Origin of the sequence: Tahibacter soli (genome assembly GCF_025717065.2) — a bacterium.
Taxonomy (GTDB): domain Bacteria; phylum Pseudomonadota; class Gammaproteobacteria; order Xanthomonadales; family Rhodanobacteraceae; genus Tahibacter; species Tahibacter soli.
This window is the reverse complement of sequence record NZ_JAOVZO020000020.1, coordinates 682433-739850: the sequence shown is the minus strand read 5'-3', so window position 1 is coordinate 739850 and position 57418 is coordinate 682433. Positions and strand designations below refer to the sequence as shown.

At 68.7% G+C, this 57418-nt stretch carries 52 protein-coding genes (1 of these 52 only partly in view); 42 read left to right on the top strand and 10 right to left on the bottom strand.

Annotation, left to right across the window (positions count from 1 at the left end):
- Positions 1 to 839: the end of an ATP-dependent RNA helicase HrpA gene (gene hrpA / locus OD750_RS24280; RefSeq protein WP_263541209.1), read on the top strand. 3067 nt of this gene lie to the left of the window's left edge; only the last 839 of its 3906 coding nucleotides appear in the window; the start codon falls outside the window, past its left edge; its stop codon occupies positions 837 to 839.
- 4 nt (positions 840 to 843) lie between these two features.
- Here the strand turns inward: hrpA and OD750_RS24275 are convergent, their stop codons facing one another.
- Positions 844 to 2157 carry a GntP family permease gene (locus tag OD750_RS24275; protein ID WP_263541208.1) on the bottom strand — a complete coding sequence of 438 codons (1314 nt, stop codon included), beginning with the start codon at positions 2155 to 2157 and terminating at the stop codon, positions 844 to 846.
- A gap of 148 nt (positions 2158 to 2305) precedes the next feature.
- Between OD750_RS24275 and OD750_RS24270 the strand changes: the two genes are divergently transcribed.
- From OD750_RS24270 to OD750_RS24240, 7 genes are all read left to right on the top strand, one after another.
- On the top strand, positions 2306 to 4570 hold the full coding sequence (locus tag OD750_RS24270; protein WP_263541207.1) for a TonB-dependent receptor: 2265 nt from the start codon (positions 2306 to 2308) through the stop codon (positions 4568 to 4570).
- 843 nt (positions 4571 to 5413) lie between these two features.
- The gene (locus OD750_RS24265) at positions 5414 to 5962 is read left to right on the top strand and encodes a pilus assembly FimT family protein (protein WP_263541206.1); all 549 of its coding nucleotides are present in this window, start codon (positions 5414 to 5416) and stop codon (positions 5960 to 5962) included.
- Complete coding sequence (gene pilV, locus OD750_RS24260) at positions 5956 to 6534, top strand: type IV pilus modification protein PilV (protein ID WP_263541205.1); 579 nt, start codon at positions 5956 to 5958, stop codon at positions 6532 to 6534. The genes OD750_RS24265 and pilV overlap by 7 nt, the downstream gene beginning before the upstream one ends.
- On the top strand, positions 6531 to 7805 hold the full coding sequence (locus OD750_RS24255) for a PilW family protein (RefSeq protein ID WP_263541204.1): 1275 nt from the start codon (positions 6531 to 6533) through the stop codon (positions 7803 to 7805). Before pilV ends, OD750_RS24255 begins: the two co-directional genes overlap by 4 nt.
- Positions 7806 to 7817: 12 nt before the next feature.
- Entirely contained in the window at positions 7818 to 8510 is a 693-nt protein-coding gene (locus OD750_RS24250; protein ID WP_263541203.1) for a pilus assembly PilX family protein, read from the top strand.
- 681 nt (positions 8511 to 9191) lie between these two features.
- Positions 9192 to 12155, top strand: coding sequence for a pilus assembly protein (locus tag OD750_RS24245; RefSeq protein ID WP_263541201.1), 2964 nt, complete (start codon positions 9192 to 9194; stop codon positions 12153 to 12155).
- Between the two features lie 62 nt (positions 12156 to 12217).
- Positions 12218 to 12622, top strand: a complete 405-nt coding sequence (locus OD750_RS24240) for a type IV pilin protein (RefSeq protein WP_272842138.1) — start codon at positions 12218 to 12220, stop codon at positions 12620 to 12622.
- 163 nt (positions 12623 to 12785) lie between these two features.
- Here OD750_RS24240 and OD750_RS24235 read toward each other — a convergent pair whose 3' ends face one another.
- Positions 12786 to 14141 (bottom strand): adenosylmethionine--8-amino-7-oxononanoate transaminase, encoded by a 1356-nt coding sequence (locus OD750_RS24235; protein ID WP_263541388.1) that lies wholly within the window; start codon positions 14139 to 14141, stop codon positions 12786 to 12788.
- Between the two features lie 60 nt (positions 14142 to 14201).
- On the opposite strand from OD750_RS24235, the gene gspG reads away from it, so the two are divergent.
- From gspG to OD750_RS24120, 23 genes are all read left to right on the top strand, one after another.
- On the top strand, positions 14202 to 14645 hold the full coding sequence (gspG, locus tag OD750_RS24230) for a type II secretion system major pseudopilin GspG (RefSeq protein ID WP_263541200.1): 444 nt from the start codon (positions 14202 to 14204) through the stop codon (positions 14643 to 14645).
- A 13-nt stretch (positions 14646 to 14658) separates the two neighbouring features.
- A complete protein-coding gene (locus OD750_RS24225) occupies positions 14659 to 15321 on the top strand; it encodes a prepilin-type N-terminal cleavage/methylation domain-containing protein (protein ID WP_263541199.1) in 663 nt (220 codons plus the stop codon).
- Positions 15308 to 15691 carry a type II secretion system minor pseudopilin GspI gene (gene gspI / locus OD750_RS24220; protein WP_263541198.1) on the top strand — a complete coding sequence of 128 codons (384 nt, stop codon included), beginning with the start codon at positions 15308 to 15310 and terminating at the stop codon, positions 15689 to 15691. The genes OD750_RS24225 and gspI overlap by 14 nt, the downstream gene beginning before the upstream one ends.
- Positions 15688 to 16299: a type II secretion system minor pseudopilin GspJ gene (gspJ, locus tag OD750_RS24215; RefSeq protein WP_263541197.1), complete on the top strand. Its 612-nt coding sequence runs from the start codon at positions 15688 to 15690 to the stop codon at positions 16297 to 16299. The genes gspI and gspJ overlap by 4 nt, the downstream gene beginning before the upstream one ends.
- Positions 16296 to 17240, top strand: coding sequence for a type II secretion system minor pseudopilin GspK (gene gspK, locus OD750_RS24210; RefSeq protein ID WP_263541196.1), 945 nt, complete (start codon positions 16296 to 16298; stop codon positions 17238 to 17240). The genes gspJ and gspK overlap by 4 nt, the downstream gene beginning before the upstream one ends.
- Before the next feature lie 52 nt (positions 17241 to 17292).
- Positions 17293 to 18462, top strand: coding sequence for a type II secretion system protein GspL (gene gspL, locus OD750_RS24205; protein WP_263541195.1), 1170 nt, complete (start codon positions 17293 to 17295; stop codon positions 18460 to 18462).
- Positions 18459 to 18950 (top strand): type II secretion system protein M, encoded by a 492-nt coding sequence (gene gspM / locus OD750_RS24200; RefSeq protein WP_263541194.1) that lies wholly within the window; start codon positions 18459 to 18461, stop codon positions 18948 to 18950. Before gspL ends, gspM begins: the two co-directional genes overlap by 4 nt.
- Before the next feature lie 42 nt (positions 18951 to 18992).
- Positions 18993 to 19760 carry a type II secretion system protein N gene (gene gspN / locus OD750_RS24195; RefSeq protein WP_263541193.1) on the top strand — a complete coding sequence of 256 codons (768 nt, stop codon included), beginning with the start codon at positions 18993 to 18995 and terminating at the stop codon, positions 19758 to 19760.
- Positions 19760 to 20554: an inositol monophosphatase family protein gene (locus OD750_RS24190; protein WP_263541192.1), complete on the top strand. Its 795-nt coding sequence runs from the start codon at positions 19760 to 19762 to the stop codon at positions 20552 to 20554. Before gspN ends, OD750_RS24190 begins: the two co-directional genes overlap by 1 nt.
- Before the next feature lie 37 nt (positions 20555 to 20591).
- A complete protein-coding gene (gene nudE, locus OD750_RS24185; protein WP_263541191.1) occupies positions 20592 to 21152 on the top strand; it encodes an ADP compounds hydrolase NudE in 561 nt (186 codons plus the stop codon).
- A complete protein-coding gene (cysQ, locus tag OD750_RS24180; RefSeq protein WP_263541190.1) occupies positions 21149 to 21958 on the top strand; it encodes a 3'(2'),5'-bisphosphate nucleotidase CysQ in 810 nt (269 codons plus the stop codon). Before nudE ends, cysQ begins: the two co-directional genes overlap by 4 nt.
- Positions 21959 to 21968: 10 nt before the next feature.
- Positions 21969 to 22772 carry a nucleoside triphosphate pyrophosphohydrolase gene (gene mazG, locus OD750_RS24175; protein ID WP_263541189.1) on the top strand — a complete coding sequence of 268 codons (804 nt, stop codon included), beginning with the start codon at positions 21969 to 21971 and terminating at the stop codon, positions 22770 to 22772.
- Positions 22773 to 23042: 270 nt separating this feature from the next.
- On the top strand, positions 23043 to 23339 hold the full coding sequence (locus OD750_RS24170) for a hypothetical protein (RefSeq protein WP_263541188.1): 297 nt from the start codon (positions 23043 to 23045) through the stop codon (positions 23337 to 23339).
- Between the two features lie 397 nt (positions 23340 to 23736).
- Complete coding sequence (locus tag OD750_RS24165; RefSeq protein WP_263541187.1) at positions 23737 to 24009, top strand: class I lanthipeptide; 273 nt, start codon at positions 23737 to 23739, stop codon at positions 24007 to 24009.
- Between the two features lie 272 nt (positions 24010 to 24281).
- Positions 24282 to 24587, top strand: coding sequence for a hypothetical protein (locus OD750_RS24160; RefSeq protein ID WP_263541186.1), 306 nt, complete (start codon positions 24282 to 24284; stop codon positions 24585 to 24587).
- Between the two features lie 292 nt (positions 24588 to 24879).
- Positions 24880 to 25176, top strand: a complete 297-nt coding sequence (locus OD750_RS24155; protein WP_263541185.1) for a hypothetical protein — start codon at positions 24880 to 24882, stop codon at positions 25174 to 25176.
- Between the two features lie 81 nt (positions 25177 to 25257).
- Positions 25258 to 25449: a class I lanthipeptide gene (locus OD750_RS24150; RefSeq protein ID WP_263541184.1), complete on the top strand. Its 192-nt coding sequence runs from the start codon at positions 25258 to 25260 to the stop codon at positions 25447 to 25449.
- 92 nt (positions 25450 to 25541) lie between these two features.
- Entirely contained in the window at positions 25542 to 26915 is a 1374-nt protein-coding gene (locus OD750_RS24145; RefSeq protein WP_263541183.1) for a lanthionine synthetase C family protein, read from the top strand.
- A complete protein-coding gene (locus tag OD750_RS24140; RefSeq protein WP_263541182.1) occupies positions 26912 to 30175 on the top strand; it encodes a lantibiotic dehydratase in 3264 nt (1087 codons plus the stop codon). Before OD750_RS24145 ends, OD750_RS24140 begins: the two co-directional genes overlap by 4 nt.
- Entirely contained in the window at positions 30172 to 31437 is a 1266-nt protein-coding gene (locus OD750_RS24135; RefSeq protein WP_263541181.1) for an HlyD family secretion protein, read from the top strand. Before OD750_RS24140 ends, OD750_RS24135 begins: the two co-directional genes overlap by 4 nt.
- A 767-nt stretch (positions 31438 to 32204) precedes the next feature.
- Positions 32205 to 34349 (top strand): peptidase domain-containing ABC transporter, encoded by a 2145-nt coding sequence (locus OD750_RS24130; protein WP_263541180.1) that lies wholly within the window; start codon positions 32205 to 32207, stop codon positions 34347 to 34349.
- Positions 34350 to 34535: 186 nt separating this feature from the next.
- Positions 34536 to 34799, top strand: coding sequence for a hypothetical protein (locus OD750_RS24125; protein WP_263541179.1), 264 nt, complete (start codon positions 34536 to 34538; stop codon positions 34797 to 34799).
- A 195-nt stretch (positions 34800 to 34994) separates the two neighbouring features.
- Positions 34995 to 35288 (top strand): hypothetical protein, encoded by a 294-nt coding sequence (locus OD750_RS24120; protein ID WP_263541178.1) that lies wholly within the window; start codon positions 34995 to 34997, stop codon positions 35286 to 35288.
- 39 nt (positions 35289 to 35327) lie between these two features.
- Here the strand turns inward: OD750_RS24120 and OD750_RS24115 are convergent, their stop codons facing one another.
- Positions 35328 to 35966 (bottom strand): hypothetical protein, encoded by a 639-nt coding sequence (locus OD750_RS24115; protein WP_263541177.1) that lies wholly within the window; start codon positions 35964 to 35966, stop codon positions 35328 to 35330.
- A gap of 656 nt (positions 35967 to 36622) precedes the next feature.
- A complete protein-coding gene (locus OD750_RS24110) occupies positions 36623 to 37039 on the bottom strand; it encodes a hypothetical protein (protein ID WP_263541176.1) in 417 nt (138 codons plus the stop codon).
- A gap of 147 nt (positions 37040 to 37186) precedes the next feature.
- On the opposite strand from OD750_RS24110, the gene OD750_RS24105 reads away from it, so the two are divergent.
- Positions 37187 to 37492 (top strand): Mpo1-like protein, encoded by a 306-nt coding sequence (locus OD750_RS24105; protein ID WP_263541175.1) that lies wholly within the window; start codon positions 37187 to 37189, stop codon positions 37490 to 37492.
- Positions 37493 to 37505: 13 nt separating this feature from the next.
- Complete coding sequence (locus OD750_RS24100; RefSeq protein ID WP_263541174.1) at positions 37506 to 37820, top strand: antibiotic biosynthesis monooxygenase family protein; 315 nt, start codon at positions 37506 to 37508, stop codon at positions 37818 to 37820.
- On the opposite strand, the gene OD750_RS24095 is transcribed toward OD750_RS24100, so the two are convergent.
- From OD750_RS24095 to OD750_RS24080, 4 genes are all read right to left on the bottom strand, one after another.
- A complete protein-coding gene (locus OD750_RS24095) occupies positions 37817 to 38155 on the bottom strand; it encodes a DMT family protein (RefSeq protein ID WP_263541173.1) in 339 nt (112 codons plus the stop codon). The genes OD750_RS24100 and OD750_RS24095 overlap by 4 nt on opposite strands.
- A 180-nt stretch (positions 38156 to 38335) precedes the next feature.
- Positions 38336 to 38656: a PilZ domain-containing protein gene (locus OD750_RS24090; RefSeq protein WP_263541172.1), complete on the bottom strand. Its 321-nt coding sequence runs from the start codon at positions 38654 to 38656 to the stop codon at positions 38336 to 38338.
- A gap of 98 nt (positions 38657 to 38754) precedes the next feature.
- Positions 38755 to 41232 carry an ABC transporter permease gene (locus OD750_RS24085; RefSeq protein ID WP_263541171.1) on the bottom strand — a complete coding sequence of 826 codons (2478 nt, stop codon included), beginning with the start codon at positions 41230 to 41232 and terminating at the stop codon, positions 38755 to 38757.
- Entirely contained in the window at positions 41229 to 41933 is a 705-nt protein-coding gene (locus OD750_RS24080) for an ABC transporter ATP-binding protein (protein ID WP_263541170.1), read from the bottom strand. Before OD750_RS24080 ends, OD750_RS24085 begins: the two co-directional genes overlap by 4 nt.
- On the opposite strand from OD750_RS24080, the gene OD750_RS24075 reads away from it, so the two are divergent.
- The 5 genes from OD750_RS24075 (at position 41932) to OD750_RS24055 (ending at position 46846) form a co-directional block, all read left to right on the top strand.
- A complete protein-coding gene (locus OD750_RS24075) occupies positions 41932 to 42555 on the top strand; it encodes an arylesterase (protein ID WP_263541169.1) in 624 nt (207 codons plus the stop codon). The two genes, OD750_RS24080 and OD750_RS24075, sit on opposite strands and share 2 nt — an antisense overlap.
- 103 nt (positions 42556 to 42658) lie before the next feature.
- Complete coding sequence (locus OD750_RS24070; RefSeq protein ID WP_263541168.1) at positions 42659 to 43387, top strand: response regulator transcription factor; 729 nt, start codon at positions 42659 to 42661, stop codon at positions 43385 to 43387.
- Between the two features lie 9 nt (positions 43388 to 43396).
- Positions 43397 to 44701, top strand: a complete 1305-nt coding sequence (locus OD750_RS24065; protein ID WP_263541167.1) for a sensor histidine kinase — start codon at positions 43397 to 43399, stop codon at positions 44699 to 44701.
- 86 nt (positions 44702 to 44787) lie between these two features.
- Positions 44788 to 45732: an isoaspartyl peptidase/L-asparaginase family protein gene (locus OD750_RS24060; RefSeq protein ID WP_263541387.1), complete on the top strand. Its 945-nt coding sequence runs from the start codon at positions 44788 to 44790 to the stop codon at positions 45730 to 45732.
- Between the two features lie 901 nt (positions 45733 to 46633).
- Positions 46634 to 46846, top strand: coding sequence for a type I toxin-antitoxin system SymE family toxin (locus OD750_RS24055; RefSeq protein WP_263541166.1), 213 nt, complete (start codon positions 46634 to 46636; stop codon positions 46844 to 46846).
- Between the two features lie 86 nt (positions 46847 to 46932).
- Here the strand turns inward: OD750_RS24055 and OD750_RS24050 are convergent, their stop codons facing one another.
- Positions 46933 to 50649: a translocation/assembly module TamB domain-containing protein gene (locus tag OD750_RS24050; protein WP_263541165.1), complete on the bottom strand. Its 3717-nt coding sequence runs from the start codon at positions 50647 to 50649 to the stop codon at positions 46933 to 46935.
- Positions 50646 to 52475 carry an autotransporter assembly complex protein TamA gene (locus OD750_RS24045; RefSeq protein ID WP_263541164.1) on the bottom strand — a complete coding sequence of 610 codons (1830 nt, stop codon included), beginning with the start codon at positions 52473 to 52475 and terminating at the stop codon, positions 50646 to 50648. The genes OD750_RS24050 and OD750_RS24045 overlap by 4 nt, the downstream gene beginning before the upstream one ends.
- 260 nt (positions 52476 to 52735) lie before the next feature.
- On the opposite strand from OD750_RS24045, the gene OD750_RS24040 reads away from it, so the two are divergent.
- Genes OD750_RS24040 through kdpB form a run of 4 tightly spaced genes read left to right on the top strand, consistent with a single transcriptional unit; the run spans position 52736 to position 57313 of the window.
- Entirely contained in the window at positions 52736 to 53434 is a 699-nt protein-coding gene (locus OD750_RS24040; RefSeq protein ID WP_263541163.1) for a TorF family putative porin, read from the top strand.
- 1 nt (position 53435) lies between these two features.
- Positions 53436 to 53525 carry a K(+)-transporting ATPase subunit F gene (kdpF, locus tag OD750_RS24035; protein ID WP_263541162.1) on the top strand — a complete coding sequence of 30 codons (90 nt, stop codon included), beginning with the start codon at positions 53436 to 53438 and terminating at the stop codon, positions 53523 to 53525.
- Between the two features lie 12 nt (positions 53526 to 53537).
- Positions 53538 to 55247, top strand: a complete 1710-nt coding sequence (gene kdpA, locus OD750_RS24030) for a potassium-transporting ATPase subunit KdpA (protein WP_263541161.1) — start codon at positions 53538 to 53540, stop codon at positions 55245 to 55247.
- 17 nt (positions 55248 to 55264) lie between these two features.
- Positions 55265 to 57313, top strand: a complete 2049-nt coding sequence (kdpB, locus tag OD750_RS24025) for a potassium-transporting ATPase subunit KdpB (protein ID WP_425508259.1) — start codon at positions 55265 to 55267, stop codon at positions 57311 to 57313.
- Positions 57314 to 57418 lie beyond the last annotated feature (105 nt).

Here is a 57418-nt window from a genome sequence, read left to right as displayed (position 1 = left end):
ACGTCGACGGCTTCGACTTCGCCGAGATTCCCGATTCGATCGTCGGCGACGGCGGGCTGACCGCGTTTCCGGCGCTGGTCGATCTCGGCGACAGCGTGGCGCTGCGCGTGTTCGAGCGGCGCGACGAGGCGCGCACGGAGCATCGCGCCGGCGTCGTGCGGCTGTTGCGCCGCGCGCTCGCCGAAAAGCTCAAGCAGGCGCGCCGGCAGCTGCCGATCAATCATGCGCTGGCGCTCAAATACGCCGGCATCGCGAGCGTCGATTCGTTGCGCGAGGATCTCGTGGAAGCCGCGTTCGGCGAGCTGATCGCCGCGCGCACGCTCGACGTGCGGCGGCGCGACGACTTCGCGCACGTCGAGGCCGAACTGTCGCGGCAGCTGTTTCCGACGGCGGTCGAGTGGCTGCGCCTGATCGAGGAAGTGCTCGCCGCCTACGCCGAACTCGGACCGTGGATGACGCCGCCGCTGATGGGCTACGGACGCGCGAACTACGACGACCTGCGCGAGCAGCTCGACTCGCTGGTGCATCCGGGATTCGCGCGCGAAGTGGACAAGGCGCGCCTGACGCACTACCCGCGCTATCTCAAGGCGATGCGGCTGCGCGCCGAGCGGCTGCGCCAGGACGCCACGCGCGACCAGGCGCGCATGCTGACGGTGCAAGGCTACTGGCGCGAGTATTTGAAGCGCCGCGCGAGCGGCGGCACTGACGCCTCGCTCGACGAACTGCGCTGGCTGATCGAGGAACTGCGCGTATCGCTGTTCGCGCAGGAGCTGCGTACGCCCGAGCCGGTGTCGGCGAAGCGGCTGCAGAAGGCGCTCGAAGCGCTGCCGGATCGCTGAGCGTTCAGAGCCCCAGCGAGAAGCACACGAGACAGACGATCAGCCCGAGCGTCGGCACGGCCATCGTCATCGCCGCCATCGGCCAGTACGCGGCCTTGTGCGTTTCGCCGCAGATCGCGCGGATCGTCGTCACGATGTAGCCGTTGTGCGGCATCGCGTCGAGCGCGCCCGACGCGAGCGCGACGCTGCGGTGCAACTGGTCGGCACTGACGCCCTGCCCGAGATACAGCGGCGCGAGGATCGGCAGCGCGATGGCCTGTCCGCCTGACGCGCTGCCGGTCATCGCGGCGATGAGGCTCACCGCGATCGCCGCGTTGACGATGCCGCCGCCCGGCAGGTGCGTGATCCACGCGACCGTATCGGCGAACGCCGGCGCCGCCTTCGCGACCGCGCCGAAACCCACGACCGCCGCCGTGTTGCCGATCGCCACGAGCGCACCGGTGCTGCCGTCGGCGAGTGCCTTGCCCGGCATGCGCAGATGCCGCCAGCCGAGCGCCGCGGTCGCGACGCAGCCGGCGAACAGCGCGACGATCAGCGCGCCGGTGTGCAGCGTCTCGTGCAGCGCGAAGCTCAGCGCCAGCACCAGCGCGAGCGGCACGAGCGACAGGAGCGGCGAGGGCAGGTCGGTGCGCGAAACCTGCGGATCGTCCTCGCGCGCCTCGAAACGCTCTCCGCGCGCCTTGGCGTTGGCGAGCATGCGGTTGAGCCACCAGTGGCCGAGCAAGGCCATCACGATCGCCGCGACGAGGCTCGCCTCCCAGGCGGCCCACGGCGAAGTTTTGAGAAATTTGATCGGAATCCAGTTCTGGATTTCCGGCGATCCGGCCGCCGTCATCGTGATCGTGATCGAACCGAACCCGAGTGCAGCGGGTATGAAGCGTCGCGGCAGATCGGCCGCACGGAACAGCGACAGCGCCGTGGGATACACCGAAAACGCGACGACGAACAGGCTCACGCCGCCGTAGGTGAGCACGACGCAGGCGAGCACGACCGCCAGCGCCGCATGGCGCACGCCGATGCGGTCGATCACCCAGCGCGCGACGCTTTCCGCCGCGCCGCTGTCTTCCATCAGCTTGCCGAAGATCGAACCGAGCAGGAACATGAAGAACCAGCTCGCGATGAAGCCGGAGAAACCCGACATATAGGTGCCGACCAGATCGTTCGTCGCCACCGCGTCGCCCGCGGGCAAGAGCGGCAGGCCGCTCGTCAGCGCCACGACCGCGGCGCACAGCGGCGTCGCGATGAACAGGTTCACGCCGCGCATGGCCAGTGCGATCAACAGCGCGAGGCCTCCGGCCAGGCCGATAAAACTCAACATGCACGACTCCTGCGACGATTGGGCGGAGTATCGGCAGCGGCCTTTCGGCGTCCCATCGGACCAAGGTACAAGTGTCTCGCCGCCCACACGGATTTAACGTTTCGCCGTCCGCGGCCCGCCGGTCGCCCGTCGCATGCATGAGGGGAACATGAAACGTACACATTGGCTGGCTGGCGATTCCCGCGCTTCGACGCGCCTTGCGCGCACGTCGCTGAGCCTTGCGATCGCGAGCCTTCTCGCCGTTGCCGGCGCGGCGCACGCGGCCGACGCGGCGAACGCGGACGCGGCGGTCGAAGCCGAAGCGCTCGCGCAGAACGAGAGCGAGAGTCGCGACGCGTCGAAGCTCGACACCGTGACGGTGACCGCGCGCAAGCGCGAGGAGACGCTGCAGGACGTGCCGATCTCGGTCACCGCGTTCACCGCCGATTCGCTCGACAAACTCAACGTCACCGACATCAGCGACCTGCAAGGCAAGGTGCCGAACCTCACGATCTACGCCGCGCGCGGTTCGAACACCACGCTGACCGCGTACATTCGCGGCATCGGCCAGTCCGATCCGCTGTGGGGCTTCGAGCCCGGCGTCGGCATCTATCTCGACGACGTCTACGTCGCACGTCCGCAGGGCGCGCTGCTCGACGTGTTCGACGTCGAACGCATCGAAGTGCTGCGCGGACCGCAAGGCACGCTGTACGGCAAGAACACCGTCGGCGGCGCGTTGAAATACATCTCGCGCGCGCTGCCGACCGAAACCGAAGGCTTCGCGCAGGTCACGCTCGGCAACTACGCCGAACGCGACTTCAAGGCCGCCGTCGGCGGGGCCAACAGCGACGGCACGTGGCGCGGTCGCGTCGCGTTCGCGTCGATGAACCACGACGGCTTCGGCGAAAACCTCGTCACCGGCGAGGATGTCAGCGACAAGGACACGACCGCCGTGCGCGGCAGCCTCGGCTTCTTCCCGAACGACCATTTCAACGCGACGCTCTCGTTCGACGCGATCAACGACCATTCGAACGTCCGCGGCGCCAAGCGCCTCGCGCTCAATCCGTTCGATCCGACGCACACGCCGCCGAACGACAACGACTACGACGTGCAGAACGGCATGCCGAACGTCAACGAAACCGAGATGCGCGGCGAGTCGTTCGTGATGAATTTCCTGCCGGGCGGCGACTTCAGCTTCAAGTCGGTCACCGCGTACCGCAAGTCCGATACCGCGACGAACATCGACTTCGACACGCTGCAGGCGAAGATCACCGACGTGCGCGCGTTCTACGGCGACAACCAGTTCTCGCAGGAAGTGCAGGCGAACTACGACGGCGGCGGCGCGTTCCACGCGGTCGGCGGCATCTACTATTTCCGCGGCGAAGCCAGCGGCACCATTCTGAACAATTTCTTGAATGCGTCGTTCGGCACGACGACCGGCACCGTCGACACCGACAGCATCGCCGCGTACGCCGACGGCACGTACCAGTTCAACGAGAAGTTCAGCCTGTCGGCCGGCATCCGCTACACGAACGAGGAAAAGAAGGCCGACGTGCTCAACCGCGCGTTCAGCGACGCGACGTTCACGACGCCCGTCGCGACGACGGCCGACTTCGACGGCAAGCTCAGCACGAGCAATTTCTCGCCGCGCTTCTCGCTCGACTACCACGTGACGCCCGACGCCCTGCTGTACGCGTCGGCGTCGCGCGGCTTCAAGTCCGGCGGCTTCAACATCCGCGCGAACGTGGCCGCCGCACCCGATTCGGCCAAGCCGTTCAAGGACGAGCAGGTCGACGCGTTCGAAATCGGCAACAAGCTCGCGCTGTTCGACGGCCGCTTCTTCATCAATACGGCGCTGTTCTACAACAAGTACCGCGACATCCAGCTGTCGGTGTTCACCTCGTACACGTTGCCGAACGGCACGCAGGGCTTCTTCGGCGACTTCACGAACGCCGGCCGCGCACACGTCAGCGGCGCCGAGGTCGAGTTCGCGTGGAAGCCCGACGAATTCTGGACGATCAACGGCAACATCGCGTTCCTCGATCCGAAGTACGACGAGTACATCGATCGCGGCGTCGACGTTTCCGCGCGCCAGCGCTTCACGAACGCGCCGGCGTTCCAGGGCGGCCTCAACATCGAGTACACGACGCCGGTCGGCGAAGGCAGCGTGACCGGCCGCGTCGGCTACCGCTACCAGACCAAGACCGTACCGACGACCGACCTCAGCACCGCGATCGCGCAGGACAAGTACGGCCTGCTCGACGCCGCGCTGATCTGGGATACCGGTGCGGCCTGGAGCTTCGCGCTGCGCGGCACGAACCTGACCGACAAGTCGTACCGTACGACCGGCTACAACATTCCGGCGCTCGGCATTCTCACCGGGTTCTACGGTGCGCCGCGGCAGGTGACGGCGAGCGCGACGTACAAGTTCTGATTGCGCGACGCGGTCCGCCGGCAGACGTCGGCGGACGGTCGTATCTCGCCCGCCGCGTGACGTGACGCACGCGGCGGGCGATGCTTTTCGCGCGTCGTCGCCTGACGGATGGTGCGGTGGCGCGGCCGAGTCTTGGCCTTGGCCGGTCCACTGCACCGCGCATCCCGAATCGGGACACCCGGATTTTCGATCGCGCCCGTCCCGGCCTGGGCATCCGGGCTTTGCACGAATCTGCTCGAACGAATCTGGCGAATCTGGACACCCAGATTCGAGATTCGACGTACCGACGCAAATTGAATCAGATTGAATCTGGACACCCGAACGAATCTGGACACCCGAATTCTCGACGGCGCGTGTCCCGAATCGGGACACCCGACTCTCCGTTCCGTGTGTCCGGAATCTGGAACATCCCGGGTGTCCCGAATCCGGGTGTCCCGAATCCGCAGTTCGAACCCGGACACTCAAGACCCCCGCCCAAGATTCCCGGCGACCGTCTCGATCTCAACTCCGATGCCCGGTTTTCCACGCGCACCGAACTGCTCAAGACCGCTCGTAAGGCGTGGTTCACCGTTGCCGTTCGTCGGACGATGAACGTATGCGTATGTTTCTCGTCGCGTGAGCGACATTCATTCCTGTCGTGCGGGGCTTTAATTCGAGGGGATACCTTCAGGTAGGTTTTGCCCCCGATGCAGTTCAAAAAATATCAACGATCGAAAATTGAGGCGTTGAAGATACGTTGAGTCGTGCAACTGTTGCACCGTCTTGGCCAGGTCGCCTTCCATCACGGGCGGTCGACCGACGAACGTCCGGCCGTACGGACGACGCTGCCCGAGACGCATGCCGATGATCGATCGCCAACCATCGTATTCCCGCATCCCGTACCGCCCGACCGGATTTACGCTGCTCGAACTCATCGCCGCGCTCGCGGTCGTCGCGATCTCGCTGACGCTCGCGGTGCCGAGCTTCCGCGAAATCATGGCGCGGTCGACGACGACGACGATCGCGAACGACCTCGTCGGGGCGTTTGCGCAGGCCCGCGCCGAGGCGGCCAAGCGCGGCGTACAGGTCGCGGTGCTGGGCGCCGGCGGCGGTGCCGACTGGTCGAGCGGCTGGGGCGTCTACGCCGACAGCGGCCGCGACGGCGCCTTCGCCACGAGGGTCGCCGCACACGGCGCGGTCGCCGACGGCTACGCCGTTCGTGCGGGTGGCGGCGCATCGGCGAACCGCGTGGTGTTCGGCGTGCAGGGCGAGCTCGTCGGCGCGGCGAGCGTCGACGTCAACGTCTGCCGGTCCGACCGCAATGCGGCGAAGTCGCGATTCATCCAGGTGCGCGCGAGCGGCATCGTCGTCGCACGCCGCGATACGAGAACGTCGGCCGCACCGTCATGCTAGGGACCTTCTTTTCGTCATCGACCGCCGTTCGTCGGCCGCGTGCCACGCGTGCGCAATCCCGTGCGCGCATCGCCGGTTTCAGCCTGATCGAGGTCATGGTCGCGTTGCTCGTGCTCTCGATCGGCCTGCTCGGCATGGCCGGCTTGCTCGTCGTCGCGGTCAAGACGAATCACAGCGCCTACCTGCGCACGCAGGCCTCGTTCGTCGCGCAGTCGATGGCCGATCGCATGCGCGCGAACTCACGCGCGGTGTGGTCGGGCGCCTACGCGAAGACGTGGCCGCTCGGCGGCGCGGGCAGCGCCGGTGCGTGCATCGCGGCGGCGCCGTGTGATTTCGCGGCGCTCGCCGATCGCGACAACCGCGCGTTCGGCCGCGACCTCGCGCAGTTTCTGCCGAACGCCGACGCGACGATCCGTTGCGTGCGCGGCACCGCGCCCGCGCCGGCCGACACGTCGGGCCGTCCGCCGTATGACGGCCTGTGCACGATCGTCGTCAACTGGAGCGAGGGCAGCCTCGCGCGCCAACAGCCGCAGCCGGACAAGCAGACCTTCGCGTGGAAGTTCCAGCCGTGAAAATCCGACCCGCGTCCCTCCCGCGCCGCAAGACCGGCTTCAGCCTGATCGAACTCATGGTCGCGATGATACTGGGCCTGCTCGTGTCGGCCGGCATCGTCGCGCTGTTCACGACGACGTCGCGGACGAATCTCGTGCAGAACGGTCTCGCACGGATGCAGGAAAACGGCCGCTACGTGATTTCGCGCATCGCGAGCGATCTGCGCATGACGTCGGCGCAGTACTGCAGCAACACGTCGGTCGGCGATGCCGTGTCGACGCCGAACGGTGTGCAGGCGCCGTTGCGTGCGCCGATGCTGCACATTCGCAACTTCACGTTTCCCGACTGGAGCGGCGGCAATCTTTCGGGCGGCGCGTCGGTCGCATTGAGCCCGCGGTATTTCATGCAGGGTTACGACTGCGACGGCTCCGGCTGCCGCCCCGCGACGCCATCGGTGCCGACCACGATACCGGTACCCGGCACCGCCGACGGCAATCGCGTTCGCGGCAGCGACGTCCTCACGGTGCGCTATCTGCGCAACCCGGGCTGGTTCGTCAGCCGGTGCGACTTCGCGAGCAAGGCGATGACCGTCGCACCGGACGCGCTGTCGACGCCGCTATCGGTGCGAAACGGCGACGCCGTGCTCGTCAGCGATTGCTCGAACGCGAACGTTTTCACCGCTCAGGTGGCCGGCAACGTCATCACGCCGTCGTCGCTCGCGACAGGCGCGGAAATCCGCTGCCCGGCGAGCGCGAGCATCAACGATCCGCGCGTCGTCGACGGCGATCCGCGCCTGTTCAATTTCACGAAGGATTTCGTCTCGGTCACGTACTACCTCAAGGTTCGCACCGACGGCGATCCGGACCATCCCGGGCGCGTGGTGCCGGTGCTGATGCGCCGCGAATCCGACGGCGAAGGCGGCATGCGCGAGCAGGAAATCGCCGAGGGCGTCGAGCGGCTCGATTTTCTCTACGGCGTCGAAGACGCCGCAGGACGCATCGCCTTTCTCAATGCCGGCGAGGTGCAGGGCTTTACGAACTGCCCGGCGGCGCCGTCCGGCGTTGCCGTGGAAGCCGGTTGCGGGTGGCGTTCGGTAAAAAGCATCGAAGTGCACTTGTTGTTGAACACGGTCGGCGACGTCGGCGTTGCCGAGGTCGACACGTCTTACCGCTACGGCATCGACGGTCCGGAGATTCGCACGCCGCCCGCGACGTTGCCGTCCGGCCTTCCCGCGGGGCGCATGATGCGGCGCGAATTCGTCGCGCAGGTCACGGCCCGCAACTTCCGCTGACGCGAGGCACGCATGCACCATCACGTCCCGCCCGTTCCGTATCGCCGCCGGCGCCAATCCGGTGCCGCGCTGTTCGTCGCACTGGTTTTTCTGCTGCTGCTGACGCTGCTCGCGCTGACCGCTGCCGGCACGTCGGTATTGCAGGAGCGCATGACCGGCGGTCTGCGCAACGCGCAGCTCGGGCTCATGGGCAGCGAAAGCGCGCTGCGCTACGGCGAATCGTATCTGTGGGGTCTCGCCGGTCGCACCAATGCGGCGAAACGGCTGCTGTTCTACTGCGGCGCCGGCGGCAAGGTCGGCGAAGACGGCGTCGGCTGCTTCGCGCGGGTCTACGGAGGCATCGATCCGCGCGTCGACCGCTTTCGCAGCCGGCCCGGCTATCGGCCGGGCGGCGGCGAGGCGAACGTCGCGAAAATCGATGTCACCGGCCTTTCCGGCGACGAGCAGACCGCGAACCTCGCGTCGCGACCGGTCTACATCGTCGAAGACGTCGGCGAGTTTCGGCCGCCGAACGATCCGGTCGGCGACCGCACCGGCGCGCAGGCCGGCATGACGCAAGGCAAGGGCGGAGCGAGCGATCCGCAGGCGCTGCGCATCTATCGCATCACCGCGCGGTCCGACGGCGGCAATACGAGCGTGCAGCGCGTGTCCGAGAGCACGTTCGTCGCATTGATTCCGAAGGGCTTCAGCCCGGGGGCGCCATGAAGATTCGCCGATACCGCCTTGGCGTCGCGTTTGCGACGAGCGTTTGCGCCGCGGGTGCATCGCACGCCGTCGGCGTCGATCTCGATCCCGCGCCGCCGGATCTCCTCACCGCCGTGAAGCCGAACATCGCGCTGACGTTCGACGACTCGCCCTCGATGTCGCGTGCCTACATGCCGGACGAAGTGGGAGACGGCAGCGCGTCCAACAGCAACGCGACCGGCCCCGGCACGCGGTTTTCCCGCCAGTACTATCACTCCGGCGACAACACGATCTACTACAACCCGTCGATCACGTATCTGCCGCCGCTCAAGCCGGACGGCGTCTCGCGCTTTCCCGACGCGAGCTACAACGCCGCATGGCGCGACGGCATCTGCGCGAACGTTCCGGCCGACGGTTCGCTCGGCGAGTCGTGCACGGCCAACATCGTCAACCTGTCCCGTGCGTTCTATGCGAAGTTCGACTCGTTCGCGGGCGGCCTCGACTACCCGCAACAGAGCAACCAGCTCGCCGCGCGCGACATCCCCGACAGCGTGCGCACCGCGGGCAGGGTGGTTCACGACGGGGGCTTCTACTACGAGCGCTCGGCGAACGGGACGTTGACTCTCGTCGCGATGAACGCGCAGGGCCCCGACCAGAAAAAACTTTGCCAACTGGTATTCGTACTATCGAACGCGCAGCCTGATGGCGCGCTCGTCGCTCGCGACGGCGTTCGCCGGCAGCGGAGATGCGTTCCGCATCGCCTACCAGAACCTGACGAGAAGCCCGTTCGGCGACGACTCGACCATCGAAGCGTTCACCGGGACGGCTCGCGACGCGTTCTTCAAGTGGCTGCTGACCGACCGTGTGAACGGCAGCGGGACGCCCAACCGCCAGGCGATGGGACGCGCGATGACGTTTTTCTCGAGCGGTTTCTCCAATGGCAGGGGAACCGGCGCGAACGGCAGGTTCAATCCCTATTGGGAAAACATCCCGGGGCAACCCAACGGCGGGCGGGAATTGACCTGCCGCCAGAATTTTCACCTGTTCGTGACCGACGGCTACTGGAACCTAGGCACTCCCGCCGACGCCAGCCCCAGGGTATCGGAAGCCTTCGCGTTGCCCGACGGTCGCCAGTACCGGCCGTCCTCGCCGCACACCCGCGTATACGCGAACGAAACCCGGCCGTCCGACAACGCGGCCGCGCCGTCGCTCGCCGACCTCGGCTTTCGCTCGTGGGCGAACGACCTGAGGCCGGACCTTGCGAACCATGTTCCCCAGTACCTCGCCGATTCGCGTACCGGGGTGACCGATCCGGGCACGCGACCGGTCACGCGGCCATTCGACGACGATGAAATCTACTTCAATCCGGCCAACGATCCGGCCACATGGCAGCACATGGTGAACTACACGGTGGGCCTCGGCATCGCCGGTACCTTGCCAAGTTCGACGCCGGAGGAGATGGCCGGAACGATCCGCTCGCTGCGCACCGGCGGCCTGCGCTGGCCGGTGCCGCAGACCAACGAAAGCGACCGGCGCAAGCTCGACGACACGTGGCGCGCGGCGGTCAACAGCCGCGGCGGATTCCTGTCGGCGGGCGATCCGGAAGCGCTGATCCACGGCATCGAAAATCTGCTGCGTTCGGCGACCGCGGATCGCCAGGGCGCAACGACGACGGCGTCGGCGACGTCGGCAATCCTGACGGCGGGCAATCTCGCCTTCGGTACTTCGTACAGCTCCACGACCTGGAGCGGCGACTTGTTCGCGCGGTCGATGGGCGCCGACGGCAAGCCGTCGACGGCGAACCAGTGGAGCGCGGCCACCCAGCTGGCCGCCCGTTCGCCGGCAACGCGCGTGATCGTCACGCACGACGGCAACACCGGCAAGCCGTTCCAGTACGCCTCTTTGTCGGCCGCGCAGAAAAACGTGCTGGATCGGAATCCGGCGCTCGTGACCGGCGACCGCACGCGCCGCGAAAATCCCGCGCACTGGAGCAGCGACGGACTCGGGAGCCGCCGTGTCGACTACCTGCGCGGCGACCGCGCGGCCGAAACCGCAGCGCCGAATTTTCGCGCGCGCACCGGCCTTCTGGGCGCCATCATCGATTCGCAGCCGCTGTACGTCTCATCCGCCGGCGGATTGCGCGATGCGTTCCCGTTCGGTTCGCCCGAACATCGTGCTTATGCTGCCGGCAATTCCTACGAAAACTATGTGCTGGCGAAGCGCGATCGCGCGCCGACGCTCTACGTCGGCTCGAACGACGGCATGCTGCACGCGTTCGATGCGACGAACGGCGCCGAACGCTGGGCGTATGTTCCCGGCACGCTGATCGCGAACGGCCGCATGACGCGCATGACGCAGCCGAGCGGCGGCCTGGTGCCCGGCGCGGACGATTCGCCGATCTCCAACGACGCCTTCATCAACGGGCAGTGGCGGACGGTGCTCGTCGGCACGCTGCGTCTGGGCGGTCGCGGCGTCTACGCGCTGGACATCAGCGACGCGGCGGTCGGCAACGAGACGGCCGTCGCGCGCAAGGTGCTGTGGGAATTCAACAGCGGCGGCGCCGGGGGAGGCAACCTCGGCTACACCTACGGTTCGGCCAACATCGTGCGTCTCAACACGGGCAAGTGGGCCGTCGTGGTCGCGAGCGGCTACTTCCCCGTCGACGGCCTGGACAGCGACGCACCGGCGGCGGCGGCCAACCGCACGTCGCTGTTCGTCCTCGACCTTGAGACCGGCAACGTGATCCGCGAACTGCAGACGCCGGCCAACGTCACGAGCTACGGCCTGTCGCGTCCCGGCGCCTACGACGCCGACGAAAACCTGACGACCGACGTGCTGATGGCCGGCGACCTGGCCGGCAATCTCTGGCGGTTCGACATCGGCGCGGCCGATCCGGGTCAATGGACGGTCAAGCATTTCTTCAAGACCTACGCGCAGGACGGCGATGTCGGCAAGCTGCCGATCACGGTGATGCCGCTCGTCATGGGCGATCGCATCGCGCAGGCGCCGATCTGGATTTTCGGGACCGGCAAGTTCATCGGCGAGCCCGATCGTGAGACGACGGGCGTCGCGACGCAGTCCTTCTTCGGGGTTCGCGATTTCACTTACTCGAACGGTGCCGCGAGCGTGACGTATCCGATCCTGCCGGGTTCGCTCGTCGCGCAGACGCTGAGCGCGGCGGGCGGGAACAACGGTTTGCGCAACCTGACCGCCGCCGACGTGCCGAAAGCGAGCCCCGGCTGGCGCATCGCGTTGCCGCTGGCGGCCGGCGAGCGCAATACCGTAACCGCCACGGCGCTCGACGCGAGCCAGCTCGTCGTGTTGACGTCGCTGATTCCGCTCAGCGGCGGCGATCCGTGTTCGTCGGCGCGTTCGGGCGCGACGATGGTCGTCGATGCGAGCACGGGCGGGGTCGCGTTCAAGGACGCCGAGCGGATGCAGCCGAAAGTGACGATCCCGGGCGGCGACAGGATGACGGTCGGTCGCGTCGTCAGCAACCCGCCGGCATCGGGCAGCGCGACCGTCGGCGTCGGGCAGGGCGGCGGGTCGCTGCAGGTCCTGATCGGCGATACGCCGGCCGACACGCCGCCGATCCGGGTGGATTCGCCGTACTGGACGCGCCAGAGCTGGCGCGAGCTGTTCAACGTCTACGAATCGAACCCCTGATTCGGCCGCGCCGCGGCGGCCGTCCCGCCGCGGCGCTTCTTCGCGAGGTCTGATCGATGCGCATGCCCGGCCGTGGTTTCACCTTGATCGAACTCGTCACCGTCGTCGCGATCGTCGCGGTGCTCGCGGCGATGGCGATGTCGTCGTATTCGAACTATGCGTTTCGCGCGCGTCGCGCCGAGGGGCGCGAAATGCTGATGCGCGTGGCGAGCGCGCAGGAGCGCTACTTCACGAATTTCAACCGCTACGGCACGCTCGTCGAGCTGCGCTTCGGCAACGCCGTCGCGTCCGAGCGCGGCCACTACACGATCGCGGCGACGCTCGGCGCGAACGATCAGACCTTCACGCTGTCGGCGACGCCGACGAGAGCGCAGCTGAAGGACAAGTGCGGCACGCTGACGATCGACAACGCCGGTGCGAAAGGCCCCGCGCCCGCGCCGTCGCACACGAACGGCGCGTGCTGGTAGCGCCTCGTGTCGTGTTCCGTGGATACGTCGGAGAATTCCGACGTCTTTCGCCGTAATCCTGCGTTGCCGTTCGTCGCCGTACTACCGCTACGACTCCTCGCAGCGCCTCGTCTTGCGACGTTGCCATCCGAACGTCAATCCAACGTATTTGCGACAAGCAACATCAGCGCACCGCGAGTGCGATGCCGGCCATCGCGGTGTCGACGACGAGGTCGATCTCGTCGGTCGTGATCGCGTACGGCGGCATGATGTAGACGACGTTGCCGAGCGGCCGCAGCACGACGCCCTCGTCGAGCGCGTAGCGATAGCAGGCGAGGCCGCGGCGCTCGTGGGCGGGAAACGGCTCTCGCGTGGCGCGGTCGCGTACGAGTTCCACCGCCGCGATCATCCCGGTCTGGCGCACGTCGGCGACGTTCGGATGATCGCGCAGCGGCGCGAGGCGTTGTGCCAGGTGCGCCGCGAGCGCGCGGTTGTTCGCGAGCACCGGCTCGTCGCGAAATACCTGCAGCGTCGCGAGCGCCGCGCGGCACGCGAGCGGATTGCCGGTGAAGCTGTGCGAATGCAGAAACGCCTTGCCCGCACGATATTCGGCGTAGAACGCGTCGTACACGGCGTTCGTCGTCAGCACGGCCGACAGTGCCAGCGTGCCGCCGGTCAGCCCCTTCGACAGGCACAGAAAATCGGGCGTGACCCGTGCCTGCTCGCACGCGAACAACGTGCCGGTGCGGCCGAAGCCGACCGCGATCTCGTCGGCGATGAAATGCACGTCGAACTCGTCGCACAGCCGGCGCAGGCCGGCGAGATAGCTCGCGTCGTACATGCGCATGCCCGCCGCGCACTGTACGAGCGGCTCGACGATCACCGCGCAGGTTTCGTGCGCGTGGCGCTCGAGCAGCGCGCGCAGCTCGCCGAGCCGCCGCGCGGCGGTGCCGGCCGGCGTCTCGCCGGGCGCGCCCTCGTAGGCGTCGGGCGAGGGCGCGAGGATCGGTTTCGTGAGCAGCGGCGCATACGTCGCGCTGTACAACGGCACGTCGGTGACCGACAGCGCGCCGAGCGTCTCGCCGTGATAGCTGCCGGTCAGTGCGATGAAACGCGTCTTGCCGGCGCGTCCGAGGTTGAGCCAATAGTGGAAGCTCATCTTCAGCGCGACTTCGATCGCGCTCGACCCGTTGTCGGCGTAGAACACGCGGGCAAGTCCGGGGGGCGCGACGCGCACGAGTTCCTCGGCGAGTTCGAGCGCCGGTTCGTGCGTGAACCCGGCGAGCATCACATGATCGAGGCGGTCGAGCTGGTCTTTCAGCGCCGCGACGATGCACGGATGGCGATGGCCGAGCACGTTCGTCCACCATGAGCTGACGGCGTCGACGTAGCGCTTGCCGTCGGCGTCGGTCAGCCACACGCCTTGCGCCTCCACGATCGGCAGCATGGGCTGGGTTTCGTGGTCGTGCATCTGCGTGCAGGGATGCCAGACGACGGCGAGATCGCGCGCGGCCAGCGCCGCGTTGGAACGGGGGAGGATACGGACATGGCTTTGCTATGATCGGCGGGTTCTTCCCCTGCAGCAAGCGCAAGGTCACGCATGAACATCGCAATGCCGCGCCGCCGCCGTGCCGGCGGCTTCACGCTCATCGAAGTCCTGGTCGTCGTCGTGATCCTCGCGATCCTCGCCGCCGTCGTCGTGCCGCAGGTCATGCAGCATCCCGGCGAGGCGCGCGTCGCACGGTCGAAAGCCGACATCCAGGCGATCGTGACCGCGCTCAATACGTACAAACTGGACAATTTCAACTATCCCGCTTCCGAGCAGGGCCTCGAAGCGCTCGTGACGCGGCCGGCCGGCACGCCGGAAGCGCCGAACTGGCGCAAGGGCGGCTATCTCGACCGCGTGCCGAAAGATCCCTGGGGCCGCGCCTATCTGTACCTGGCGCCGGGCGCGCACGGCGAAATCGACGTCTACACGCTCGGCGCCGACGGCAAGAGCGGCGGCGACGGCGAGAACGGCGATATCGGCAATTGGGCGCAGTGATCGGACCACGGTGATGACGCCGCGTCGTGCGCGAGGCGAAATTCAGCGTCGCCCCCTCACCCGACCCTCTCCCCCAAAAGCATTTGGGGGAGAGGGCTGCGATCTCCCTCTCCCCCAAACTTGCTCGGGGGAGAGGGGCGGGGTGAGGGGGCGGCGTCTGCGTCCGTCTCGCACGAAGGTTTTTGCGACCGGCTTCACCTTGATAGAAGTCCTCGTCGTCGTCGTGATCCTCGCGATCCTCGCCGCCGCGGTCAGCATCGCGATCGCGGGGAGCGGCGGCGAACGGCAGCTCGAACGCGAAGGCGAGCGCCTCGAAGCGCTGATCGCCTATGCCTGCGAACGCGCCGAACTCGGCGGCCGCCCGATCGGCCTCACGTTCAAGCCCGACGGCTACTTCTTCAGCGAAACGAACGAGGAACGCTGGGCACCGATCGCGATCGGCGAATTGCGCGACCGCCGCTGGACCGGCGCGTTCGCGCCGACGCTCTCGCGCGACGGCGTGCGCATCGAACTGACCGGCGAGACGCCCGTCGAGCCGCATGCCGTGTGTTTCGCGTCCGGCGAACTGACGCCGTTCCGCCTCGAACTCGCCACGGCCGACCTGCCGTACCGCTGGCGCATCGACGGCGAACCCGACGGCACGATCACGCGCGAGCGACGCGATGTCGTCCGCTAGACGCCCGCGCGGCTTCACGCTGCTCGAAGTGCTGATCGCTCTCGTCGTGCTCGGCGTGAGCCTGACCGCGCTGATTCACGCCGCGAGCGTCAGCACGCGCGATTTCGCCGGTATGCGCGAACGCACGCTCGCGGGCTGGATCGCCGCGAACGTGCTGACCGAAACGCGGCTCAAGTCGAACAACCCCGCGCCGGGGCGCAGCGACGGACGCCTGCGCTACGCCGGGCGCGACTGGGCCTGGACGCTCGACGTCGAGCCGACGACGGAAGAAGGAATAAGTCGCCTTGATGTACAAGTGTACGCCGACGCCGAGCGCACCGATCCGGTCGCGCGGCTGACCGGTTTCACCAGCCGGTATCTGACGCCGTGAACGCGCGCCGCCGGGGCTTCACACTCGTCGAGGTGCTCGTGGCCACGGCCGTGTTCGCGGCGATGTCGGCGCTCGCGTGGGGCGGTCTGAACGCCGTGATCCGCGCGCGCGCCGCGCTGGTCGACGAGCAGCAGGCGTTCGCGCAGATCCAGCGCGCGGTCGGCGCGTTCGAACGCGACGTGCAGGCCGTCGTGGCGCGTCCCGTGCGCGGCAACTACGGCGAGGTGTTGCCGGCGCTCGTCGGCGACGGCGACAGCCTCGAATTCACGCGCCTGGGCTATGGCGGACCGAATGCGGCGCGTTCGGCGCTCGAACGCGTGCTGTACCAGCAGGACGGCAAGAAGCTCCGGCGCGGTCGCTATCCGGTGCTCGACCGCGCGGCCGGAACGCTGCCCGTGTTCAACGACGTGCGCGACGGCGTGCGCAGCCTGCGTCTGCGCTATCTCGACCCGCGCGGGCGCTGGCTCGACGCGTGGCCGCCGCGCGACGTCGAACCCGACGCGCTGCCGCGCGCGGTCGAGCTGCGCGTCGACGTCGAAGGCCTCGGCGAAATCACGCGGCTGGTCGAAACGCCCGGCCGCGCGACGCCGGGCGGAGCGGCGCCATGAGCCGCGGCACGCGCCAGCGCGGCGTCGCGCTGCTGATCGCGCTGCTCGTGGTCGCGCTCGCGACCGTGCTGATCGCGGGTCTCGTCGACCGCGGCGAACTGTCGGCCGCGCGCACGCGCAACGCGCTGCGCGCCGAACAGGCCGACGCCTACGCGCGCGGCCTCGAAGCGTTCGCGGCCAAAGTGCTCGCGAAGGATCTCGAGCAGAACACGTACGACGCGGCCGGCGACCTGTGGAGCCTGCCGATGCCGCCGACGCCGGTGCCGGGCGGCACGATCGGCGCCGTGATGCGCGACATGAACGGCTGCTTCAACCTCAACAACCTGCGGCCGGGCAGCGTTACCGTGCCGCAGACGTTGTGGGTCGAGCGTTTCCGCCGCCTGCTGACCGCGCTGCAGATCGATCCGTCGCTGACCGAAGTGGTCGTCGACTGGCTCGACGACGACGGCGAGCCCGGCGGCGGCACGCAGGGCAACGGCGCCGAGGACAGCGCCTACGCCGCGCTCGAACCGCCGTATCGCGCCGCGAACCGCGTGTTCGCCCACGTCACGGAGCTGCGGCTCGTGCAAGGCGTGACGCCGGCGATCTACGCCAAGCTCGCGCCGCACGTGTGCGCGCTGCCGGCGGGCAGTCTGCTCAACATCAACACCGCGACGCCGGCCGTGCTGCGATCGATCAACGAGCGCATCACCGACGAGGTCGCCAAGCGCCTGTGGAACGAAGGCCAGGCGCGGTGGATGTCGGTCGACCAGTTGTTCGACGAACTGGCGAAGCAGAATATCTTCCTCGATCCGGGCGCACGTCCGGGCCTCGACATCAAAAGCCGCTATTTCCTCGCGCGCGGCACCCTCGTGCTCGACGGCCTGACCTTCTACCCGACGAGCCTCGTCGACCGCGATGCCGGCATGCGCGTGCTGCAGCGCAGTCGCGGCTCGGACTGATGCGCTACACTCCGGCGGCCTCGTCTTTCAGCTTCCTATGCCGCATCGCCTGTTGATCCGCCTTCATGCCGACGGTCGCAGCACCTGGCTCGCCCAGGGCGCCGACGGCCGCGCGCTCGCCGGCGCGACGCACGGCCTGCCGCCGGCCCAGGCCGTCGCTCAGGCGGCCGGCGTCGTCGTGTTCGTGCCGGCATCCGAAGTGCTGCTGCTCGAAACCGCGGCGGTCGCCAAAAACCGCGCGCAGCTCGTCAAGGCCGTGCCTTACGCGCTCGAAGACCAGATCGCGCAGCCGGTCGAGGAGCTGCATTTTGCACTTGCGCCGAAAGTGGAAGACGGCCGCGTCGGCGTCGCCGCCGTCGCGCACGCGCGCCTGAAGGCCTGGCTCGCCGTACTGACCGAAGCCGGCGTGCATCCGGACGCGATCGTCCCGGAAGTGCTGGCGCTGCCGGTCGGCGGCCTGCTGATCGAACAGGACAAGGCCGAGCTGCGCCTCGCTGCCTGGCGCGCCGCCAGCATCGACGTCGATTTCCTGAGCGACTGGCTCGAGTTCGCGAACGACGGCAGCCTGCCGCAGATCGACGTGTACGACGCGCGCGTCGCGCCGCCGCTGGCGCTGCCGGTGAAGCCGCGCGCGTACCACGAGCGTCAGCGCGACCCGCTTGCGCTGCTCGCCTCGGGCATGCCGGGCGAGCCGGCGCTGAACCTGCTGCAGGGCGACTACGCGCCGCGCCACCGCAGCGCGCCGGTCGCGCGGTTGTGGCGCATGGCCTCGATGCTGGCCGGCTTCGCGCTCGTGCTCGCGTTCGCGCAGGCCGCGATGGAGCGCTATGCGCTCGCGCGCCAGTCCGACCGCCTCGACGCCGCGATGCGCGGCATTCTTCTGGAACATTTTCCGGAAATGGAAAAAGTGGCCGGCGAACCGGCGGCGCTGATGAAAAGCGCGCTGGCGCGCCTGGGCGGGTCCGACGCTAGCGGCGGCGCGATGTACGCGCTCGGCCGCATCGCGCCGATCGTCGGTTCGACGACGCGCGTAACCACGCGCGGCATCGAGTTTCGCAACGGCGTGCTCGAACTGTCGCTGACCGCGCCCGACGTGCCGACGCTCGACACGATCCGCGAACGCCTGACCACCGTGCCGGGCCTGAAGGTCGAAGTGACCGCGGCCAACCCCGGTGCGAACGGCGTCGACGGCCGCCTGCGCATCACCGGAGGCACGCCGTGACCGCGCGCGACTGGTGGAATTCGCGCGAACCGCGCGAACGCCGGATGCTCGCGATCGGCGGCACGCTCGCGGCGGTGATGCTCGTGTGGGGCCTCGCGTGGAATCCGCTCAGCCGCGCGCGCGCCGACCTGCGCGTGCGCGTCGCCGCGCAGGAGGCCGATCTCGCCACGATGCGCGAACAGGCCGCGCGCGCGCAGACGCTGCGCGGGCAGGGCGCGCGCGCAAAGGTCGAACGGCAGGGCAAGTCGCTGCTCGCGCTGGCCGATGCCACCGCGCGCGGCGCGCTGCTCGCGAACGCGTTGAAGCGCGTGGAGCCGACCGGTCCCAAATCGGTGCGCGTGAGCCTCGAAGCGGCCGATTTCGACGCGATCGCCGACTGGCTCGACGGCCTCGGCCGCGATTTCGGCGTGATCGCGACCGACTTCTCGGCCGACCGCGCCGAAGGCAGCGGGCGCGTCAACGCACGCGTCACGCTCGAAGAGCCGTAGGGTTTTCCTGCGACAATGAACCATTGCACAAAGTAAATTCCGATGAGAGCCATACGTCTGCTGGTGATGCTGCTGTTCGTGCTCGTCGTGATCGTCGCCGTCGTCGCACTGACGCTGCCGGCCGATCTCGCGCTGCGCTGGTTCAGGCCGAACCTCGGCCCCCTGCAGCTGTCGGGCGTCGCCGGCACCGTCTGGGAAGGCCGCGCCGGCACGGTGTCGGCGTTCGGCAAACCGCTCGGCGCGCTCGAATGGCATGTCGAGAAGACGCCGATCGTCTTCGGTCGCGTCGTGGCCAACGCGTCGCTCGGCGGCGCGTCGATCAGCGCGAGCGGCGACGCGACGCGCGATTCCGACGGCAGCGTGCTCGTACGCAACGCGAAGTTCTCGTTCCCGGCCGAACTCGCCGCGCCCGCGCTCGACATTCCGGCGTTGAAGCTGCTCGGCACCGTCGACGGCTCGCTCTCCGAAGGGCGCATCGTCGGGGGCTGGATCGCCGGCGCCCGCGGCAGCGCGCGCTGGCGCGAAGCGGGCGTCGTCGGCGAGGCCGAGGCGCGCTTCGGCGACGTGCTCGCGGAATTCGCGTCGGCGCCGGACGGCAGCATCGCCGGCACGGTCAAGGACGACGGCACGTCGAGCCTCGTCGTCGACGGCCAGTTCGTCGTGCGGTCGGGCGAGTTCGACTCGACCGTGAAGCTCGGCGTGCGCGCCGAAGACAATCAGCTGCGCGAAGCGCTGCGCTACATCGGCGAGCCGCAGGCCGACGGCACGTCGCTGCTCAAGATCCACGGCCAGCTGCTGAAACTGTTCTGATGGCGGCGCTCGACGATGCCTTCCTCGACCGCGCGCTCGCCGTGGCGCGCGACGCCGCCGCGGCGGCGGCCGAGGTGATCGCGCACTATTACCGCGCCGGCTTCGACGTCGAAACGAAGGCCGACGAAACGCCGGTGACGATCGCCGACCGCGAAGCCGAAGCGGCGATCAAGCGCGTGCTGCGCGCGTCGTTCGCCGATCACGCTTACTACGGTGAAGAAGAAGGCCGCGAAGGCGACGGCGATTTTCTCTGGCTGATCGATCCGATCGACGGCACCAAGAGTTTCGTGCGGCGCTATCCGATGTTCTCGACGCAGATCGCGCTGATGCATCGCGGCGAACTCGTCGCCGGCGTGTCGCACGCGCCGGCGTTCGGCGAAACCGCGTGGGCGCGGCGCGGCGGCGGCGCGTGGCTCGACGGCGAGCGCGTGCGCGTTTCGGCGGCCGGCGATTTCGACGCGCGCACCGCGATCTCGTTCGGCAACGTCAAGACGCTGTCGCGCGACGCGCGGTGGCAGGCGCTCGCGTCGATGGTGCAGCGCTGCGGCCGCACGCGCGGCTACGGCGATTTCTACCACTACCATCTGCTCGCGCGCGGCGCGATCGATCTCGTGATCGAGTCCGACCTCAACATCCTCGACGCCGCGCCGCTGGTGGTGATCCTGCGCGAAGCCGGCGCGGTCGTGACCGACCTTGCCGGCGCCGCGCCTGACCTCGCGACGACGAGCATCCTCGCCGGGCCGCCGGCCTTGCACGCGAAGGCGCTGGCCGAGTTCCGCGCCGCAACGCCTTGAAGTGCCAACGGTCACGCGGGCCGGTTAGAATCGGCGGATGCGCGAACGACCGAAAATCCATGCCACCCGACTCGCCGACGCGAGCCACTTCCTGCGCGTCGAGCAGATCGACCTCGAATTCTCCAACGGCGAACGCCGCACGTACGAACGCCTGAAAGGCTCGGGCCTCGGCGCCGTCATCATCGTGCCGATGCGGGACGACGACACGGTGCTGCTCGTACGCGAATACGGCGTCGGCGTCGATCGCTACGAGCTGGGACTGCCGAAAGGCCGGCTCGACCAGGACGAAACGGTCGAACAGGGCGCGAACCGCGAACTGAAGGAAGAAATCGGTTTCGGCGCGCGGCATCTGAAGATACTCACGACGCTGTCGCTGTCGCCGGCCTATATGACGAGCATGACGCACGTCGTGCTCGCGCAGGAGCTGTATCCCGAGCGTCTGCAGGGCGACGAGCCGGAAGAACTCGAAGTGGTGCCGTGGAAGCTGTCGCAGCTGCACGAACTCCTCGGCCACGAGGAAGTCAGCGAGGGCCGCTCGATCGCGGCGTTGTTCATCGCGCGCGAATATCTCGCCGGCCGTTTCAGGCCCGGCGCATGATCGGGGCGGATCTCGATCTCGCCGCGCTCGCGCGCGCCGCGTGCGCGCTCGCGCACGCCGCCGGCGAAGAAATTATCAAGGTATACGAAGCGGATTTCGCGGTCGAACACAAGGACGACCGCTCGCCGCTGACCGAGGCCGATCTCGCGTCGCACCGAACGATCGTCGCGGGCCTCGAAGCGCTCGAACCGCACCTGCCGGTGCTGTCGGAAGAATCCGCGCAGATCGAAGCGGCCGAACGCGCGGCGTGGACGCGCTACTGGCTCGTCGACCCGCTCGACGGCACGCGCGAATTCGTCAAGCGCAACGGCGAATTCACCGTGAACATCGCGCTGATCGACGCGGGCCGCCCGGTGCTCGGCGTCGTGCAGGCGCCGGTGACCGGCGAGCTGTGGTTCGCGTGGGACCGCGGCGGCGCGTGGGCGCAGTCGCGCGGCGGCGAGGTGCGTGCGATCGCCGCGCGCGCGCGCGCGACACCGCTCGTCGTCGCCGGCAGCCGCTCGCACGCGAGCGCGCGCGAGGCCGACCTGCTCGCGCGCGTCGCGCCGGTCGAAAAACTCTCGCTCGGCTCTTCGCTGAAATTCTGCCGCATCGCCGAAGGCGCGGCCGACCTGTACCTGCGCCTCGGGCCGACGTCGGAATGGGATACGGCCGCGGCGCAGTGCGTGCTCGAGCAGGCGGGCGGCGCGGTGACCGATCTTGCGGGCCGGCCGTTCCGCTACAACGTCCGCGACACCTTGCTCAACGGCGATTTCATCGCCTACGGCGACCGTTCGGTCGACTGGGTCGGCCTGTTCCGCGAATAGGATCCGCTGCATGCACACGATCGACGACCTGCTGCGCATCATGACGACGCTGCGCGATCCCGAGCGCGGCTGTCCGTGGGACGTCGAGCAGAATTTCGCGACGATCGCGCCCTACACGATCGAGGAAGCGTACGAGGTCGCCGACGCGATCGACCGGCGCGACTACCCGGGCCTGTGCGAAGAACTCGGCGACCTGCTGCTGCAGGTCGTATTCCATGCGCAGATGGCGAAAGAAGCCGGACACTTCGATTTCGGCGACGTCGTCGAGGCGATCTCGACGAAGATGGTCCGCCGTCACCCGCACGTGTTCGCCGACGCCGAAGTGGCCGACGCGCAGGCGCAGACGCAGGCGTGGGAAGAACACAAGCGCGCCGAGCGCGCGGCAAAAGGCGAGGCCGACGACAGCGCGCTCGCCGGCGTCTCGCGCGGGCTGCCCGAATGGCAGCGCGCGCTCAAGCTGCAGAAGCGCGCCGCGACGGTGGGTTTCGACTGGCCGTCGATCGAGCCCGTGATCGACAAGCTGCACGAGGAAATCGACGAGGTGCGCGCCGAGTTCGCGAGCGGCGACGCGGCGCGGCTGACCGACGAGATCGGCGACCTGTTGTTCGTCTGCGTCAACGTCGCGCGGCACGGCAAGGTCGATTTTTCGCAGGCGCTGCGCGGCGCGAACGCGAAGTTCGAGCGCCGCTTCCGGCGCATGGAACAGCTCGCCGCCGCCGGCGGCGGGCTCGCCGGCCTGACGCTCGCGCAGCAGGACGCGCTGTGGGATCGCGCCAAGACCGAAGAAAAAGCCGCGCAGTCCGGTCTGCCGTAGGTCACGGTCGCGGACGGCGCGCACCGGTCCGCGGCGAGCCCGATTTTGCGATTCCTGCGCGTTTGCGCGTACCGCTTGTCATTCCTTGCGATTGATACTTATCGCGTTTGCAAAAAACGCCGCCCGCGCGCGCCCGGTTTGCGCCGGGATGCGGCCGGCGCCTTCCTCGACCGCCGGCGCGGCGCTTTCTACGGTCGGCGCGACTCGCGCGCAAAGCATGCCGGCGCGCGAGTCGCGCATCACGGCATGCCGCAAGGAAGGAGTCGAATCGTGAAAAAGATCTCGTTGTCGAAAGAAACGCTGCGCGTGTTGACCGCGCAGGAAGCCGCGGACGTCGCGGGCGGCGCGCTCGTGACGCGCCGTGACGACTGCAATCCGACCGAAACCCGCCCGGCGACGGGCTGCGGCACGGCGACCGGCGCGTGTCCGAGCGCGGCCTGTCCGACCAATACGTGTCCGACCAACGGCTGTCCCACCACGACGTCGGTGCCGTGCCCGCCGACGCTCACGTCGCAATGCCCGGAACCGACGCAGGTCTGTCCGGAAACCCGCAACTGTCCGGTCTGAGGTCGTAGCCGCGTCCGCCGCCGGGTTCGGCGGCGGGCGTTGTTTGCGGCATCGTACTTATGTGAACGCCGTAACCTTGACACAATGCAACATGTACGAACCGATGGGGGCGAACAAGTCCATCCTGCACTTGTCGCCCCGCGTCGAGTCCGGCGCAGGTCCGGACTCGACTCACGCCGCGTCAAGCACTTGCGTGCTTGACGCGCGAGCGAGCCATCCATGGCTCGCGGAAACTCTGAACTTGTTCAGAGTTTCCTTATTGCTGTCTGCGTCGGGGTGGCATAGGCTGCGCGCTGCACGGCGCCGGGGGCGGGTCGTGAACCTTGCGATCGCCTGCCCCTCGCGCGGACGAGAGGTGCGTTCGCGTTTGTCATCAGCCAGATGCGAAGGATTTCCGATGAAAAAGATCTCGTTGTCGAAGGAAACGCTGCGTGTGCTGACCGCGCAGGAAGCCGAGCAGGTTGCCGGCGGCCTGCCGCCGTCGACGATCCCGGAAGCGCGCTGCCCCGCGCCGATCTCCAATCCGGAGCCGTGCAACCCGCCGACGTACGCGTGCCCGACGAACGGCTGCCCGCCGTACACGACCAACTGCCCGGCGACGACGAACTGCCCGCCGCCGCAGACGTCGCCGACGCGTCCGCAGGCGCGCTGTCCGGCCTGCCCGCTGTAACAAACCGCGTTTCGCGCGCGGCCCTTTCACCGAAGAGCCGCGCGTCCGGTTTGGCAACCGCTGCGGTTCGGCGGCGTTTGCGCAAATCTCAACAGGTTGTTTTGTAGCGGGTTTCCCGAAATATCGTCCCGCTCGCGCCGCGCCGCCTCCCGCGCGCGCCGCACTTCGCTCTCGATCGATGCGCGCCCCGTCACTAGCGTGGCCGTTGCGCCGGTAAGGCACGGGGCCGACCGCGCGCAGCCATTGCGGCAACGAAAACGAGAGGGCGAACCATGAAAAAGATCCATTTGTCGAAAGAAACCCTGCGCGTCCTGACCGCCGAGGAGGCACGCGCGGTCGGCGGCGGCAGCCTGCGCGACGACTGCAATCCGACGGAAACGCGGCCCGCCACCGGCTGCGGCGGTACGACCGGCACCGGCACCACCGGTCCGACGCCGACCTCGCCGCAGGCGACGTGCCCGTCGCCGACGTCGCCGGCCGCCACCTGCCCGACGCCGACCACGCCGGCCGCCGGCTGCCCCGGCACCGGTACCGGCACCGTCACGACGACCGAGACGGTCCGTCGCTGCCCGCCGTGACACCGGTAGAACGCTCTCCGCCTGCGGGCGGGGAGCGTTCGCTTGCATCGCGCTCGCGGATTTCGACAGCGGAAACGCGCGCGATCGCGAATCGGCGCCTCGTCGCGGTAATTCTCAAAAACGTGACGAGTAGCACTCTGGAATATCTAAACAAGTTTGCGCTATGCCGTACGCCGGGCTAGGCTGCCGGCTCCACGACGCCGGGGGGCGGGTGGTGGAGACGAGCGCGGGGAATGAGCATCCGAATGTCGGATCGATTCGTCGCGTCCATGCAACCGACCAGGAGGGAGCCATGAAAAAGATCCAGCTGTCGAAAGAAACCCTGCGCGTGCTGACCGCCAACGAATCCGAGCTCGTCGCCGGCGGCGTGAGCAATACGTGCATTCCGAAGCAGGGCCCGTGCGGTACTGAAAGCGTCCCCGTCGCGGCTTGCGCGACGAACAACTGTCCGCCGCCGACGGACGGCTGCGCGACCGCCGCGTGCACCGTCGGATGCCCGCCGCAGACGAACAACTGCACCGCGGCGTGCCCGACGAACGGCTGCCCGCCGACCGAAACGCAGCGTCGTCCGCGCTGCGTCATTCCCTGATCGGCACTTTGCACGACGGGCCGGCTTCGCGAGCGAAGCCGGCCTTCGATTTCGAGTAATGCCATGACGCAAGGAATGATCATGAAAAAAATCGTCCTCTCGAAAGAAACGCTGCGCACGCTGACCGCGCAGGAGTCCGAGGCGGTCGCGGGCGGTCGCGACGTCCAGGCGGACGACGCCGACGACGGCAGGATCGGCATCGGTCCGAAGCGCGACACGCAGTCGCCGTGCCAGACGTTCCCGGTGCGCATCTGCGTGACCGGCCGCTGCTGATGTACCGCCCGCGCCGATCGCGGCGCGGGCACCACCGGTACGGTTCGCGTACCGATCGTCGTTCCGCTGGGTGAAGACTTTCCGGATAACGCATGAACTCGATGCTCGCCAACGAACCCGCAACGACGGCGAACGCCGCCGCTCAAGCCATGCATGCCGCGCCGCTCGCGCCGGCGAACTCGCCGCTGCACGGCGAACTGCGCAAGGCCGTCTGGGACTATTGCCGCGAACTGGCGGCGGTGTGCCGCTCCGACGCGCACGAATTCGAAGGCACCGGCCTTGCGCGCGGGCGCATCGGGCCGGCGCAGTTTCTCGCCGCGTGGCATCGCGCGACCGGCGACGCGGATGCGCGCGACGCGGCGCTCGCGCACGCGCAGGCCACGCTCGAGACGATGGGCGGCGACCCGCTGCGCTTCGACTGGATCGGCGGCCTCACCGGCACGACCTGGGCGCTGCGCCGCATCGCCTGGCTCGACGACGAACCGCTCGATCCCGATTTCAGCGACGAGATCGACCGCACGCTGACGCTGCGCCTGGGTGTCGCGCAGTGGACGGGCGACTACGACCTCATCAGCGGCGTCGTCGGCGACGGCCTGTACGCGCTCGACCATCCGGACCGTGCGTGGCGCGACCGGCTCGTCGGCGCGGCGCTCGCGCACCTCGTCAAGCTCGCACGCACGAACGAAAACGGCACGACCTGGTTCACCGAGCCGCACCTGTTGCCCGAACATCAGCGCGTGCTGTTTCCGAACGGCTACCACAATCTCGGTCTCGCGCACGGCGTGCCCGGCGTGATCGGGTTGCTCGCGCGCTGCATCGAATCGGACTGCCACGCGCAAACCGCGCGGCCGCTGCTCGACGGCGCGATGCGATGGCTGCAGGCGCAGAGCCTGCGCCTGCCGGGGCGCGAACCGTCGACCGGCGAAAAAGGCTACTTCGCGTCGTTTGCGGAAAGCGACCGGCCGACGCGCCTGGCGTGGTGCTACGGCGATCTGGGCGTGTGCGCGGCGGTCCTGCGCGCCGCCGACGCCGCGGGCCGCGACGACTGGCGCGCGTTCGCGCTCGAGATCGCGCGCGACTGCGCGTCGCGCAGCGCCGACGAATGCTTCGTCAACGACATGGGCATCTGCCACGGCAGCGCGGGCGCCGCGCTCGTGTTCCTGCGCCTGTGGCAGCAGCTGGGCGACGAATCCCTCGCGCAGGCCGCGCGCTTCTGGGCGCAGCGCACGCTCGACATGCGCCTGGCGCAGTTTCCGCACACGGCCGGCGTGTTTCGCGCCGAGTGGGAAGACGGGCAGTATTTTCCGGTCGCGTGCGTGAGCTGGATCACCGGCGCGGCCGGCGTGGGCCTTGCGCTGCTGTCTTGCCTGACCGGCGATCCCGACGCGTGGGATGCGCCGTACCTCACAGACCTGCCGCGCGGGGCGCAGCAGGGCACCGACCTGCCGCGCGGAGCGCAGCCGTGAGCCTCGCGACGCCGGAACTCGCCGCCAAGCCGGCCGCGTCGCCCGCGCGCAAGGCGGTACCGGGCCTGTTCGCGGCCGAAGACTATTTCGCGCTGCGCGCGCCGCTCATGCCCGTCTCGCGCTGGCTCGCCGGCGGCGCGAGCGCGGCCGATCGCGCCGCGTCGCTCGCGTCGCTGCGCGCGCTGTGGGACGACGCGCGCGTACGCGAAGCGGTGCTGCTGGCGTCGTCGTCGCTGCACGAGCGGTTGTCCGGCTGGGACTGGAACGCCTCGAACGAAAAAGGCGCGAAGCTCGCGCAGGCTTTGTACCGCTACGTCGCGCGCATGTGCACGCGGCCCACGCCGTTCGGCCTGTTCGCGTCGCTGAGCCTCGGTCGCGAAGGCGCGGTCGGCGGTCTCGATCTCGACGCCGCATCGCGCCTGCGCCGGCACACGCGGCTCGACACGTCGACCGTCGCGGCGCTCGGCGAAAAGCTCGCGCGCGATCCGGCGCTGCGCCCGCGCCTGCGCGTGCGCCGCAACGACTGCGGCCACGCGGTCGGCGACCGCTGGCACTACGTCGAGTGGGAACTCAAAAGCGAAGTGCGCCGCTATACGCTGAGTTCGGTCGCCGCGAGCGAATATCTCGACGTCGCGCTGCGATGCGCCGACGGCGACGGCTGCGACATCGAGGCGATCGTCGCGGCGCTCTGCGCCGCCGACGCCGAGATCGAACGCGCCGACGCGCTCGAATTCATCGACAGCCTGATCGACAGCCGCCTGCTCGTGCCGACGCTCGAGCCGTGCGTCACCGGCCGCGAATGCCTGCCGGTGCTGATCGACGAACTCTTAGCGCTCGCGCCCGACGCGCCGGGCCTGCCCGAACTCGGCGCCGCGCGCGACCGGCTCGCGGCGCTCGACGCGGCCGATCTCGGCCAGCCCGCCGCGACCTACGACGCGGTCGCCGACGCGCTCGCGCCGCTCGACGCGAACCTGCGCCGCGATCGCCTGTTCCAGGTCGATCTTTATCGCGATGTGGAAGGTTTGCGTCTGCCGCACGAAGTGCTCGCCGAAGTCGCGCGCGCCGCCGAGGCGTTCGTGTCGCTCGGCGCGTGGCGCAACGGCCCGCTCGACGACTTCGCGCGCCGCTTCGCGCAGCGCTACGAGGAGCGCCGCGTGCCGCTGCTCGACGTGCTCGACGAGGAAACCGGCATCGGCAGCGGTCGCGCCGCGGCGGTGCCGAGCGCGCTGCTCGACGGCGTCGCCTGGAGCGGCGGCGGCGAGGCGGCCGCGGGCGGCGTGCGCGGCGACGCGCTGATGCTCGCGCGCTGGCACGACGCCATCGCGCGCGGCGTCGACGAAATCGTGCTCGACGCGAAAGATCTGCCGACGCTGTCCGACACCGAACGCGCAGGCGTGCCGCATTCGCTCGCGGCGATGGCCACGCTGCTGGCGCCCGACGCCGCCGCGCTCGCGCAGGGCGACTACGCGATCGTCATGCACAGCGTGTGGGGACCGAGCGCGATCAACCTGCTCGGCCGCTTCTGCTTCGGCGACGGAGAGCTGGCCGAATGCGCGCGCGCGTCGCTGCGCGCCGAAAGCGCGAGCGAACCCGACGCCGTGTTCGCCGAAATCGTGCACCTGCCGCAGGAGCGCCTGGGCAACGTCGTGTGCCGGCCGCTGCTGCGCGACTACGAGATCCCCGTGCTCGGCCGCTCCGGCGCGCCGGCCGACCGGCGCATCGCGCTCGACGATCTCGACGTCGAAGTGCAGGGGCGCAGCGTGCGACTGTATTCGCGCCGCCTCGGCAAGCGCGTGATTCCGCGCATGAGCAACGCGCACAACTACGGCGCCGACACGCTCGGCGTCTACCGCTTCCTGTGCCAGGTGCAGTACCAGGAATCGGTGATGGGCGGCTTCTCGTGGGGCAGCCAGCTCGGCAACCTGCCGCGCCTGCCGCGGCTGCGTCACGGCCGCGTCGTGCTCGCGCCGGCGCAGTGGCAGGTCAAGGCCGACGGCGCCAAGGCGCTCGTCGACGCCGACGACGCGGCGCGCGGCGCCGCCGCCGCCGCGTGGCGGCAATCGCTGGGTCTGCCGCGCCTCGTCGGCATCGTCGAGTTCGACAACGTGCTCGCGATCGACTTCGACAATCCGGTGGCCGTCGACACGCTCGTCGACGCGTTGAAGCAGAAGCGCGCGCTCACGCTCATCGAACTCAACGCCGATCCGGCGCAGTTGTGCGTCGGCCGCGACGGCGACCGCTACGCGCACGAGATCGTGCTGCCGCTCAAGCGCGCGTCCGCGCCGGCCGGCGCGAGCGCCGACGAGAGCAATCCGCGCCAGCGCGAACTGCGCAAACGCTACGAGGCCAAGACCGGCGCACTCGCCGTCGACGCCGCGCAGCGGTGCCGCCTGCCGGGTTCGGACTGGCTGTACTACCGCGTGTACGGCGGCGCGAGCGTGCTCGACCGCGTGCTCGTCGACCGCCTCGCGCCGCTCGCCGACGCGCTGCGAGCCTCCGGCGCGTGCGCCGACTGGTTCTACATCCGCTACGCCGATCCCGACTGGCACCTGCGCCTGCGCCTGACCGGCGATCCCGCGCGGCTCGCCGGCGAGGCGATGCCGCGACTCGCCGACGCGCTCGCGCAACTGCGCGGCGAAGGCTCGATCGTGCGCGTGGACATCGGCAGCTACGACCGCGAGATCGAACGCTACGGCGGCCTCGACGGCATGGCGCTGTGCGAGCGCTGGTTCGCGCAGGACAGCAGGCTCGTCGCGAATCTGCTGCGCGAACTGCGCGGCGCGCCGCCGGCCGCGCGCTGGCAGCTCGCGGCCGCGGCGCTCGTGCGCGGCCTCGGCGATTTCGGGCTCGACGCCGAAGCGCGCGCCGACCTGTTCGCGTATCAGGCCGGGCGCTTCCTCGACGAATTCTCGATGCGCAAGCAGCGTCTGGCGACGCTCGGCAACAAGTACCGCGAGTTCTCCGGCAGCCTGCAGGCGATCTGCGCCGGCGCGCTGCCCGAAGGCCTGCCCGACCCCGCGGCCGTCGCGGCCGCGCTCGACGCGGACGCGCTCGAGCGCCGGCGCATCGGCGATGCGCTGCGCGAAACCGAAGCGGCCGGAAAGCTGCACGGCACGGTCGCCTCGGTCTTGCCGAGCCTTGTGCACATGAGCTGCAACCGCTGGTTCACCGACAACGGCCGCGCGCACGAAATGGTACTGTACGAGCTGATCCGGCGCGGCTGCGAAGCGGTGCGCGCCCGGGCCAGGAGCGGCGCATGAGCGACGAGGGCGAATCGAAAATTCTGCCGTTGTTTCGACCGGAAGCCGTGCAGGCGCAGACCGGCACGGGCCTCGGCGAGATCATCCTGTCGCAGCCGCTGTCGGCGCGCCTGCTGTCGGCGATATCGCTTTTCATCGCGCTGTCGGCGATCGTTTTCCTGTTCGTGGGGCAGTACACGCGGCGCGTGCGCGTCGAGGGCTTTCTGCTGCCCGAGCAGGGCGTGCTGCGCATCGTGCCGCCGCAGACCGGCATCGTGCGCGAACTGCGCGTGCGCGAAGGCGACGTCGTGAACAAAGGCGACGTTCTGTACGTGTTGTCGTCCGAGCGCTCGGTCGCCGACGCGCCGTCGACCGAGGCGCGCATCGTCGAGCGCCAGCGCGAGCGGCTCGCGAGCCTGACCGCCGACGTGAAGGATCTGGACACGCGCCAGCGCGGACAGCTCAGGTCCGCGCGCGAGCGTGCGGAAGGCCTCGCGCTCGAACTCAAGTCGATCGACGCGAACGTCGCGGTCGCCGAGCAGCAGCTGCAGCTCGCGGTCGACAGCTATCGCCGCTACGAAAAGCTGCGTGCGTCGAAGGTGGTGTCCGAGCTCGACATGGAGCGTCTGAAGCAGTCCGAACTCGACCGCAAGGCGGGCCTCGAGTCGCTGCGGCGCGAAAAGCTGTCGGCGCAGAACGGTCTGCGCGCGGCACAAGTGGAAATCGACGAGCTGCCGCTGCGCCAGCGCGCCGAGCGCGGCGCGCTCGACCGCGACATCGCGGCGCTCGAACAGAGCCTCGTCGAAAGCGAGGCGCGGCGCGAAGTGCAGGTGATCGCGCCGGAAGCCGGCCGCGTCGCGGCGGTGATCGCGGTCGCGGGGCAGGGCGTGTCGCCGGGCCAGACGATGCTGCACCTGCTCCCGTCCGAGTCGTCGCTGCAGGCGTCGCTGTACGTCACGAGCGCGGCGATCGGGCTGATCCGCAACGGGCAGCGCGTCAAGCTGCGCTATCCGGCGTTTCCGTTCGAGCGCTACGGGCATCAGGAAGGCGAGGTGGCGTCGGTCGCGACCAGCGCGGTGCGCGCCGAAGAGCTGCCGTTTCCGCTCGCGACGACCGAGCCGGTGTATCGCGTGCAGGTGAAGCTCGACGCGCAGACCGTCGGCCCGGAAGGGCGCCGGCATGCGCTGCAGGCGGGCATGAAGGCCGAGGCCGACGTGATGCTCGACCGGCGGCGGCTGATCGACTGGATGTTCGAACCGCTGCGCGCGATGGCGGAGTCGTAGAAAGCAACTCCCTCTCCCCCAAGCGAGCTTGGGGGAGAGGGCTTGAGCAGTGCGCCGCAAAGGTGCGGCAGGGGTTTTGCTCCCTCTCCCCCGCAGGCTTGCGGGGGAGAGGGCTGGGGTGAGGGGGCATGCGCGGCGCACTTCGTCGAGGTTGAAGAAGCGCACGGCGTCGCCCCCTCACCCAACCCTCTCCCCCAAGCGAGCTTGGGGGAGAGGGCTTGAGCAGTGCGCCGCAAAGGTGCGGCAGGGGTTTTGCTCCCTCTCCCCCGCAGGCTTGCGGGGGAGAGGGCTGGGGTGAGGGGGCATGCGCGGTGCACTTCGTCGAGGTTGAAGAAGTGCACGGCGTCACCCCCTCACCCAACCCTCTCCCCCAAGCGAGCTTGGGGGAAAGGGCTTGAGCAGTACGCCGCAAAGGTGCGGCAGGGGTTTTGCTCCCTCTCCCCCGCAGGCTTGCGGGGGAGAGGGCTGGGGTGAGGGGGCATGCGCGGCGCACTTCGTCGAGGTTGAAGAAGTGCACGGCGTCACCCCCTCACCCAACCCCCTCCCCCAAGCGAGCTTGGGGGAGGGGGCTTAAGCAGTACGCCGCAAAGGTGCGGCAGGGGTTTTGCTCCCTCTCCCCCGCAGGCTTGCGGGGGAGAGGGCTGGGGTGAGGGGGCATGCGCTGCGCACTTCGTCGAGGTTGAAGAAGCGCACGGCGTCGCCCCCTCGCCCAACCCTCTCCCCAGGCGAGCTTGGGGTAGAGGGCTTCGAGAGCAACGAGAGACCGGATGTCACGCATACTCGAACAACTCGAACTCGGCCTGCGCAGGCGCCGCCGCGTGCCGGTCATGATGCAGACCGAAGCCGCCGAATGCGGCCTTGCGTGTCTGGCGATGATCGCCGCGCACCACGGCCACGAGGTCGATCTCGCCGGCCTGCGTGCGAAATTTTCCATTTCGCTGAAAGGTTCGACGCTGTCGGACCTCATGAGCATCGCCGCCTCGCTCGATTTCGCCGCGCGACCGCTGCGCCTGGAGCTCGATCACCTGAGCGCGCTGCAGCTGCCGTGCGTGCTGCACTGGGATCTGAACCACTTCGTCGTGCTCGTCGCCGCCGACGACAAGCGCATCACGTTCAACGACCCGGGCTTCGGCCGCCGCACGATGTCGCTCGAGGAAGCCTCGAAGCATTTCACCGGCGTCGCGCTGGAACTCACGCCCACGCCGGGCTTCTCGCCGCGCGAAGCCAAGCGCGACGTCAGCCTGCGCCAGCTGATCGGCAAGACGATCGGCTTCCGCGGCGCGGTCGCGCAGCTGCTGTGCCTCGCGCTCGCGCTCGAAACGTTCGCGCTGCTCGCGCCGCTCCTGATGCAGTGGGTCGTCGACCAGGCGATCGTCTCGGGCGACCGCAGCCTGCTGGCGACGCTCGCGATCGGTTTTCTGCTGCTCGGGCTGGTCCAGGCGTCGGTCAGCATCTTCCGCGGCTGGGCCGTCATCCGCCTCGGCACGTCGCTCAACGTGCAGTGGATGTCGAACGTGTTCGCGCACATGATCCGGCTGCCGATCGCGTACTTCGAAAAGCGCCACCTCGGCGACGTCGTGTCGCGCTTCGGTTCGATCGAATCGATCCAGCGCACGCTGACCGGCACGTTCGTCGAGGCGATCCTCGACGGCATCATGGCGGTGATCACGCTCACGATGATGCTGATGTACAGCCCGCGCCTGGCCGTGATCACGATCTGCGCGGTGGTCGCATACGGCGCGTTGCGCGTGGGCCTGTACCGGCTCATGCGTGAACTGGCCGAAGAACAGATCGTGCTCGGCGCCAAGCAGGAGAGCACGCTGCTCGAGACGATCCGCGGAATCCAGTCGATCAAGCTGTTCAGCCGCGAAAACGATCGCCAGGCGCGCTGGATGAATCTCATGGTCGAGACGACCAACCGCTCGCTGCGCACGCAGAAGCTGAGCCTGTTGTCGCGATTCCTCAACAGCCTGTTGTTCATGGTCGAGAACGTGCTGATCGTGTTTCTCGGCGCGCAGCTCGTGCTCGACAAGTCGCTGACGCTCGGCATGCTGTTCGCGTTCATGGCGTACAAGGCGACGTTCGCCACGCGCGTATCGACGCTGATCGACCGCGGCGTTGAGCTGTCCATGCTGCGGCTGCAGGCCGAGCGTCTGGCCGACATCGTGCTGACCGAGCGCGAGAACACCTCGCCGAGCTACGCGTCCGAAGCGGTCGAGGGCGCCGCGGCGCTCGAAGTGCGCGACCTCACGTTCCGCTACGCCGACAACGATCCGCTCGTGCTCGATCGCGTGAGCTTCGAGATCCGGCCGGGCGAATCGGTCGCGATCACCGGGCCGTCCGGCTGCGGCAAGACGACGCTCGTGAAGCTGATGCTGGGGCTGATCCAGCCGACGTCGGGCGACATCCTCGTCGACGGCGTGTCGATCTTCTCGCTCGGCCCGGCGGCATACCGGCGGCGCGTCGCCGCGGTCATGCAGGAAGACCAGTTGTTCGCCGGTTCCATCGCCGAGAACATCGCCTTTTTCGATCCGCAGCCCGACACCGCCGCGATCGAACGCTGCGCGCGGCTCGCGGCGATCCACGACGACGTGCTCGCGATGCCGATGCGCTACCAGACGCTCGTCGGCGACATGGGCACGGCGCTGTCCGGCGGACAGAAGCAGCGCCTGCTGCTGGCGCGCGCGCTGTACAAGGAGCCGCGCCTGCTGTTTCTCGACGAGGCGACGAGCCATCTCGACGTCGACAACGAGCGGCTCGTCGGCGACGCGGTGCGTCGGCTGGCGCTGACGCGCGTGATCGTCGCGCACCGCCCCGAAACCATCCGATCGGCCGATCGCCAGATCATGCTCGAACGCCTGCAGGGCGATCGCGCGGTGCCGACCGGCAAGGGGCGTATCGGCGCCGCGTAGCTTGCTGCGCCGCAGCAGGTACTGCGTCACGGTTTTGTTGCAATGTGGCCGTCGCGGTAAAAAAGATATGTGAAAAAATCATGATTCGGGCGTATGCTCGCGCAGCTTCTTTGGGCCGCGCGGCGACGCGCGGCCTGCCGGCATCCCGCCGTGGGATCGCGACTCCCCCTGAAACAGGAGAACCCGATGAAGAAGATCTCGTTGTCGAAGCAGACGCTGCGCGTGTTGACGGCGCAGGAAACCGGCATGATCGCCGGCGGCGCGATCACGATGCCGCGCACGCGGTGTCCGACGTCGCAGATGCCCGAGTGCGAAGACACGGCAACCTGCTATACCGCGAACTGCACGAACACGTGCGCCTGCACCGGCACCTGCGCCTGCGGCACGGCCGATTGCCCGCCGGCGACGACGAACAATCCGCGCGCGCGCTGCGCGTGCCCGGACGTCTGACGCAAGGCACAGGCGGGCTCGTCCGGGAGACGGCGCACCGCGAAATACACGGCGGTGCGTTTCGTCCCGGCGCGCTGCCGCGTATTGAAAGTGTGGAAGTTCGAGCATCTATTCTCGTATCCGCCTCGCCGCGACCGCGGCGAGGCGCGGCGTTCCGCGACGGCGCGCCGCTCGTCCACGGACACGGGGATAACGATGAAGAAAATCGCATTGTCCAAAGAAACGCTGCGCGTGCTGACCGCGCAGGAGACCCGGCATGTCGGCGGTGGCGCCGATTCGCGCGCCGCCTGCGAAACCGCGTGGGATCAAATGTGCCTGACGCGCTATTTCTCGTGCGCCGACGATTGCAACACGGGGACCGAAAGCGTCGGCTGTCCGCCGCCGCAGACGCAGGGTTGCCCGACCGGCGCCTGTACCGGCACGGGAACGGGGACCGGTGGGACGGGCACCGGCGGCACCGGTACGAATCCGCCGACGCATACGGTCTGACGCATGTTGGTCGCGTTCTCCGGCGCGAGCCGGAGAACGCTACGGCTGGCGTTCGCCGCCGCCGAACGCGCGCCGCCGCGCGAGCGTGCGTACTTTTTCCTCGGCGGCGAGTACGCGCGAGCGGTCGTCGTCGGCCAGCGGCGCGTGCGACAACACGTAGTGCGCGCTGCGCACGACGTCGCGCCAGCGCGGCTGTTTGGGCAGGCGCGCGAGGCTCAGGTATCGCTCCATCGAACGCACGCGCAGGCGGCCGTCGTCGCAGGTGACGTGCCAGATGCCGCTGCGTTCGGCGAGCGTGATGCGCGTGCCGCCGCTGCGTTCCCAGCATTCGAGCGCGTCGAACATCAGGACGACGAGCGCATGGCGGAACTCCGCGTCGCGCGACGGCTCGCGGCGCGCGGAAGCGACGTTCGGCGCCGGCGCGGCTTCGACCGCCGAGCGGCGCGGCGTGCGCGTTTCGTATTCTTCGTGCGAGCCGCCGATGGCGAGCGCGGCGACGCGATGCTCGCCGCCGGCGGTACGCCGGCGCGAACGCAGCTTGCCCGTGCGCAGCAGGCGGCGGCCGGTGGATATCCGCCGACGGCGAGGCGGCCGCTGCGCGCGCAGCAGGCGATGCAGAAACAGCGCGCAGACGAGCGCCGGCAGGCAGACCGAGGCGATGAACAGCAACGACAGCATGGCGGAATCCGATACGGGCATGGAACGGCGAGGCTCCGTGACGGCCGGAACGGCATACAACACTGGACCGGCGACAGAGGACTCGCCGCGAACGCCATGGCGCCCCCGCGAGGCCACGTCGTACGAAGACGAGTCTAGTCAAAATCCAGGATGCAAGGTTGCTCAATATGCGCTTTGATGCAAGCTCGCGTATTGAACAAGTGCACGAACCGTTGCCGATGCTGCGCGCGAAGTCGCACGACCGCGCGTTGGAACGATAAAACCCGCCCGTAAATCAAACCCGCACCGACGAACGAAGCGGCAAACAATCGCATGAAGTCCGAACAGCGAAAAAGATCGCGACGACGGTGCCTTCGGAGCCCCCTTAAGTTAAGGGGGCGGCTGACGCGGCAGCGTCAGCAGGGGCTGTGGGGGTCCGCGGAATCGACGAAGCCCGTGCACGGATACACAAGGCGCCGCAAAGACGAGGCGGGTACCAGGGGTTTGGTACCCGCCTCGAGCCGGGGCGCCGATGGGGGCGGCTCCCCGTGGGGTGGAGCGCGGTAGGAGATCCGCGTCCGGTTACTAAGATGCAGCGAAGGCCGGTTTGGTTGCTTGTGCCGAAAGGTGCGGTGCTGCTCGTTTCGGCGCGCCGCGGCCACGATTCGGCGCGGCGGTTACTGCACGCGCGACAGGTTCTCGTCGAGCGCCTGCTTGACGGTCGCGATCACCTGCGACGGATTGGTCGGCCGCGCCTGCTGCCGGGCGATGCGCGCGTAGGCGAAGCTGCGCAGATCGGCGTTCTGCGTGCGCGAGAGCAGATCCTGGTACAGCGCCGGCACGTCCTTGGCGCGGCCGTCGAGCAGGTACAGGCGTTCGAGCTGGATCATGTTGCGCTTGACCGCGTGCACCGGGTCGTTCGCCATCGCCGCGTTGCGCGCGAAACGGCTGCGGTGCGGGCGCATCGTGCCGGCGCCGGGGTCGGTGGCGGTCGTCGTCGGGTCGGTCGCGGTCGATTGCGCCGTGGCATAGCCGCCGGCGGTGGCGGCGCCGATCAGGGCGACGGCGAGGAACATCAGAGTCTTGCTGCGCATGAGAGGAACTCCTCGGTGGGTGTGCATGCAAGAACGCGGCGTGCCGCGGCGCGTTGACGCGGGTGCCGCAGCGTTGCCGCGCGTTCACTTGTTCCGACCGGCGCCGCGTCGCAGAATCGAGGCGGCAACGACACCAGCGAGCGCGTCATGTCCAAACCCTACGCGACCTTCCGCGAGTTCTATCCGTACTACCTGTCCGAGCACGCGAATCCGACGTGCCGCCGGCTGCACTACGTCGGCAGCGCGTTCGCGCTGGCGTTTCTCGCGCTCGCGATCGTGCGCGGCAACGCGTGGTGGCTGCTCGGCGCGCTGTTCTCCGGCTACGGCTTCGCCTGGGTCGGACATTTCTTCTTCGAGAAGAACCGGCCCGCGACCTTCCAGCATCCGTTCTACAGCTTTCTCGGCGACTGGGTGATGCTCAAGGACATGCTGACGGGCCGCATCCGCTTTTGACGGCGGTCCGTCGATGAGCGGCTACGCGTACATCTGGGAGTTCCACGTCCCGGCCGAACGCCGCGACGAATTCGAGCGCCACTACGCCGACGGCGGCACCTGGGTGCGGCTGTTCCGCCGTGCGCCGGGCTACGTGCAGACGCTGCTGCTGCGCGACCGCGACATGTCCGAACGCTACGTCACGATCGACCGCTGGATCGACGAGTCGGCGTACAAGGCGTTTCGCCTGAACTTCGGCGACGAATACCGTGCTCTCGATGCGCTGTGCGAAGGATTCGCGAAGCGCGAAGTCGCGCTCGGCACGTTCGACGAGATCGGCGTCGATTAGTCCATAAAGATAAAAAACGACGCGGCGACGATCAGGCCGAATCCGACCATGTGGTTCCACTTGATCGGCGCGTCGAGATACCACACCGAAAACGCGACGAACACGACGAGCGTGATGATCTCCTGGATCGTCTTCAGCTGCGCCGGGTTGTAGACGGCGATGCCCGCGCGGTTAGCCGGCACCTGCAGGCAGTATTCGAAGAACGCGATGCCCCAGCTGACGAGGATGACGATCCACAGCGGCCGGCCGGTGAATTTCAGATGGCCGTACCAGGCGAACGTCATGAAGACGTTCGAGGCGATCAGCAGCAGGATCGGCGTGAGGTAGGCGTTCATGCGGAGTGCTCTTCAGGCCCTCTCCCCCAAGCTTGCTTGGGGGAGAGGGTGGGGTGAGGGGGATGCGTCCGGCAATGCCGCGAGCGTAACGCAGATCCTGGCGCCGCCCCCTCACCCCGACCCTCTCCCCCAAGCGAGCTTGGGGGAGAGGGAGTCTGAAGTTCGGGCGGCAGCGCGCGGCTATTCCTGATCCTGAAACCGCGACTCGTACAACAGCTGCGCGACGCGCGCTTCCTGCCCCTGCATGAATTCGAGGCCGAGGTCTTCCTTGCCGACGCGCACGACGCGCACGCGCAGGCCGATCACCGTTTCCTGGTCGAAGATCAGGAACAGCTTGCACTCCGTTCCGCCCGGCGCGTGCCAGTTGCGCGGCATCGCCACGCGCGCGCCGCCTTGCGACAGATCCTGCACTTCGCTCAGGAAGCCGTCGTCCTCGACGACGATCATCGCCGCCGAGAAAACGGACAGGCGCGGGTGGCGGCGTTTCTCGGCGTAGCTCATGCGTAGTCCCTGACGTGCGTTCGTTCCGACCTGAGCCGCACCTTATGAGCGTCGCCCGGGCTTGGCAAGACGCATGCACGGGCGTTGCGAACCGCCGCTCACTCCTTGCGCAGGACCAGGAGCGGCGACGTGCGCGCGATCGCGCGCGTGCCGAGCCAGCCGGCGAGCGTGACCAGCGCGATGGCGAGCGCGACACCGAGCGCGAACGGCGCCGCGTCGGGCGTCCAGGCGATGCGGAACACGCCGCGACCGAGCGAAATGCCGGCCGCGATCGCGCCGCCCGCGGCGATGAGGCCCGCGACGAGGCCGAGCAGCGCGAACTCGCCGAGCACCGTCGCCGCGAGCTGTCCGCGACCCGCGCCGAGCGTGCGCAGCAGCGCCGTTTCGAACCGCCGTTCCTCGGCGCTGACGTTGAGCGCGGCGATCAGCACGAGGAGGCCCGCGACGAGGCTGAAACCGAGCACGGCGGTCACGGCGCGGGTCACCTGGTCGATGATGTCGCGCACGCGATCGAGGATCGCGTCGATGTCGATCAGCGACAGGTTCGTGTATTGCCGCGACAGCGCCTGCATCGCCGTCGCGCGCTCGGACGGCAGCCAGAAGCTCGCGATGTGGCTGTGCGGCAGGCTCGCGGCGGTGGCGGGGTCGAGCAGCACGAAGAAGTTCACGCGGAACGACGTCCAGTCGGCTTCGCGCACGTTTGAAATCGTCGCGACGATTTCGCGCTCGCCCACGCGCATCGTCATCGTGTCGCCGATCTTCAGATGGAACATGTCCACCCAGACGCGCTCGACCGACGCCTGCGGCGTCGTGGCCGTGCCGTCGAACCACTTTCCTTCGCGCAGCTTGTTCGACTCGGGCAGCGTATCGCTCCACGACAGCCGCATTTCTCCGTTGATCCAGCCGGCCGCGCGGCGGTCTTCGTAGTCTTCCGCGCGCGGCGGCTGCCCGTTGATCGCGACGAGCTTGCCGACCGCGAGCGGCAGCAGGTTCAGGTTCCGCGCCCCCGCTTCGGCGAGCCGGCGCGTCACGTCGTCGCGCTGATCGCTCTGCAGGTTCAACAGGAAATGGTTCGGCGTCTCCGGCGGCAGGTCGGCGCGCCACGCGGCGAGGAGGCCCGGGCCGACGATCGCGAGCACGAGCAGCGACGTGAACGACAGCGCGAGCGCGGTGGCCTGGATCAGGCTCAGCGTGCGGCGCCGCGCGAGATTGGCGAGGCCGAAGCGCAGCGCGCCGGGCAGGCGCTGGCCGAGCCGGCGCATGAGGAAGATCAGCGCGAAGCCGGCGGCGAGCGTGATCGCGGCGACGCCGACGAGACTGCCGCCGAGCGCCGACGCGATGCGCGCGCTGCCGCTCTGCGTCGCGATCAGGCCGAACGCGACGAGCGGCGGCACGAGATACAGCACGTCGAAGCGGCGCGGGCGCAGCGCGACGGCGCGCTGGAACACGCGCACCGGCGGCACGTCGCGCAGGCGCGCGAGCGGCGGCAGCGCGAAGCCGGCGAGCACGGCGAGGCCGATCGCGATGGCCGCGAGCGCGGGCAGAAGGCTCAGCGGCGGCGGCGCGCCGGGCAACAGATCGCCCGCGTAGCGCAGCACCGATTCCTGCAGCGCGAGGCCGACGCCGGCGCCGATCAGGCACGCGGGCAGGCCGAGAAACAGCAAGGTGAGCGACAGCGTGGCGAGCACGTCGCGCTTGCCGAGGCCGAGCGCGCGCAGGAGCGCCACCTCGTCGATCTTGCGTCGCGCGTAGCGCTGCGCGGCGAGCGCGACCGCGATGCCCGACAGCAGCGCCGACAAGAGCGCCGCGAGGCGCAGAAACGCCTCACCGCGCTCGAACGCCGTGCGCAGGTTCTGCTGCGCCTCGCCGACCGTGACGAGCTGCGCGCCGTCGGCGAGCTTCGGCTTGGCGAACGACTGGAACTGCTCCAGCGCGTCGGGCGTACCCGCGACCATCAGCTTGTGCCGCGCGCGGCTGCCGACCGCGAGCAGGCCGCCGCTTTCGGCGTCGGCGATCGCGGCGATCAGGCGCGGCGCGAGCGAGAACATCTGCCCGCCGTCGGGCTGGCGCACGATTTCGCCGTCCACTCTGAGCGGCCTGCCGGCGAGTTCGAGCGTATCGCCGACGCCGATGCCGAGCGCGGCGAGCACCAGCCGGTCGGCATAGACCGAACCGGCCGGCGGCGCGCCGGCCGTGCGGTCGGCGCCCGCGGCGTCGCGCACGGTGAGCGTACCGCGCAGCGGATAGTGCGGATCGGTCGCGAACACCTGCGCGAGCTGGCTCTTGCCGCCGGCGAACACGACGCTCGGAAACTCGGCGCTGCGATTGGTCGCCAGGCCGAGCTGCGCGGCGCGGTCGGCGAACTCCGGCGCGATCGCGCGGCGCGCCGCGACGCCGAGATCGCCGCCGATGAGTTCGGCCGCGCTCGCGACGATCGCGCGCTCGACGCGCTGACCGAGCGTGGTCACCGCCGTGAGCGCGGCGACCGCGAGCACGAGCGCCGCGGCGAGCGTGCGCAGCTCGCCGTGGCGAAACTCGCGCCGGAGCGCGCGCGCGGCGAAGGCGAAGACGTTCATGCGGCGGCTCCGCGCGCGATGTCGACGCGGCGTCCGCCGTCCAGGCGCACCACGTGGTGGCAGCGTTCGGCGAGCGTCAGGTCGTGCGTGACCATGACGAGCGTCGTGCCGTTCGCGCGGTTGAGTTCGAACAGAAGGTCGCTGACGGTATGACCGGTGCGCTGGTCGAGGTTGCCGGTGGGCTCGTCGGCGAACAGCACCGACGGGCGATGCACGAACGCGCGCGCGATCGCGACGCGCTGCTGTTCGCCGCCGGAGAGCTGATGCGGATAGTGGTGCAGGCGGCGCGCGAGGCCGACCGCGACCAGCGCTTCCTGCGCGGCCTTGCGCGCGTCGCTGCCGCCGCCGTCGAGTTCGAGCGGCAGCATCACGTTTTCTTCGGCGGACAGCGCGGGCAGCAGGTGAAAGCTCTGAAACACGAAGCCGACGAGGCGCCGGCGCAGGCGCGCGCGACCTTCCTCGTCGAGCGAGTCGAGCGGCGTGCCGGCGAGGCTGATCTGTCCGCGGCTCGGCGTGTCCAGGCCCGCGAGCAGGCCCAGGAGCGTCGTCTTGCCCGAGCCGGACGCGCCGACGATGGCGAGGCTGTCGCCGCGCGTCACGTCGAGGCTGACGCCGTCGAGAATCTCGATGCGTCCGTCGGGGCCTTCGACCGCTTTGCTAACATCGCGGGCGCTCAAGATCGTTTCGGCGGATTCGTGCATGCGTAGATTCCTGGCTGTCCTGTTGTTCTGTTGTGTTCCGCTGGCCGCTTTAGCGGCACCGGCCGCGCCGGTGCTCGTGCTCGGCGATTCGCTGTCCGCCGCGCACGGCATTCCGATCGAAACCGGCTGGGTGACCCTGCTCTCCAAACGGCTCGACACCGGCGAACCCGTCGCGCGCCGCGCCGTCGTCAACGCGTCGATCAGCGGCGAAACCACCTCCGGCGGCCTCGCGCGCCTGCCGGCGCTGCTGTCGACGCACAAGCCCGGCATCGTCGTCGTCGAACTCGGCGCCAACGACGGCCTGCGCGGCCTGCCGCTGCCCGATATCCGCAAGAACGTAGCGAGCCTCGTGAAACTGTCGCGCGACGCCGGCGCCAGGGTGGTGCTCGTCGGCATCGAGCTTCCGATCAACTACGGGCCGCAGTATCGCGACGGCCTGCGGGCGATGTATCGGGATGTGGCCGCCGAATTCAATGTGCCCTTGGTCCCGTTCCTGCTCGAAGGCGTGGCACTCGACCCGGCGCTGATGCAGGACGACGGCCTCCACCCGGTCGCCGCCGCGCAGCCGAAGGTGCTCGAAACGGTGTGGGCGGTGCTCAAGGACGTCCTCGCGGCGCCGTAGATTTTTTCACGCCGGCGTCACCCCCTCGCGCCCAACCTTCACAAATGTGAAGATACCGGCGCAAGCCGTTTCGGCGCCGTTCGCGGCGCAAGCGGAGGGGGCAATGAAGCAGCGCGAAGAGCAGGCGGGTCTGATCCTCCTGATCGAGGACAATCGCGGCATCGCCGAGATGGTCGGCGAGTATCTGGAACGCCGCGGCTACGGCGTCGACTACGCGACCGACGGCATCACGGGTCTGCGGCTCGCCATCAACAACAGCTACGACGTGGTCGTGCTCGACCTGATGCTGCCCGGCATGGACGGCATCGAGCTGTGCCGGCGCCTGCGCGGCGAGGCGAAGAAGTCGACGCCGGTGCTGATGCTGACCGCGCGCGACACGCTCGACGACAAGCTCGTGGGCCTGGAAGCCGGCGCCGACGACTACCTCGTCAAGCCGTTCGAAATCCGCGAACTCGAAGCGCGCGTGCGCGCGCTGATCCGCCGCGACCGCCGCCTCGTCAGCGCCGAGGTGCTGCGCGTGGGCGATCTGATTCTCGACACCGCCACCTTGCGTCTGACGCGCGGCGAGAACGAGCTCATCGCCTCGCCGATCGGCATCAAGCTCTTGACCATCCTGATGCGCGAATCGCCGCGTGTCGTCAGCCGGCGCGACATCGAGCGCGAGATCTGGGGCGACACGCTGCCCGATTCCGACACGCTGCGTTCGCACTTGTACAATTTGAGGAAAATTATCGACAAGCCGTTCCAGCGGCCGCTGCTGCACACGATCCACAGCGCGGGCTACCGCCTGGCCGATCTCGATGCCGAGGTTGCCGCGAGCCACGCGGTCTGACGCGCCTGCATGCGCAAAGCGTCGGGCATACGCCGCAAGATATGGGTCGTCTTCGTCCTGCAGCTTGCGGCGATCAGCTTCGCCACGGTCGTCGGCGTCTACGGCGCCGCGACGATTCTTGAAGACCTCCTGATCAAGCAGGCGCTGCGCGACGAGGCCGGCCACTACTTCGGCCGGCTCGCGACCCACCCCGGCGCGGAACTGCCCGACACCTACAACATGCACGGCTACTTCGCCGCGCACGGCAAGCCGGACGCCGATGTCCCGGCCGAGCTGCGCGGCCTCGAACCCGGCTTTCACCACGTCGGCCGCGAAGCCGGGCGCGACGAACTCGTCCACGTCAGCGACGGCACGCGGGGCCGGCTGTTTCTCGTGTTCCGGCAGGAACAAGTACACAAGCTCGCTTTCTTGTTCGGCTTCGTGCCGCTGACCGTCGTGCTGCTGATCATCTACACGACGACCTGGCTCACGTACCGCGCGTCGCGCCGCGCGCTGTCGCCGATCGTCGCGCTCGCGAACGCCGTGCGCGCGTGGGATCCGAAGAAGCCCGACCTCGAAGCGCTCGACGTCGAGCAGCTGCCGGGCGAGGTCGATCACGACGTCGAGGCGCTGTCGCGCGCGCTGCACGGCTTCGCGACGCGCATCGAGGAGTTCGTCGAACGCGAGCGCAACTTCACGCGCGACGCGAGCCACGAGCTGCGCAGCCCGCTGACCGTGATCAAGGTCGCCGCCGACGTGCTGGCCGACGAGGAAAACCTCGACGACTTCGCACGCCGTTCGGTCGGCCGCATCCGCACGGCCGGGCGCGACATGGAAGCGCTGATCGAGGCGTTTCTGATCCTCGCGCGCGAAGCCGACACCGGGTTGCCGGAGGAGGACTTCCACGTCAACGACCTCGCGCGCGAAGAAATCGAACGGGCCAAGCCCTACGTCGAACGCAAGCCCGTCGCGCTCGAACTCGTCGAGGAGGGGGCGTTCGATCTGCACGCGTCGCCGCGCGTGCTGTCGGTGATGCTCGGCAATCTCATCCGCAACGCCTGCCTGTACACCGAGCACGGCCGCGTCGTCGTCACCGTCGGCTTCGATTTCCTGCGTGTCGAGGACACCGGCATCGGCATGAGCCACGACGATCTCGCGCACGTGTTCCAGCCGTTCTTTCGCGCCGGACGCAGCCAGCGCGGCGGCCACGGCGTGGGGCTGACCATCGTCAAGCGGTTGTCCGACCGCTTTCGCTGGCCGATCGAAATCCACAGCGAACTCGGCGTCGGCACGACCGCGGTGATCCGCTTTCCCGACGCGCGGCCGCCGGTCTGACGCGACGTATACTCGGCGCTTCGTTCGCGCGAGGAGCGCCAGCCATGTTTCGTCTCGCCATCGGCGCCGTCGCCGGAGTATTCGCCATGAACGCGCAAGCCGCCGACGTCAGACCCGTGCTCGTGATTCACGGCGGCGCGGGCGTGATCGCCAAAGACCTGACGCCCGAGCGCCGCGCCGGCGTCGAAGCGGCGCTGCGCGACGCGCTCACGCAGGGCTACGCCGTGCTCACGGGCGGCGGCAGCAGTCTCGACGCGGTCGGCCGCGCGGTCGTCGTGCTCGAAGACTCGCCGTATTTCAACGCCGGCAAGGGCGCGGTGTTCACGCACGACGGCAAGAACGAACTCGACGCCGCGATCATGGACGGAACGACGCGCAAGGCCGGCAGCATCGCCGGCGTGCATCGCGTGAAGAATCCGGTGCTGCTCGCGCGCGCGGTGATGGAAAAATCGCCGCACGTCATGCTGACGGGCGAGGGCGCCGAAGCGTTCGCGCAGTCGATCGGCATGGAACTCGTCGACCCGTCGTACTTTCGCACCGACGAGCGCTGGGAGCAGCTGCAGAACGCACTGAAGAAAGAGGCGCAGGCGAGCGTCGACACCGATCGCACGCGCCACTACGGCACGGTCGGCGCGGTGGCGCTCGACAAGGCGGGGCATCTGGCCGCCGCGACGTCGACCGGCGGCATGACGAACAAGCGCTGGGGCCGCGTCGGCGACGCGCCGATCATCGGCGCCGGCACGTATGCGAACGCCGGCTGCGCGGTATCGGCGACGGGCTGGGGCGAGTTCTACATCCGCACCGTGGCGGCGCATTCGATCTGCGCGCGCGTGGCGTGGAAAAAAGAAACGATAGACAAAGCGGCCAAGGCTGTCGTGCTCGAGGACGTGCCGTCGCTCGGCGGCGACGGTGGGGTGATCGCGCTCGATGCGCGGGGCAACTTTTCGTTGCCGTTCAATACCGACGGGATGTATCGGGGGTGGGTCGATCGGGATGGGAAGGTGCATGTCGCGATGTTGAAGGGGGAATGACTTGGGTTGGTGTTTGCGCATCTGCGCTCGTCATCTTTTGCTCGTCATCCCAGCGAACGCTGGACTGCGCAGGCATGGATGCCGGAGCGAACATTCGCGCAGCGAATGGCCCGAAGGGGTGAGCCGCGGACGCGGCGAATCATCCAGCTTTTGATTGTCGCTTTGTAGCTTTCGCTTGGCTTTAAACAAAGCGTTCCGCTCGCTGCCGCGAGCGGGCAGGGAGAGGTTGCTTGCCCAACCCCTCCCTGCACCCTCCAAGGGCACCCCGACGGCCGCGGTTTGCGGGCATCCATGCCCGCAAACTTCGCGAGATCGCTCCGGGGTTCGTTGAAGGGCCATCCATGGCCCGTCAACGAACTGCGCGCATCCCTGCGCGCACCCGCTGCGCGGGCTCTCCTCCGCAATCTCGCCGCGACCGACGGGGCCCCGGGTAGAGCGGGCGGCTTCCTGCCGCCAGAAGCAACGGCAACAGCGACGGCCAAAGCGCGGCATTTCTACAACGCCGTCATACCGGCGAAGGCCGGTATCCAGTTTTTTGCGCAAAGTAAACACATGGACGCCAGGTCACGCCACGCATAGCCCTCTCCCCAAGCTCCGCTTGGGGGAGAGGGTTGGGTGAGGGGGCGACGCTCAGTTTTTCGTTGCGATTCTGTTTCGGCGAGAAGCCAAAGCTCGCAGCGTGTAGCGCAATACAAAGCTCGCTGCGGTCGTCTCAGCCTAGCACCGTGCTCAGGCCGTCAAGGACTGCGCAAGTTCGATAAAACCGAATCCTTGACGGCCTTCCGCGCGGCGCTGTGAAAGGTCGCCCGCAGCGACCAATCGCTGGAAGGGCGAAAGCGCGAACGGCGCGGTTGGCTCCACGCCGTTCGCTAACCACAAACCACTTAGTAAGGAGTGGATCATGGCTGAGCGAAATCATACTTCACGCGAATCTTCCACAAAGCAAATCCGCATCGGTACGGCTTACTACCCGGCCGTAGATCAGGCGCATCTTCCACGAGAGATCCCCCAGATCCGACTCTGCGGCATCTGGCTCATCAACGCCGGCTTCCTCCCGGGCGATCTCGTCACCATCCGCGTCACCGCCGGCCGTCTCGTGATCACCCGCGCCTGACGCCCCTATCGCGGAAGCCTCGCTCGTCGAGGCTTCCGCAAAGCGCGCGCTTGCCCGGAGGCCGCGCTGAAAACCGGGCCGATGCGTCACTTTTCCCATCGGTAATTCAGGCCCGCCCGATTCTCCGTCGTCGCATTCTGCGCCTCGAGCTCCCACCGCTTCGACAGCTTGTAGCGCAGCGTGATCACTTCGCCCGGCGTGAAGATGCCGACGCCGTAGCTCAGGTACAGTTTTGGCGAAAGATACTTGCCGACCGTGAACGCGCTGCCGCCGAGCGCCGCGTTGTCGCTCACCGCCGCGTCCACGCCCAGTCGCGCGCCGACGCTTTTCGCGAGCAGGTCGCCCGTCGCCGAACCGAGCGCCTGCGCCGCCGCGCCGACCATGTCGCCGTCGCCGCTCTTGAGCGCCGACAGCGGTCGACCCGTGACGAGGTACGACAGCGCTTCGGACTGCTCCATCGTCGGTTCGGAGAACACCGTCAGCACCGGCACCTGCGCCGTGCCCTGCACGCGCAGCCCGGCCGTCACGTCCTTGAGTTCGCGCACCGCCTGGATGTCGAGCCCCGGATTGTCGATCGCCGTGCCGGCGAACAGCAGGCGGCCCGTGCGCACTTTCAGATCCTGGCCGTAGGCCTTGTATGTGCCGCCGACGCGGATTTCGCCGCGCCCCGTCGTCTGCTTGCCGGGCCGCTCGACGATCACGAGCTGCCCGTCGAGCTTGCCGTCGAGGCCGAATCCCTTGAGCCGCACGTCGTCGCCGAGCTTCAACGTGATGTCGGCCGTCAGCGGCAGCGACTTGCCCGCTTCGGCCTGTTCGGCGTCGGTGACGACGACGTCGGGCGACGTCTTCGCCGCGCCGCCGCCCGGCAGCTTGGTCAGGTCGACGTTCGCGTACGGCAAGTCGACGTCGCCGCCGATCACCATCTTCTCGGCGCTGCGCTCGATCGTGAGCTTCGGCCCGATCAGCACCTTCGCCGCGGGGATGTCGGCCGCGAGGAAATCCTTGCCTTCGATCGCGATCGACAGCGGCGCGTCGGCCGCCATGCCGCCGCTGCCGCGCACGTCGACCTTGCCGCCGCCCGACGCGAGGCTGCCGGCGATCGCGAAGCGCTGCCCTTCGAGCAGGTCGACGCGCAGGTTGCCGTCGTGCAGCTTCAGGCCCGCGGCCGGCACTTCGGTCGCGAACTCCGACACCGATACGTTGCCGCCGATCTGCGGCGCGGCGACGGTACCGGCGAACGCGAGCGTGCCGGCGACCTTGCCCTTGACCGATCCGAGTTCGGTTGTGAACAACTCCACAAACGACAAGCTGTTCAACGCGAGCGCGATCTGCCCCGACAGCGCCTGTTCGGCGCCGGCGACGCCGATCTGTCCGTTGATGCTGCCGCCGTCGGACAGTTCGGCACGGATCAGCACCTGCTGCGACGACGGCGACAGCGTCGCGTCGATCGCGAAGTTCTTGTAGTCGAGCAGCGGTTTGCCCGCCTCGGTGTCGGGATACGCGACGCGGCCCGTGTCCGATCCGATCTGCGCCGTGCCGTTCAGCGCGCCGTCGGCGCCGCGCTTCACGTCGCCCTGGCCTTCGATGTCGCCGGTCAGCGTGAACGGCGCGCCGGGCGCGGCGATCGCCGCGATCATCGCCAGCGGCAGGCGTTCGATGCGGTAGCGCGCGTTCGCGGCGCCGTCGGCGGTCTGGTTCGCCGAGAAGCACAGCCGCGGACCGTTCGCGGCGAGACACACGTCGCCGACGGTGGCCGCGCCGTCCTTGAGCGCGATCGCTGCCGGCTGTTCGAGCTTCCACTCGGGCTGGTCCTTCACCGCGAGCGTGAGTTCGGCGAGCGTGCCGGCCCAGTTCGCGCCCTCGCTGCGGCCGCGCAGCGTCGTGTGCGCGGTCAGCGGCGTGCCGTTCGCGGCGAGCTTCACCTCGTGCGAATCGCGGTCGCCCTTGCCGTCGAGGCTGACGCGCTCGAACGTGAGACCGCCCGCCGTCACGCCGGTCGCGAGCACGTCGAACGCGCCGCGCGGCGCGTTCGTGTCGGCGATGTCGGCGTTGAGTTCGAGCGATGCGACGCGGTTTTCGCCGACGCCGATCGTCTGGCCTTCCAGGCGTCCGGCCACCGCGAGCGACGGCCACTTGCCGCGGATCGTGAATTCGCCACGCACGCGGCCCTGCGCGTCGGGCAGCACGTCGCCGAGCGACGCGAGCGTGAAGCCGACCGTCGCATTGGTGTCGTTGCCGCCGCGACCGCGCACGGCGACCGTCGACTGCCCCGACGCGATCGCTGCGGTGCCGTCGACGACGAAGCCCGGCGTGATCGACAGGTCGGCGGTGCCGGTGACCGGCCGGTCGCGCAGCTTGCCGTCGAGCTTGTCGAGTTTGATCTTCGCAGCAATTCCCTTGTCGCCGCTCGTGCCCTCGGTCGCGAGCGCGAAGCTCAGCGAACCGGGCCACTCCGCGGCGAACGCGCCGGGATCGAGACGGTTGGCCTTGGCATCGAGTTTCCAGCCGATGCCGGGTTTCAACGTCACCAAGCCTGCGGCGTCGAGTCCGCCCTTGGCCTGTACGAGTGCGAGGCGGTTGAGCGTGATCGCGTCGGGCGTGCCGGCGAGGTCGAGTTCGACGTCGGACAGTTTGCCCGGCGGTCCTGCCGACAATTTGCCTTTGGCCACAAATTGCTCGGCGCCGCCGTCGAACGTCACGGTGCCGTGCGTCGCGAGCGCTTGGCCGGCGAGGTCCGGCGGAATCTCGACGCCGTCCCAGGTCACGTCGAGCTTGGCGGTCGGCTTGTCGGCACCGAGGTTCACCGTGCCTTTGAGGTCGAGCTTGCCGGGCGCTTCGGGCGTGCGCAGGCTCAGCGCTTCGATGGTCAGCAGCTTGCCGTCGGCGAGCGCGTAGCGCAGCGGCTGGATCGCGACGCGATGGCCGTTGACGTCGACGGTGCCGTCGACCGCGCCCTTGCCTTTGTCGCCGGCGCCCTTGAGCGACAGCGCGAGCGACGCGAGGCCCGAATCCTTCGCGACGACGTTCGGGTCGAACGCCGGCACGTCGAGCGCGACCGTCCACGCGTAGTCGCCGCTCGTCGCGACGGTGGCGTCGAGCTTCGTCGCCATCGGCTGCGCGAGCGCGACGTTGAGGTTGGCCTTGCCGTCGCGACTGACGAGTTCGAGCGTGCCGCCGTACGTCGCGTCGCCGGCCTTCCAGCGGAACGCGCCTTTCGCGCCGCCGGCATAGCCCGTCAGCGACGTCAGCGACGCGTCGAGATCGACCTCGCCGTCGGGTGCGCGCAGCTTGAGCTTGTCGATCCTGACGCCCTCGTTCGTCCAGCCGGCGGCAAGATCGAGCGTGTCGAGCGCGAATGCCGGCTTGCCGTCGGCGACGACCGACGCCTTCGCCAGATGCAGGCGGTCGAGCACGATCGCGACCGGCGGCGTCAGCGACACTTCGGACGTGCCGGGTTCTTTCGGCGGCGCCTGCGTCGTCGTCGCGACGGCCACGTCGGCGATGTCGAGATTCTGGATATGTACGACTTTACCCAACGCCGCCATCAGCGCGACGTCGACGGTCACGCGACCGACCTTGGCGTCGACGCCGGCATCGTTCCAGCGCACGCCCGTCAGCGTCAGCGGTCCGGCGAGCGTGCCTTCGCTGGAGGCGATCGCGAGCTTGCCGTCCATCGCGCCGACCACGCGCCCGAGCGCGAAGCGCGCGCCGCTCGTCGTGTTGACGAGCCACACGATCGCAAGCGCGGCGACGACGACGAGCGCCAGCACGGCGCCGAGGAGAATTTTCAGCCAGCGTTTCATAGGTCGGGCCCGATGACGAGGTGGATCTGCAGCCCGCGATCGAGCACGTTCGGCGCGAGCGCCGCATCCTGCTTGCTTTCCTTTTTCACCGGGAATCCGAGATCGAAGCGCACCATGCCGACCGGCGAGCGCCAGCGCACGCCGAGGCCGGCGCCGATCTTGAGGTTGTATTTGGTGCCGGAAAACGCGTCGCCGGCGTCGACGAACGCGGCCGCGCCCCAGTTGCGCGTGAAGTAGTACTCGTACTCGGCGCTGGCGACGACGAGGTTCTTGCCGCCGATCACGACGCCGACCGGCGCCAGCGGCGCCGTGCGCGGCACCACTTCGATCGGTCCGACCGTCTGGTAGCCGAAGCCGCGGATCGAACGGTCGCCGCCGGCGAAGAAGCGCAGGTCGGGCGGCAGCGCGTCGAAGTCGCTCGCCCAGGTCGAGGCGATCGTGCCGCGCAGAATCAGGCGCTGGCGCGGCGCCGGCGAGCGGATGTATTTCGCGTCGGCGCGCATCTGCACGAAGTCGCTGTCGGACAGCACGTCCTTCTTGCCGGCGCGCGCGGTTACGTTGAACGAATAGCCCCTGCGCACGAACAGCGGATCGTCGCCGTTCTTCTTCGTCAGGCCCACCTCGGGGTACAGCACGGTCGAATTGCCGCGGATCACGGCGAGCTTGCGGTCGCCGATTTCGAAGTCGCCCGTCTGCAGCTTCAGGCCCAGCGTGCGGGTGAAGCCCATCCACTGGCGCGTTTCGTTGGCGACGATCGTGGTCGTCTTCGAGCGCGTGGTCTTCGTATCCTCGTCGCGGAAGTTCGCGCCGAAATTGAAGCTGCGGTTGTCGGTGCCGGGCATCGGGATCGTGTATAGCGTCGACAGCGTTTTCAGGCGCTGCGCGACGATCGCTTCGCTCTTCATCTTGTGGCCGCGGCGGTTCATCCAGCGCCGTTCGAGGCCGCCGCGCACGCCGAAGCCGGTGTCGGTGCCGACGAAGATGCCGCCGGTGTAGATGCTGCGCTTGGCCGGCGCGAGCTTGACCAGGATGTTGACGACGCCGTCCTGCGCGTTCTCGATGTCGGGATTGACGTCGACCATCGAGAAATAGTCGGCCTCGGTCAGCCGCTGCTGCAGCGAGAGCAGTTGTTCCTGTGTGTAGAAGTCGCCTTGTTTCCACGGCACGTAGCGGTCGAGGAAACCGTCGTCGAACTGCGCGCCTTCGAAGATCGTCTCGCCGACGCGGTAGCGCTGGCCCGGCTCCCACGCGAGGTCGATCACGGCCGTGCGCGTGCCGCGCGTGACGCTCACCTTGTGCGTGACGAGCTGCGCGTCGAGAAAGCCGGAGGCGAACAGCGCGGCCTGGATCGCGGTCTTGCCGCGCTCGTAGGCGGCGTGGCTCATCGCGTCGCCGACCTGCGGCGCGAACGCGCGCAGCGCCTGGCGCACCGGACGCAGCTGGCGCGCCTCGCCGTCGAGTTTCAGGTTCAGCGTGCCGACCTTCACCGCTTCGCCGGGCACGACGTTGAGAACGGCGGTCCAGCCTTCCGGCGATTCCTTGAGCTCGCCCTTCACCTGCGCGTCGTAGTAGCCGTACGGCACGAGCGCCGCGGCGACCTGATCCTGCGCGCGGTCGTACAGGCGCCGCACCTGCGCGGCGCTGACGTCGCGACCGTCGTACTGGTTGAGTTCGAGCCCGGCGAGCACGGCGAGCTTGAGCTCGCCTTCGACGCCGCCGACGGTCGTCGTGACCTTCGCCGCCGCGGCGATGCCGAGCGAAGCGACGTACAGCGCCACCGCGACCGACAGGCGACGCCAGCCGCTCCTTGTCCGAGGTCGGATCATTCCGTCTATCCAGTTTCAGGGGCTTGATTTATAGCAGGCGAGGGGTGAAGCCGATAGCTTGTCAAAGCCGGCCGGAACCGCATGGGGAAGCCGTTTCGTGCGTTTCGTCGCAACGTTTTGCAGTTTGCGGCGCGCGAACGCCGGCTGCGCGTTTACGCGAACTTTACGCGGCGCGCCGCGAGTGCGTCTGTCGCCTTTACGCGTTCAGGTTCGACACTGCGCCTGCTCCGCCCCGGAGCGAGAACAGAGCAGAAGTGGCGATGAACGCCCGCAACAGGTCAGTACAGGTACTTGCCGCGATCGTGACGGTCGCGGCCGTTTTGCCGGCGCATGCCGTCGATTTCAGCGGCTCGGCCGCCGTCACCAGCGACTACGTCTTTCGCGGCATCTCGCAGACGCGCGGCGACGCCGCCCCGCAGCTGGGCCTCAAGGCCGCGCTCGATTCGGGTTTCTACGGTTCGGTGTGGACGTCGACGGTCGACTACGGCCCCGACCTCGGCACCGATGCCGAAGTCGATCTCGTCGCCGGCTGGAACCGCACGTTCGCGCAGCGCTGGAACCTCGACGTCAACCTCACGCGCTTTACGTACCCGGGCACGCGGGAGCCTGCCAACCTCGACTACAACGAAGTGATCGCGACGCTGACGCTCGACTCGCGCTGGTGGGCGATGGTCGGCTGGTCCGAAAACGCGCTCGCGTCGCGCGGTCGCGGCGTGTACGTCGAGCTCGGCGCGAAATTCCCGGTGACCGACGCGTTCCGCTTCGAAACCGTCGCGGCGCACTACGACCTCGACGAGGGTCTGGGCAAGAGCTACGGCCGCGCGCAGCTGTCGGCGGTCTACACGTTGAACAAAGTGGATTTGCGCGCATCGGGCCACTGGACGAGCGACAGCGCCAAAACGCTGTTCCCCGGTGTCGCCGGCAGCCGCTTCGAAGCATCGGCCACCTGGAATTTCTGACATGAGCGCCTTGACCGTATTCCTTCTCGCCCTGAGCGGTGCGCTCGGGGCCTACCTCCTGGTCGCATTGCTGCGGCCGGAAAAGTTCTAAGCGGAGCGTAACGTGGAAATCTTCGTGACTTTGGCACTCGCGCTTGCGCTGGCCTGGCCGCTCGGGCGCTATCTCGCGCACGTGCTGACGGCGCGCGAGAGCCCGATCGACCGCGTATTCGATCCGATCGAGCGCGCCTTGTATCGCCTCGCGCGCGTCGATCCGCGCCGCGGCATGACGTGGCGCGGCTACGCGATGGCGTTTCTCGCGAGCAATCTCGTGCTCGGCGTGTTCGCGTGGCTCGTGTTCATGTTCCAGGACCACCTGCCGGGCAATCCCGACGGCGTGCCGGGCATGCGCTGGGACCTCGCGCTGCACACGTCGATCTCGTTCCTGACGAACACGAACCAGCAGCACTACTCGGGTCAGGCGCAGCTGTCGTACCTGTCGCAGATGATCGGCATCGTGAGCCTCCAGGTGCTCACGCCGATGATGGGCCTGGGCATCGCCGCGGCGATGCTGCGCGGCCTGTTCGGCGGCCGCAACGCCGACACCGCGAAGGAAGGCGAGGCGCGCGATCTCGGCAACTACTGGGTCGACGTCACGCGCCTGACGCTGCGCGTGTTCGTGCCGTTGTCGCTCGTCGTGTCGCTCGCGCTCGTCTCGCAGGGCGTGCCGAGCACTTTCGCCGGCGCGCGTACCGCGCAGCCGATCGACGCGAGCGCCGGCATGGCCGAGCAGACGATTCCGGTCGGGCCGGTCGCGTCGATGGTCGCGACGAAGCAGCTCGGCACCAACGGCGGCGGCTGGTACGGCCCGAACAGCGCCGTGCCGCTGGAGAATCCGACGCCGCTCGCGAACGCGATCGAAACGATATCGATCGTCGTGCTGCCGTTCGCGGTCGTGTTCATGGTCGGGCCGTTCACCGGCCGGCGTAAACTCACCGCGCTCGTGTTCGGCGTGATGGCGGCGCTGTCGGTGGTCTCCACCGCCGCGACCTGGTGGTCCGAGCAGCAGCCGAACGCCGCGACCGCGAGCCTCGCCGCGCCGGGTCCGAACCTCGAAGGCAAGGAAGTGCGCTTCGGCGCGACCGCGTCGGCGCTGTGGACCGCGGTGACGACGCAGACGTCGAACGGCTCGGTCAACGCGATGCACGACTCGGTCAATCCGCTCGCCGGCACGGTCGCGCTGGTGAACATGTTGATCAATTCCATTTGGGGCGGCATCGGCTGCGGCCTCGTCGGGCATCTCGTGTTCCTGCTGCTGTCGATCTTCATCGCCGGCCTCATGATCGGACGCACGCCCGAAGTGTTCGGCCGCAAGCTCGAAACCGGCGAAGTGCGACTGCTGTCGTTCCTGATCGTGCTGCAGACCGTGACGATACTCGGCTTTACCGCGCTCGCGTTGACGATACCGGACGTCGCCGGCATGTCGAACCCGGGTCTGCACGGCATCGCGCAGGTGTTCTACGAGTACACGTCGGCCTACGCCAACAACGGGTCGGGCTTCGAAGGCCTCGGCGATGCCACGTACTGGTGGAACCTGTCGGCGTCGGTCGTGCTGCTCCTGGGCCGCTATCCGTGCCTGCTGATTCCGCTGATGGTCGCCGGCCGCCTCGCGGCGAAGCGCCGGGCGCCGGAAACGGCCGGCACGCTCAATATCGAGAGCGCGACGTTCGGCGCGACGATGATCGCGGTGATCGTGCTCATCACGGTTCTTTCGTACCTGCCAGCGCTCGTGCTCGGCACGGTCGGCGAGCAGCTGATGCTCGCGGCACACTGAACACATAGAGAAACACCATGGAAACCGCATCCAGACATGGCATGAAGGCGCACGCGACGCGGATCACCGCGCAGGCGCTCAAGGAAGCCGCGCGCGACGCGTTCGGCAAGCTCGCGCCGCGCACGGCGATGAAAAACCCGGTGATGTTCGTCGTGCTCGTCGGCACGGCGCTCACCGCAGCGCTGTCGCTGCACGCGCTATCCAAGGGGCACGCGTGGGGCTATCCGATGGTCGTCGCGGCCATCCTGTTCGCGACGGTGTTGTTCGCGAACTTCGCCGAGGCCGTGGCCGAAGCGCGCGGCCGCGGCCAGGCCGCGAGCCTGCGGGCGGCGCGCTCGCAGCTCGTCGGCCGGCGCTGGCGCAACGGCCAGTACGAGTATCTGCCGGCGGCCGAACTGCGTCCGGACGACATCGTCGTCGTTTCGGCCGGCGAGCAGATTCCGGCCGACGGCGAGATCGTCGAAGGCGTCGCCTCGATCAACGAGGCGGCGGTGACCGGCGAATCGGCGCCGGTGCTGCGCGAGGCCGGCACGGACCGCTCCGGCGTCATCGCCGGCACGACGGTGCTGTCGGACGAGATCAAGGTGCGCGTGACCGCGCAGCCCGGCGCGAGCTTCCTCGACCGCATGATCGCGCTCGTCGAAGGCGCGCAGCGCCAGAAGACGCCGAACGAGCTCGCGCTGACCGTGCTGCTCGCGGCGCTGACGCTCGTGTTTCTCGCCGTCGTCGTGACCTTGCCGGCGCTCGGCCGGTCGGCCGGCGTGCACATCGACGTCGTCGTGCTCGTGGCGCTGCTCGTGTGTCTGATTCCGACGACGATCGGCGGCCTGTTGCCCGCGATCGGCATCGCCGGCATGAACCGCGCGCTCGAGGCGAACGTGATCGCCAAATCGGGCAAGGCGGTCGAACTCGCCGGCGACATCGATACGCTGCTGCTCGACAAGACCGGCACGATCACGCTCGGCGACCGTCGCGCGACCGAGTTCATCGCCGTCGGCGGCGCGCGCGCGCCGGACCTGCGCGAAGCCGCGCTGCTCGCCTCGCTCGCCGACCCGACGCCGGAAGGCAAGTCGATCGTCGCGCTCGCACAGGCGCAGGGCGCGAGCGCCGGCGACGTCGCCGAGTCGACGTTCATTCCCTTCAGTGCCGAGTCGCGTATGTCCGGCGTCGATCTCGCCAACGGCCGGCGCATCCGCAAGGGCGCGCGCAGCGCGATCGTCGCGTGGGCGCGCGGCGGCAACGTCGCGCTGCCCGGCGATCTCGACGCCGCGGTCGACCGCGTGGCGAGGAGCGGCGCGACGCCGCTGGTCGTCGCCGACCAGAGCCGCATCCTGGGCGTCGTGGCGCTCGCCGACATCGTCAAGCACGGCGTGCGCGAACGCTTCGCGCGGCTGCGCGCGATGGGCGTGCGCACGGTGATGATCACCGGCGACAATCCGCTGACCGCCGCGGCGATCGCGGCCGAGGCCGGCGTCGACGATTTTCTCGCCGAGGCCAAGCCCGAGGACAAGCTCGCGCGCATCCGTCACGAACAGGCGCAGGGCCGGCTCGTCGCGATGGTCGGCGACGGCACGAACGACGCGCCGGCGCTCGCGCAGGCCGACATCGGCCTGGCGATGAATTCCGGCACGCAGGCCGCGAAAGAGGCCGGCAACATGGTCGATCTCGATTCCGATCCGACCAAGCTGCTGTCGGTCGTGGAGATCGGCAAGCAGCTCCTGATCACGCGCGGCGCGTTGACGACGTTTTCGCTCGCCAACGACGTGTCGAAGTATTTCGCGATCATCCCGGCGATCTTCGTCGCGGCGATACCGGGCATGGCGGCGCTCGACATCATGCGGCTGTCGGGGCCGGTCAACGCGGTGCTGGCGGCGCTGATCTTCAACGCGTTGATCATTCCGGCGCTGATCCCGCTCGCGCTGCGCGGCGTGTCGTTCAAGCCAGGCGGTGCCGAAGCGCTGCTGCGCAGGAACTTGCTGGTGTTCGGCGTGGGCGGCGTGATGCTGCCGTTCGTCGCGATCAAGCTGATCGATATGGTGCTGGCGGCGGTGACCGGCGCGCGGTGAACAACTCCCTCTCCCCTAAGCTCGCTTGGGGGAGAGGGTCGGGGTGAGGGGGCCGCGCCGGAGTCTTCGTCGATCTCGACGCAGCGCGACGCGTCACCCCCTCAC

Bases quoted from the DNA above. Each gene is read 5' to 3' on its own strand.
- OD750_RS24040 (WP_263541163.1), top strand. From the start codon at position 52,736: ATGAACGCCCGCAACAGGTCAGTACAGGTACTTGCCGCGATCGTGACG.
- cysQ (WP_263541190.1), top strand. From the start codon at position 21,149: ATGATCGGGGCGGATCTCGATCTCGCCGCGCTCGCGCGCGCCGCGTGC.
- OD750_RS24070 (WP_263541168.1), top strand. From the start codon at position 42,659: ATGAAGCAGCGCGAAGAGCAGGCGGGTCTGATCCTCCTGATCGAGGAC.
- OD750_RS24130 (WP_263541180.1), top strand. From the start codon at position 32,205: ATGTCACGCATACTCGAACAACTCGAACTCGGCCTGCGCAGGCGCCGC.
- OD750_RS24060 (WP_263541387.1), top strand. From the start codon at position 44,788: ATGAACGCGCAAGCCGCCGACGTCAGACCCGTGCTCGTGATTCACGGC.
- OD750_RS24190 (WP_263541192.1), top strand. From the start codon at position 19,760: ATGGCGGCGCTCGACGATGCCTTCCTCGACCGCGCGCTCGCCGTGGCG.
- OD750_RS24055 (WP_263541166.1), top strand. From the start codon at position 46,634: ATGGCTGAGCGAAATCATACTTCACGCGAATCTTCCACAAAGCAAATC.
- gspK (WP_263541196.1), top strand. From the start codon at position 16,296: ATGAGCCGCGGCACGCGCCAGCGCGGCGTCGCGCTGCTGATCGCGCTG.
- OD750_RS24075 (WP_263541169.1), top strand. From the start codon at position 41,932: ATGCGTAGATTCCTGGCTGTCCTGTTGTTCTGTTGTGTTCCGCTGGCC.
- OD750_RS24100 (WP_263541174.1), top strand. From the start codon at position 37,506: ATGAGCGGCTACGCGTACATCTGGGAGTTCCACGTCCCGGCCGAACGC.
- OD750_RS24275 (WP_263541208.1), bottom strand. From the start codon at position 2,157: ATGTTGAGTTTTATCGGCCTGGCCGGAGGCCTCGCGCTGTTGATCGCA.
- OD750_RS24265 (WP_263541206.1), top strand. From the start codon at position 5,414: ATGATCGATCGCCAACCATCGTATTCCCGCATCCCGTACCGCCCGACC.
- nudE (WP_263541191.1), top strand. From the start codon at position 20,592: ATGCGCGAACGACCGAAAATCCATGCCACCCGACTCGCCGACGCGAGC.
- OD750_RS24225 (WP_263541199.1), top strand. From the start codon at position 14,659: ATGACGCCGCGTCGTGCGCGAGGCGAAATTCAGCGTCGCCCCCTCACC.
- OD750_RS24050 (WP_263541165.1), bottom strand. From the start codon at position 50,649: ATGAAACGCTGGCTGAAAATTCTCCTCGGCGCCGTGCTGGCGCTCGTC.
- OD750_RS24250 (WP_263541203.1), top strand. From the start codon at position 7,818: ATGCACCATCACGTCCCGCCCGTTCCGTATCGCCGCCGGCGCCAATCC.
- OD750_RS24165 (WP_263541187.1), top strand. From the start codon at position 23,737: ATGAAAAAGATCTCGTTGTCGAAGGAAACGCTGCGTGTGCTGACCGCG.
- OD750_RS24120 (WP_263541178.1), top strand. From the start codon at position 34,995: ATGAAGAAAATCGCATTGTCCAAAGAAACGCTGCGCGTGCTGACCGCG.
- OD750_RS24145 (WP_263541183.1), top strand. From the start codon at position 25,542: ATGAACTCGATGCTCGCCAACGAACCCGCAACGACGGCGAACGCCGCC.
- OD750_RS24105 (WP_263541175.1), top strand. From the start codon at position 37,187: ATGTCCAAACCCTACGCGACCTTCCGCGAGTTCTATCCGTACTACCTG.
- OD750_RS24115 (WP_263541177.1), bottom strand. From the start codon at position 35,966: ATGCTGTCGTTGCTGTTCATCGCCTCGGTCTGCCTGCCGGCGCTCGTC.
- OD750_RS24045 (WP_263541164.1), bottom strand. From the start codon at position 52,475: ATGATCCGACCTCGGACAAGGAGCGGCTGGCGTCGCCTGTCGGTCGCG.
- kdpF (WP_263541162.1), top strand. From the start codon at position 53,436: ATGAGCGCCTTGACCGTATTCCTTCTCGCCCTGAGCGGTGCGCTCGGG.
- pilV (WP_263541205.1), top strand. From the start codon at position 5,956: ATGCTAGGGACCTTCTTTTCGTCATCGACCGCCGTTCGTCGGCCGCGT.
- mazG (WP_263541189.1), top strand. From the start codon at position 21,969: ATGCACACGATCGACGACCTGCTGCGCATCATGACGACGCTGCGCGAT.
- OD750_RS24085 (WP_263541171.1), bottom strand. From the start codon at position 41,232: ATGAACGTCTTCGCCTTCGCCGCGCGCGCGCTCCGGCGCGAGTTTCGC.
- gspN (WP_263541193.1), top strand. From the start codon at position 18,993: ATGAGAGCCATACGTCTGCTGGTGATGCTGCTGTTCGTGCTCGTCGTG.
- OD750_RS24160 (WP_263541186.1), top strand. From the start codon at position 24,282: ATGAAAAAGATCCATTTGTCGAAAGAAACCCTGCGCGTCCTGACCGCC.
- OD750_RS24135 (WP_263541181.1), top strand. From the start codon at position 30,172: ATGAGCGACGAGGGCGAATCGAAAATTCTGCCGTTGTTTCGACCGGAA.
- OD750_RS24065 (WP_263541167.1), top strand. From the start codon at position 43,397: ATGCGCAAAGCGTCGGGCATACGCCGCAAGATATGGGTCGTCTTCGTC.
- gspG (WP_263541200.1), top strand. From the start codon at position 14,202: ATGAACATCGCAATGCCGCGCCGCCGCCGTGCCGGCGGCTTCACGCTC.
- kdpB (WP_425508259.1), top strand. From the start codon at position 55,265: ATGGAAACCGCATCCAGACATGGCATGAAGGCGCACGCGACGCGGATC.
- gspI (WP_263541198.1), top strand. From the start codon at position 15,308: ATGTCGTCCGCTAGACGCCCGCGCGGCTTCACGCTGCTCGAAGTGCTG.
- OD750_RS24125 (WP_263541179.1), top strand. From the start codon at position 34,536: ATGAAGAAGATCTCGTTGTCGAAGCAGACGCTGCGCGTGTTGACGGCG.
- OD750_RS24080 (WP_263541170.1), bottom strand. From the start codon at position 41,933: ATGCACGAATCCGCCGAAACGATCTTGAGCGCCCGCGATGTTAGCAAA.
- OD750_RS24245 (WP_263541201.1), top strand. From the start codon at position 9,192: ATGGCGCGCTCGTCGCTCGCGACGGCGTTCGCCGGCAGCGGAGATGCG.
- OD750_RS24150 (WP_263541184.1), top strand. From the start codon at position 25,258: ATGAAAAAAATCGTCCTCTCGAAAGAAACGCTGCGCACGCTGACCGCG.
- OD750_RS24095 (WP_263541173.1), bottom strand. From the start codon at position 38,155: ATGAACGCCTACCTCACGCCGATCCTGCTGCTGATCGCCTCGAACGTC.
- OD750_RS24155 (WP_263541185.1), top strand. From the start codon at position 24,880: ATGAAAAAGATCCAGCTGTCGAAAGAAACCCTGCGCGTGCTGACCGCC.
- OD750_RS24240 (WP_272842138.1), top strand. From the start codon at position 12,218: ATGCCCGGCCGTGGTTTCACCTTGATCGAACTCGTCACCGTCGTCGCG.
- OD750_RS24270 (WP_263541207.1), top strand. From the start codon at position 2,306: ATGAAACGTACACATTGGCTGGCTGGCGATTCCCGCGCTTCGACGCGC.
- OD750_RS24110 (WP_263541176.1), bottom strand. From the start codon at position 37,039: ATGCGCAGCAAGACTCTGATGTTCCTCGCCGTCGCCCTGATCGGCGCC.
- OD750_RS24090 (WP_263541172.1), bottom strand. From the start codon at position 38,656: ATGAGCTACGCCGAGAAACGCCGCCACCCGCGCCTGTCCGTTTTCTCG.